Annotated in this window: 54 protein-coding genes, 2 pseudogenes and 1 riboswitch (1 of these 57 running past the window's edge); of the genes and pseudogenes, 36 read left to right on the forward strand and 20 right to left on the reverse strand. The window is 72.8% G+C overall.

Annotated features, from left to right (window positions below):
- Window positions 1-163 precede the first annotated feature (163 nt).
- Window positions 164-553: a luciferase domain-containing protein gene (locus tag ACZ7G3_RS08910; protein WP_426524713.1), complete on the forward strand. Its 390-nt coding sequence runs from the start codon at window positions 164-166 to the stop codon at window positions 551-553.
- Window positions 554-604: 51 nt separating this feature from the next.
- Here the strand turns inward: ACZ7G3_RS08910 and ACZ7G3_RS08915 are convergent, their stop codons facing one another.
- Together ACZ7G3_RS08915 and ACZ7G3_RS08920 are read right to left on the reverse strand one after the other, a co-directional pair.
- A complete protein-coding gene (locus ACZ7G3_RS08915; protein WP_470924320.1) occupies window positions 605-2,197 on the reverse strand; it encodes an MFS transporter in 1,593 nt (530 codons plus the stop codon).
- Window positions 2,198-2,324: 127 nt separating this feature from the next.
- Window positions 2,325-2,801, reverse strand: a complete 477-nt coding sequence (locus ACZ7G3_RS08920; protein ID WP_426598849.1) for a MarR family winged helix-turn-helix transcriptional regulator — start codon at window positions 2,799-2,801, stop codon at window positions 2,325-2,327.
- Window positions 2,802-2,946: 145 nt separating this feature from the next.
- Between ACZ7G3_RS08920 and ACZ7G3_RS08925 the strand changes: the two genes are divergently transcribed.
- Window positions 2,947-3,315, forward strand: a complete 369-nt coding sequence (locus tag ACZ7G3_RS08925) for a DUF779 domain-containing protein (protein WP_470924322.1) — start codon at window positions 2,947-2,949, stop codon at window positions 3,313-3,315.
- A 46-nt stretch (window positions 3,316-3,361) separates the two neighbouring features.
- Here ACZ7G3_RS08925 and ACZ7G3_RS08930 read toward each other — a convergent pair whose 3' ends face one another.
- The 6 genes from ACZ7G3_RS08930 to ACZ7G3_RS08955 form a co-directional block, all read right to left on the reverse strand.
- The gene (locus ACZ7G3_RS08930) at window positions 3,362-3,556 is read right to left on the reverse strand and encodes a hypothetical protein (protein ID WP_279563426.1); all 195 of its coding nucleotides are present in this window, start codon (window positions 3,554-3,556) and stop codon (window positions 3,362-3,364) included.
- A 124-nt stretch (window positions 3,557-3,680) separates the two neighbouring features.
- Window positions 3,681-4,544 (reverse strand): phosphatidylinositol-specific phospholipase C/glycerophosphodiester phosphodiesterase family protein, encoded by an 864-nt coding sequence (locus ACZ7G3_RS08935; protein WP_470924324.1) that lies wholly within the window; start codon window positions 4,542-4,544, stop codon window positions 3,681-3,683.
- A gap of 204 nt (window positions 4,545-4,748) precedes the next feature.
- Window positions 4,749-5,837: an acyl-CoA dehydrogenase family protein gene (locus ACZ7G3_RS08940; RefSeq protein WP_470924326.1), complete on the reverse strand. Its 1,089-nt coding sequence runs from the start codon at window positions 5,835-5,837 to the stop codon at window positions 4,749-4,751.
- Window positions 5,834-7,015, reverse strand: a complete 1,182-nt coding sequence (locus ACZ7G3_RS08945) for an acyl-CoA dehydrogenase family protein (RefSeq protein WP_426598845.1) — start codon at window positions 7,013-7,015, stop codon at window positions 5,834-5,836. Before ACZ7G3_RS08945 ends, ACZ7G3_RS08940 begins: the two co-directional genes overlap by 4 nt.
- Window positions 7,012-7,992, reverse strand: coding sequence for an NADPH:quinone oxidoreductase family protein (locus ACZ7G3_RS08950; RefSeq protein WP_426598844.1), 981 nt, complete (start codon window positions 7,990-7,992; stop codon window positions 7,012-7,014). The genes ACZ7G3_RS08945 and ACZ7G3_RS08950 overlap by 4 nt, the downstream gene beginning before the upstream one ends.
- A 196-nt stretch (window positions 7,993-8,188) precedes the next feature.
- Window positions 8,189-8,764 (reverse strand): helix-turn-helix domain-containing protein, encoded by a 576-nt coding sequence (locus tag ACZ7G3_RS08955; RefSeq protein WP_470924328.1) that lies wholly within the window; start codon window positions 8,762-8,764, stop codon window positions 8,189-8,191.
- 62 nt (window positions 8,765-8,826) lie between these two features.
- Between ACZ7G3_RS08955 and ACZ7G3_RS08960 the strand changes: the two genes are divergently transcribed.
- The 7 genes and pseudogenes from ACZ7G3_RS08960 (at window position 8,827) to ACZ7G3_RS08990 (ending at window position 14,959) form a co-directional block, all read left to right on the forward strand.
- Entirely contained in the window at window positions 8,827-9,807 is a 981-nt protein-coding gene (locus ACZ7G3_RS08960) for an NAD(P)/FAD-dependent oxidoreductase (protein WP_470924330.1), read from the forward strand.
- A 276-nt stretch (window positions 9,808-10,083) separates the two neighbouring features.
- Window positions 10,084-11,622, forward strand: a complete 1,539-nt coding sequence (locus ACZ7G3_RS08965) for an ATP-dependent DNA ligase (RefSeq protein WP_470924332.1) — start codon at window positions 10,084-10,086, stop codon at window positions 11,620-11,622.
- A complete protein-coding gene (locus tag ACZ7G3_RS08970; protein WP_470924333.1) occupies window positions 11,619-12,089 on the forward strand; it encodes an NUDIX hydrolase in 471 nt (156 codons plus the stop codon). The genes ACZ7G3_RS08965 and ACZ7G3_RS08970 overlap by 4 nt, the downstream gene beginning before the upstream one ends.
- A gap of 106 nt (window positions 12,090-12,195) precedes the next feature.
- Window positions 12,196-13,581, forward strand: a complete 1,386-nt coding sequence (locus tag ACZ7G3_RS08975) for an NADP-dependent succinic semialdehyde dehydrogenase (RefSeq protein ID WP_470924334.1) — start codon at window positions 12,196-12,198, stop codon at window positions 13,579-13,581.
- Window positions 13,582-13,606: 25 nt separating this feature from the next.
- Complete coding sequence (locus tag ACZ7G3_RS08980) at window positions 13,607-13,843, forward strand: DUF6213 family protein (protein WP_426524689.1); 237 nt, start codon at window positions 13,607-13,609, stop codon at window positions 13,841-13,843.
- A gap of 335 nt (window positions 13,844-14,178) precedes the next feature.
- Window positions 14,179-14,538, forward strand: a pseudogene (locus ACZ7G3_RS08985) (cytochrome P450); the annotation flags it as partial.
- A 41-nt stretch (window positions 14,539-14,579) separates the two neighbouring features.
- Window positions 14,580-14,959 (forward strand): annotated as a pseudogene (locus ACZ7G3_RS08990) (hypothetical protein).
- Here ACZ7G3_RS08990 and ACZ7G3_RS08995 read toward each other — a convergent pair.
- Window positions 14,881-16,107, reverse strand: coding sequence for an acyl-CoA dehydrogenase family protein (locus ACZ7G3_RS08995; protein WP_470924336.1), 1,227 nt, complete (start codon window positions 16,105-16,107; stop codon window positions 14,881-14,883). The pseudogene ACZ7G3_RS08990 and the gene ACZ7G3_RS08995 overlap by 79 nt on opposite strands.
- A gap of 169 nt (window positions 16,108-16,276) precedes the next feature.
- On the opposite strand from ACZ7G3_RS08995, the gene ACZ7G3_RS09000 reads away from it, so the two are divergent.
- Complete coding sequence (locus ACZ7G3_RS09000) at window positions 16,277-16,924, forward strand: TetR/AcrR family transcriptional regulator (RefSeq protein ID WP_426524683.1); 648 nt, start codon at window positions 16,277-16,279, stop codon at window positions 16,922-16,924.
- A gap of 85 nt (window positions 16,925-17,009) precedes the next feature.
- On the opposite strand, the gene def is transcribed toward ACZ7G3_RS09000, so the two are convergent.
- On the reverse strand, window positions 17,010-17,549 hold the full coding sequence (gene def / locus ACZ7G3_RS09005; protein ID WP_470924338.1) for a peptide deformylase: 540 nt from the start codon (window positions 17,547-17,549) through the stop codon (window positions 17,010-17,012).
- Window positions 17,550-17,718: 169 nt separating this feature from the next.
- Here def and ACZ7G3_RS09010 point away from each other — a divergent pair, with 169 nt between their 5' ends.
- The 6 genes from ACZ7G3_RS09010 to ACZ7G3_RS09035 all read left to right on the forward strand — a co-directional run bounded on the left by ACZ7G3_RS09010 (window position 17,719) and on the right by ACZ7G3_RS09035 (window position 23,923).
- Window positions 17,719-18,957, forward strand: a complete 1,239-nt coding sequence (locus tag ACZ7G3_RS09010) for a DUF1727 domain-containing protein (protein WP_426598835.1) — start codon at window positions 17,719-17,721, stop codon at window positions 18,955-18,957.
- Between the two features lie 23 nt (window positions 18,958-18,980).
- Complete coding sequence (locus ACZ7G3_RS09015) at window positions 18,981-19,709, forward strand: type 1 glutamine amidotransferase (protein ID WP_398134617.1); 729 nt, start codon at window positions 18,981-18,983, stop codon at window positions 19,707-19,709.
- A gap of 222 nt (window positions 19,710-19,931) precedes the next feature.
- Window positions 19,932-20,957 carry a 6-phosphofructokinase gene (locus tag ACZ7G3_RS09020; protein ID WP_426598834.1) on the forward strand — a complete coding sequence of 342 codons (1,026 nt, stop codon included), beginning with the start codon at window positions 19,932-19,934 and terminating at the stop codon, window positions 20,955-20,957.
- Between the two features lie 105 nt (window positions 20,958-21,062).
- A complete protein-coding gene (locus ACZ7G3_RS09025; protein WP_470924340.1) occupies window positions 21,063-22,013 on the forward strand; it encodes a cytochrome c oxidase assembly protein in 951 nt (316 codons plus the stop codon).
- A 112-nt stretch (window positions 22,014-22,125) separates the two neighbouring features.
- Window positions 22,126-23,739, forward strand: coding sequence for a septum formation family protein (locus ACZ7G3_RS09030; RefSeq protein ID WP_470924342.1), 1,614 nt, complete (start codon window positions 22,126-22,128; stop codon window positions 23,737-23,739).
- Window positions 23,740-23,752: 13 nt separating this feature from the next.
- Window positions 23,753-23,923 carry a hypothetical protein gene (locus tag ACZ7G3_RS09035; protein ID WP_426524671.1) on the forward strand — a complete coding sequence of 57 codons (171 nt, stop codon included), beginning with the start codon at window positions 23,753-23,755 and terminating at the stop codon, window positions 23,921-23,923.
- A gap of 27 nt (window positions 23,924-23,950) precedes the next feature.
- On the opposite strand, the gene ACZ7G3_RS09040 is transcribed toward ACZ7G3_RS09035, so the two are convergent.
- From ACZ7G3_RS09040 to ACZ7G3_RS09055, 4 genes are read right to left on the reverse strand one after another with little or no spacing between them, the layout of a single operon-like run.
- Window positions 23,951-25,159, reverse strand: a complete 1,209-nt coding sequence (locus ACZ7G3_RS09040; RefSeq protein WP_426598650.1) for a sensor histidine kinase — start codon at window positions 25,157-25,159, stop codon at window positions 23,951-23,953.
- A gap of 8 nt (window positions 25,160-25,167) precedes the next feature.
- Window positions 25,168-26,928 carry a sodium/solute symporter gene (locus ACZ7G3_RS09045; RefSeq protein WP_470924344.1) on the reverse strand — a complete coding sequence of 587 codons (1,761 nt, stop codon included), beginning with the start codon at window positions 26,926-26,928 and terminating at the stop codon, window positions 25,168-25,170.
- 31 nt (window positions 26,929-26,959) lie between these two features.
- A complete protein-coding gene (locus tag ACZ7G3_RS09050) occupies window positions 26,960-27,319 on the reverse strand; it encodes a hypothetical protein (RefSeq protein ID WP_470924346.1) in 360 nt (119 codons plus the stop codon).
- 2 nt (window positions 27,320-27,321) lie between these two features.
- Complete coding sequence (locus tag ACZ7G3_RS09055; RefSeq protein WP_426524667.1) at window positions 27,322-28,080, reverse strand: LytR/AlgR family response regulator transcription factor; 759 nt, start codon at window positions 28,078-28,080, stop codon at window positions 27,322-27,324.
- Window positions 28,081-28,157: 77 nt separating this feature from the next.
- Here ACZ7G3_RS09055 and ACZ7G3_RS09060 point away from each other — a divergent pair, with 77 nt between their 5' ends.
- From ACZ7G3_RS09060 to rocD, 3 genes are all read left to right on the forward strand, one after another.
- Window positions 28,158-28,685, forward strand: coding sequence for an Lrp/AsnC family transcriptional regulator (locus tag ACZ7G3_RS09060; RefSeq protein ID WP_470924348.1), 528 nt, complete (start codon window positions 28,158-28,160; stop codon window positions 28,683-28,685).
- Window positions 28,686-28,811: 126 nt separating this feature from the next.
- The gene (gene ddaH / locus ACZ7G3_RS09065) at window positions 28,812-29,696 is read left to right on the forward strand and encodes a dimethylargininase (RefSeq protein WP_470924350.1); all 885 of its coding nucleotides are present in this window, start codon (window positions 28,812-28,814) and stop codon (window positions 29,694-29,696) included.
- Complete coding sequence (gene rocD / locus ACZ7G3_RS09070) at window positions 29,693-30,913, forward strand: ornithine--oxo-acid transaminase (protein WP_470924351.1); 1,221 nt, start codon at window positions 29,693-29,695, stop codon at window positions 30,911-30,913. Before ddaH ends, rocD begins: the two co-directional genes overlap by 4 nt.
- 18 nt (window positions 30,914-30,931) lie before the next feature.
- On the opposite strand, the gene ACZ7G3_RS09075 is transcribed toward rocD, so the two are convergent.
- Window positions 30,932-31,387 (reverse strand): RpiB/LacA/LacB family sugar-phosphate isomerase, encoded by a 456-nt coding sequence (locus ACZ7G3_RS09075; RefSeq protein WP_470924352.1) that lies wholly within the window; start codon window positions 31,385-31,387, stop codon window positions 30,932-30,934.
- Window positions 31,388-31,516: 129 nt separating this feature from the next.
- Between ACZ7G3_RS09075 and proP the strand changes: the two genes are divergently transcribed.
- From proP to ACZ7G3_RS09090, 3 genes are all read left to right on the forward strand, one after another.
- Complete coding sequence (gene proP / locus ACZ7G3_RS09080) at window positions 31,517-33,031, forward strand: glycine betaine/L-proline transporter ProP (protein WP_426598473.1); 1,515 nt, start codon at window positions 31,517-31,519, stop codon at window positions 33,029-33,031.
- A gap of 140 nt (window positions 33,032-33,171) precedes the next feature.
- Window positions 33,172-33,894, forward strand: a complete 723-nt coding sequence (locus tag ACZ7G3_RS09085; RefSeq protein WP_470924353.1) for a lysophospholipid acyltransferase family protein — start codon at window positions 33,172-33,174, stop codon at window positions 33,892-33,894.
- 261 nt (window positions 33,895-34,155) lie between these two features.
- Complete coding sequence (locus tag ACZ7G3_RS09090; RefSeq protein ID WP_470924354.1) at window positions 34,156-35,190, forward strand: NAD-dependent epimerase/dehydratase family protein; 1,035 nt, start codon at window positions 34,156-34,158, stop codon at window positions 35,188-35,190.
- A 252-nt stretch (window positions 35,191-35,442) separates the two neighbouring features.
- On the opposite strand, the gene ACZ7G3_RS09095 is transcribed toward ACZ7G3_RS09090, so the two are convergent.
- Window positions 35,443-36,096, reverse strand: a complete 654-nt coding sequence (locus ACZ7G3_RS09095) for a TetR/AcrR family transcriptional regulator (protein WP_470924355.1) — start codon at window positions 36,094-36,096, stop codon at window positions 35,443-35,445.
- A gap of 104 nt (window positions 36,097-36,200) precedes the next feature.
- Here ACZ7G3_RS09095 and ACZ7G3_RS09100 point away from each other — a divergent pair, with 104 nt between their 5' ends.
- On the forward strand, window positions 36,201-37,202 hold the full coding sequence (locus tag ACZ7G3_RS09100) for an ABC transporter permease (protein ID WP_470924356.1): 1,002 nt from the start codon (window positions 36,201-36,203) through the stop codon (window positions 37,200-37,202).
- Window positions 37,203-37,755: 553 nt separating this feature from the next.
- Window positions 37,756-37,898: riboswitch (cyclic di-AMP (ydaO/yuaA leader) on the forward strand.
- Between the two features lie 3 nt (window positions 37,899-37,901).
- Window positions 37,902-38,375 (forward strand): C40 family peptidase, encoded by a 474-nt coding sequence (locus ACZ7G3_RS09105; protein WP_426524647.1) that lies wholly within the window; start codon window positions 37,902-37,904, stop codon window positions 38,373-38,375.
- A 290-nt stretch (window positions 38,376-38,665) separates the two neighbouring features.
- Here ACZ7G3_RS09105 and ACZ7G3_RS09110 read toward each other — a convergent pair whose 3' ends face one another.
- Window positions 38,666-39,157, reverse strand: a complete 492-nt coding sequence (locus tag ACZ7G3_RS09110) for an ATP-binding protein (RefSeq protein ID WP_426598478.1) — start codon at window positions 39,155-39,157, stop codon at window positions 38,666-38,668.
- A 214-nt stretch (window positions 39,158-39,371) separates the two neighbouring features.
- Here ACZ7G3_RS09110 and ACZ7G3_RS09115 point away from each other — a divergent pair, with 214 nt between their 5' ends.
- A complete protein-coding gene (locus tag ACZ7G3_RS09115) occupies window positions 39,372-40,232 on the forward strand; it encodes a helix-turn-helix domain-containing protein (RefSeq protein WP_426598479.1) in 861 nt (286 codons plus the stop codon).
- Window positions 40,233-40,253: 21 nt separating this feature from the next.
- Window positions 40,254-40,484, forward strand: coding sequence for a DUF397 domain-containing protein (locus ACZ7G3_RS09120; protein ID WP_470924547.1), 231 nt, complete (start codon window positions 40,254-40,256; stop codon window positions 40,482-40,484).
- A gap of 43 nt (window positions 40,485-40,527) precedes the next feature.
- Here the strand turns inward: ACZ7G3_RS09120 and ACZ7G3_RS09125 are convergent, their stop codons facing one another.
- The gene (locus tag ACZ7G3_RS09125) at window positions 40,528-41,655 is read right to left on the reverse strand and encodes an 8-amino-7-oxononanoate synthase (protein WP_470924357.1); all 1,128 of its coding nucleotides are present in this window, start codon (window positions 41,653-41,655) and stop codon (window positions 40,528-40,530) included.
- Between the two features lie 150 nt (window positions 41,656-41,805).
- Between ACZ7G3_RS09125 and bioB the strand changes: the two genes are divergently transcribed.
- The 4 genes from bioB (at window position 41,806) to ACZ7G3_RS09145 (ending at window position 46,284) form a co-directional block, all read left to right on the forward strand.
- Window positions 41,806-43,041: a biotin synthase BioB gene (gene bioB / locus ACZ7G3_RS09130; RefSeq protein WP_470924358.1), complete on the forward strand. Its 1,236-nt coding sequence runs from the start codon at window positions 41,806-41,808 to the stop codon at window positions 43,039-43,041.
- A complete protein-coding gene (locus tag ACZ7G3_RS09135) occupies window positions 43,034-44,320 on the forward strand; it encodes an adenosylmethionine--8-amino-7-oxononanoate transaminase (RefSeq protein WP_470924359.1) in 1,287 nt (428 codons plus the stop codon). Before bioB ends, ACZ7G3_RS09135 begins: the two co-directional genes overlap by 8 nt.
- 1 nt (window position 44,321) lies before the next feature.
- Window positions 44,322-45,038 carry a dethiobiotin synthase gene (gene bioD / locus ACZ7G3_RS09140; RefSeq protein ID WP_470924360.1) on the forward strand — a complete coding sequence of 239 codons (717 nt, stop codon included), beginning with the start codon at window positions 44,322-44,324 and terminating at the stop codon, window positions 45,036-45,038.
- Window positions 45,039-45,594: 556 nt separating this feature from the next.
- Window positions 45,595-46,284, forward strand: a complete 690-nt coding sequence (locus tag ACZ7G3_RS09145; protein WP_470924361.1) for a class I SAM-dependent methyltransferase — start codon at window positions 45,595-45,597, stop codon at window positions 46,282-46,284.
- A gap of 30 nt (window positions 46,285-46,314) precedes the next feature.
- On the opposite strand, the gene ACZ7G3_RS09150 is transcribed toward ACZ7G3_RS09145, so the two are convergent.
- Together ACZ7G3_RS09150 and ACZ7G3_RS09155 are read right to left on the reverse strand one after the other, a co-directional pair.
- The gene (locus ACZ7G3_RS09150) at window positions 46,315-46,689 is read right to left on the reverse strand and encodes a fic family toxin-antitoxin system, toxin component (protein ID WP_426598486.1); all 375 of its coding nucleotides are present in this window, start codon (window positions 46,687-46,689) and stop codon (window positions 46,315-46,317) included.
- A gap of 58 nt (window positions 46,690-46,747) precedes the next feature.
- Window positions 46,748-46,975: a toxin-antitoxin system HicB family antitoxin gene (locus tag ACZ7G3_RS09155; RefSeq protein ID WP_426598487.1), complete on the reverse strand. Its 228-nt coding sequence runs from the start codon at window positions 46,973-46,975 to the stop codon at window positions 46,748-46,750.
- A gap of 165 nt (window positions 46,976-47,140) precedes the next feature.
- Between ACZ7G3_RS09155 and ACZ7G3_RS09160 the strand changes: the two genes are divergently transcribed.
- The 6 genes from ACZ7G3_RS09160 to ACZ7G3_RS09185 all read left to right on the forward strand — a co-directional run.
- Window positions 47,141-48,040 (forward strand): ABC transporter ATP-binding protein, encoded by a 900-nt coding sequence (locus tag ACZ7G3_RS09160; protein WP_470924362.1) that lies wholly within the window; start codon window positions 47,141-47,143, stop codon window positions 48,038-48,040.
- A gap of 4 nt (window positions 48,041-48,044) precedes the next feature.
- Window positions 48,045-50,612, forward strand: a complete 2,568-nt coding sequence (locus ACZ7G3_RS09165; protein WP_470924363.1) for an ABC transporter permease — start codon at window positions 48,045-48,047, stop codon at window positions 50,610-50,612.
- A 43-nt stretch (window positions 50,613-50,655) separates the two neighbouring features.
- Window positions 50,656-51,546 (forward strand): LLM class F420-dependent oxidoreductase, encoded by an 891-nt coding sequence (locus tag ACZ7G3_RS09170; protein ID WP_470924364.1) that lies wholly within the window; start codon window positions 50,656-50,658, stop codon window positions 51,544-51,546.
- 225 nt (window positions 51,547-51,771) lie between these two features.
- Window positions 51,772-52,200, forward strand: a complete 429-nt coding sequence (locus ACZ7G3_RS09175; protein ID WP_426598491.1) for a GNAT family N-acetyltransferase — start codon at window positions 51,772-51,774, stop codon at window positions 52,198-52,200.
- 162 nt (window positions 52,201-52,362) lie between these two features.
- The gene (locus ACZ7G3_RS09180; protein WP_426598492.1) at window positions 52,363-53,697 is read left to right on the forward strand and encodes a hemolysin family protein; all 1,335 of its coding nucleotides are present in this window, start codon (window positions 52,363-52,365) and stop codon (window positions 53,695-53,697) included.
- Window positions 53,694-54,554 carry the 5' portion of a hemolysin family protein gene (locus tag ACZ7G3_RS09185; RefSeq protein WP_470924366.1) on the forward strand. 153 nt of this gene lie beyond the right edge of the window, so only the first 861 of its 1,014 coding nucleotides appear in the window; it begins with the start codon at window positions 53,694-53,696; its stop codon lies beyond the right edge, outside the window. Before ACZ7G3_RS09180 ends, ACZ7G3_RS09185 begins: the two co-directional genes overlap by 4 nt.

A 54,554-nucleotide genomic window follows, 5' to 3' on the forward strand; every position in this document is an offset into this window, starting at 1 on the left:
GGAGCATGCCGCCGTGGGAGAGCAGGAAAAGAAGGGGGGAACCCCCCCCCCCACCCGCCCCCCCCCCCCCCCCGGGGGCTCCGGTACGTACTTTGACCTCACGTGCCGGTTACAAATCGCTCAACCTCTGGTTGCGGAGCGGTGATCGGGCGACGATGGGGCCATGACTCTGGCCCAGCGCGCCCTCGAACGGCTGCAAGCCTGGCCCGACCTCACCGCGGGTCCGGCCAGTTGCGGAACCGGATGGGCACTGCGCTCCGTCCGCGACGAGATCGTCCACTTCCACTCGGACCGGGACGTGGACCTCCACCTCACCCACCGGGCCATCCAGCGATTCCAGTACGACCTCGGCGGCTCCAGCGCCATCCGCCTGGTTCCCGGCTCCCGGTGGGTGACCGTGCACCTGGACTGCGACGCCGACGTCGACCTGCTGCTGAGCCTGGTGAGCATCGCGCTGAAGGCCCATCAGACGCGCCCCCCGGCGGATCTGCCCTCGAAGTGCAACTTCCACCGCGTCACGGTGCTCCCCCGCTCCGCGGCCGGGGAGACCTGAGGCACACCGCCGGCGGTGCCCCACGCCGAGGAGGGCACCGCCGGCCCGGTCTCAGTGGTCCGCCGGCTGCTCCGCGCGGCGCCGGATCCCGAGCGCCGCGACCACCGCGCCGAGCACACAGAGCACACCGGTGACGACCACGGCCACGTGGACGCCGTTCATGAACGCCTGCCCGCTGCCCTCCACCACGGCGGCCCGCAGGCCGGCCGGCATGTCGGCGGAGACGGGAGCCACGCCCATCGCCACGGCGTCCTTGGCCTCCTGCAGACCGTGGGCCACGGCCGGGGGCACGCCCGCGCCGGTCAGCTCCCCGGTGAGCGTGGCACCGACCTTGCTGCTGATCAGGGAGACGAGGACGGACGTGCCGAGCGCGCCGCCGATCTGCAGGGTCGTCGCCTGTAGACCGCCGGCCACACCGCCGTCCCGGACGGGGGCGTTGCCCACGATGGCGTCGGAGGAGGCGGCCATCACCATGCCGACGCCGAGGCCGAGCGCGATGAACGGCGGCCACATCGTGGCGTAGGAGGAGTCGGTCTGCCAGGTGAGCATGCCGAAGCAGGAGGCCGCCTGGAGCAGCATGCCCAGCGGCATGGTCAGCCGGGGACCGAAGCGCTGGGTCAGGGCCGCGCCCAGCGGCGAGGCGACCAGCGAGGCGAGGCTGAGCGGAAGCGTCCGCACGCCCGCCTCGACCGGCGTGAAACCACGCACGTTCTGCAGGTAGAGCATGACGAAGAAGATCACGCCGAGCATGACGAAGAAGTTCAGCGCGGTGATGACCGCGCCGATGGTCAGCGCACGGTTGCGGAACAGGCGCATCGGGAGCAGCGGGTGCTCGACACGGGTCTCGTACCAGCCGAACACGAGCAGGAGTACGAGGCCGGCGGCGACGGAGCCGAGGGTGCCCGCGGACGTCCAGCCCCAGGTCTCGCCCTTGACGACGCCGAAGACCACGGCCAGCAGGCCGAGCGCGAGCAGGACGAGGCCGGGGATGTCGAAGCGTTCCCGGCCGGAGGTGTTGCGGCTCTCGGGAAGGACGAGGATGCCGAAGGCGATGGCGATGATGCCGATGGGGGCGTTGATGTAGAAGACGGACTCCCAGTTGACGTTCTCCACGAGGAGACCGCCGACGATGGGTCCGAGGGCCGTCGCGACGGCGGAGACCATGGCCCAGATGCCCACGGCCATGCCGAACTTCTTCGGCGGGAACACGGAGCGGAGCAGTCCGAGGGTGTTGGGCATCAGCAGTCCGCCGAAGACGCCCTGGAGGGCGCGGAAGGCGACCACGCCCTCGATGGACCCGGCCAGGCCGATGGCGACGGAGGCGAGGGTGAAGCCGGCCACGCCCACCAGGTAGTAGGTGCGCCGGCCGAACCGGTCACCGAGCTTGCCGCCCAGGATGAGGGTGGCGGCGAGCGCGAGCAGGTAGGAGTTGGTCACCCACTGCAGCTCGGCGGTCGACGCGTGCAGGTCGCTGCCGATCTCGGGGTTGGCGATGGCGACGACGGAGCCGTCGAGCTGGACCATGAACAGTCCGAACGCGACGGCGAGGAGGGTCAGCCACGGATTGGACCGCAGGCGGCCGGCCGCCGGTGGGGCGGTTTCGGCCGCGGGCGTGGTGGGGTGATCCACGGACGTGGACGGCATGGGTGAGCCTTCTCTTCCAGGTTCAAGGGGTGGTGCGGGGGACGGGGCGGCCCTCGGGCGCACGGTGGGCCGGCCGCGGGCACGACGGTGTGCCCGCGGCCGGCGGGAATGCCTGGGCCCCGCCCGGTCAGCGGGCGGCGGCGGGGTGGAGGTGCCGCGTCAGCGCGTCGAGGGCGTCCAGGGCGGAGCCGAGCGCGCCCTGCTGGCCCTCGGTGAGGGACGTCAGTGCGTCGCGGATGAACGCGGTCTCCAGTTCCCGCACCTCGGACAGCCGCTGACGGGCCGTGGCCGTGAGGTGGAGGTGGGCGACCCGCTTGTCGGCACTGTCCTGCCGACGCTCCAGGTCGCCCTGCTCGGTGAGCTGGGTGACCAGGGCGCTGACGTTGTTCGGCTTCATCAGCAGGGCCTCGGCGGCCTCGCGCACCGTGGTGCCCTCGCGCTGGGCGACGAACCGCAGCAGCGCGATCTGGCTCTCCGGGGGCTTGGGGTGCGGGTACTGGGCGGTGACCTGTCGGTCCAGCGCCCGGTGCAGCGCGGGAAGGCATGCCGCGAGCCCGGAGGCCACACGGTCGATGTCCCGGCGAGGGGTGCTGGAGTCGGTCACCCGGACACGATAGATATGACTGGATAGGTATGTCAAAATAGGTAAAGCCGCACGCGGAACCCACACGCGGAACCACACCCGGCACCACACACGGAACCCGCGGGTGCAACCCTCTCGCAACCTTCGCCGTGCTGGCATGCGGGACATGCACGACACATACGAGGAGACTCCCCGCGTCGAGCTCACCCCCGGGGCCGCCGCACTGCTGCGCCGGCTCCGCGCGGCGCACGGCCCGCTGATGTTCCACCAGTCCGGCGGCTGCTGCGACGGCAGCGCCCCCATGTGCTACCCGGCCGGCGAATTCCGCACCGGTGACGCGGACGTCCTGCTCGCGGAGCTGGTCGTCGAGGGCGTCGGGGAGCCGGTGGCGTTCTGGATGTCGCGCCGCCAGTACGAGGCCTGGAGCCACACCAGACTGATCGTGGACGTCGTCGCGGGCCGGGGCGGCGGCTTCTCGCTGGAGGCACCCGAGGGGGTGCGCTTCCTCATCCGCTCCCGCGTCATCGACGCGTAGCGCCCCCCGAGGGCCGCCGGCCCCCTCCCCCCGTCACGGCCGCCGCCTACGGTCTGAGGCTGCCGACGATGTCCGCCGTCGCGGTCAGGCCGCTGTGGATGGTCGGCGCGATGTTCGTGCCGGCCAGATAGAAGCCGAGCAGCAGGCACACCAACGCGTGCGAGACCTTGAGCCCGCCGTTGCGCAGGAAGATCACCGCCAGGACGGACAGCAACAGCACCACAGAGATGGAAATGGCCATCGTCAACCTCCTCCGCCACGTCCACTTCGCGGCGTTCGGCCGTAAGTGTGGCGTAGCGGAGGGTTCGTCCGGGCGGCTGACCTGTCCTCCGAACGAGTACTGTTCCGTCGGCTCCGTCGGTGTCCTACGCGTCCCGGTGGGCGTCGAGGAACGCCTCCAGGCCGCCGAGGTCGTCGGTGTTGAGGTGGTCGACGCCGGCGGCGAGCAGTTCGGTCCACAGGGCGTCCCTCGCGGGGCCCGCCACGTCGGGCGTGGCCCAGAACCGCACCCGTTGCCCGCGGGAGTGCGCCGCGCCGACGATGTCCCGCAGCTTGCGCCGTTCGGCAGCCGGGAAGGCGCCCACGCCCCGCCAGGTGAAGTTGAGCGTCCAGTTGTCGCTGATCAGCGGGACGAAGGAGGCCGGTGCGGAGCTGCCGAGGTCGGCGAGGCGGCCGTCGTAGAAGGCCCGGCGGATGCGCTGCGCCTCCATGGGCGCGCGGGCCGCCCGGTCACCGGAGATCACCGCGGTGACCGCGCCGGGGAACACCCTGCCGTGGGCGTAGGTGGTGAACAGGTGCTTGTAGCGGCGCAGATGACGGTCGAGTTCGAGGTACGTCGACGATCCCTCGGTCTTGATGTCGATCAGGAGTTGCAGGGCGCGGCGGTCCCGCCGGTAGACCCGGCCGTGGTGGGCGCGGACGCGGGCGGCGAGGGGGTCGAGGTAGAGGGATTCCAGGGTGCGGGACGGGTCGAGGTCCTCGGGGTCGTGGGCGACGAGGAGCTGGTCGCCCACCAGGTAGATGTCGGCCTCGACGCTGCCGAAGCGGTGGTCGAGGGCGTCGAGGAGGGGGCGGGGGTGCTCGTAGTCGTTGTGGGCGTGGGCGCGCCACAGCGGGCGCGGGCCGTGCCTGCCTTCGCTCGCCAGCGCGGTGCCGGCGGGCAGGGCGACCGCGCCCGCGAGGGCGGCGCCGAGAGTGGTGAGGGCTCTGCGTCGGGTGGTGAGGGCCATGCTCTGCCTCCCTGGAGGTGCCGTACGGGACGCCTGTGAGTATGGGGTCCCGATGTCGTCAGGGGGCAGGGCCGTGCGGGGAGTTGGCCGGACCGCCGCCGGTCGTTCATGTCGTCCGGCGGCGGACGCGGAAGATGCCCGCCCCTGGTGGGACGGGCATCACCCGGAATGGGACGGCATCACCTGGAAAGGGACGGACGGGCGTCAGGGTGCTCGCAGGTCGATCAGTTCGGCCAGCGCTTCCCGGTGGGTGCCCGCCGCGCCGTAGGCGATCGAGTCGGCCTTGGCCCGCTTCAGGTACAGGTGGACCGGGTGTTCCCACGTCATGCCGATGCCGCCGTGCAGTTGCAGCGCCTCCTCGGCGGCGTGGACGGCGACCCGGCCCGCGTACGCCTGCGCCACGGCGACGGCCACGTCGGTGTCCGCGCCGGTCGCCAGCGCGTCGGCCGCGTTGCGGGCGGCGGCGCGCAGGCCGGCGACCTCCAGCCACAGCCCGGCGAGCCGGTGTTTGAGCGCCTGGAACCCGCCGACCTGGCGGTTGAACTGCTTGCGTTCCTTGAGGTAGCGGACCGTCTCGGTCAGCAGCCAGTCGGCCAGGCCCAGTTGCTCGGAGGCGAGCAGCCCGGCTCCGGCCCGCAGGGCGCGCCGTACGACGGGTCCGGCGTCGCCGAGCCGGTGTCCGGACACGCCGTCGAGGGCCACGCGGGCCACGGGCCGGGTCAGGTCCAGGGACACCTGTGGGGTGACGGTCACGTCGGCGGCGCGGACCGCGTACAGCCCCCCGTCGTCCGCGGGCACCAGCAGCACGTCGGCGACGGCCGCGTCGGCGATGCCGGCCAACCCTCCGCGCAGCCGGCCCTCTTCGAGCCGTACGTGCGGGACGGCACCGCCCGGTGCGACGTGCAGGCCGACGGCGAGTACGGCGGTGGTCGTCGCGGACGCCACTTCGGTGAGCAGGTCCTCGGCTCCGCAGGCCAGGAGCGCCTCGGTGGCGACGACGGCACTCGTCAGGTACGGCACCGGTGCGACGGCGCGCCCGAGCTCCTCCAGTACGACGGCGGCTTCCCGGTGGGTGGCGCCCTGACCGCCCAGTTCCTCGGGGATCAGCAGGCCCGCGAGGCCCATCGAGTCGGAGAGCGTCTTCCACAGCGACACGTCGTGCGGGGCGGCCGACTCGGTGCGGGCGATGACGTCCGCCGGGTCGCAGTGGTCGGTGAGCAGGTCCCGGACGGCGGCGCGCAGCGCCTCTTCCTCCTCCGAGTAGAGCAGACCGGGTTCCGACTGTGCGCTCATCGGGCGAGGTCCTTCCATGCGACGTCCTTGTCGGTGCGCGGCTCGGCGGGCAGGCCCAGGACGCGCTCGGCGACGATGTTCAGCAGGACCTCGCTGGTCCCGCCCTCGATGCTGTTGCCCTTGGAGCGCAGGTAGCGGTACCCGGCGTCACGGCCGGTGAAGTCCACGTGCTCGGGGCGGCGCATGGTCCAGTCGTCGTAGAGCAGGCCCTCCTCGCCGAGGAGTTCGACCTCCAGGCCGCTGATCTCCTGGTTGAGGCGGGCGAAGTTCAGCTTCATGCCGGCGCCCTCGGGGCCCGGCTGGCCGGCCACCAGTTGCTGGCGCAGGCGTACGCCGGTGAGGCGGGCGACCTCGGCCTCGACCCACAGGCCGAGCAGCCGCTGGTGCAGGTCGTGGGTGCGCAGTTCGGGGCGTTCCCGCCAGGTCGCGGCGATCTTGCCGATCATGCCGCCCTCGCGGGGGATCGGGGTGCCGCCGATGGCGACGCGTTCGTTGTTCAGCGTGGTCTGCGCGACGCGCCAGCCGTCGCCGGTCTCGCCGAGGCGGCGGGAGTCGGGGATGCGGACGTCGGTGAGGAACACCTCGTTGAACTCGGCCTCGCCGGTGACCTGGCGCAGCGGCCGGACCTCGACACCGGGGTCGGTCATGTCGCACACGAAGTAGGTGATGCCCCGGTGCTTGGGCACGTCCGGGTCGGTGCGGGCGATGAGGATGGCCCAGCGGGCGAGGTGCGCGCTGGACGTCCACACCTTCTGCCCGTTGACGACCCAGTCCTCGCCCTCCCGGACCGCCCGCGTACCGAGGGCGGCCAGGTCGGAGCCGGCGCCCGGTTCGCTGAACAGCTGGCACCAGACCTCCTCGCCGGTCCACAAGGGGCGCAGGAGGCTCTGCTTCTGCTCCTCGGTGCCGTACTGGAGGATGGTCGGGGCGGCCATGCCGAGGCCGATGCCGATGCGCCGGGGGTCGTTGTCGGGGGCGCCCGCGGCCGCCAGTTCGGCGTCCACGACGGCCTGGAGGGAGCGCGGGGCGGCGAGTCCGCCGAGGCCCTCGGGGTAGTGCACCCAGGCCAGTCCGGCGTCGAAGCGGGCCCGGAGGAAGTCCAGGCGTTCGGTGGCGGCCGGTGGATGCGCGGCCAGCAGTTCCTTGGTACGGCGGCGCAGTTCCGCTGCGTCGGTCATGCGGCGGCTCCCTTCTCCAGCTTCTCCGGTACGACGGCCACCCGGCCGGTCGTCCTGCCGTCGGCGACGCGCTGCACGGCGTCGGCGGCCCCGTCGAGCGGCACCCGCTCGCTCACCAGCGGCTTGATCGCGCCCCGTGCGGCCAGCTCGGTGAGCTGTTCGTGGCAGTGCTGGACCAGCTTGGGATTCCTGGTGTTGTACAGGCCCCAGTGCAGGCCGAGGATCGCGTAGTTCTTGATCAGGGCGTGGTTCAGCGCGGGGCTGGGGATCGTGCCGCTCGCGAAGCCGAGGACGACGATCCGGCCCTCGAAGGCGACGGTCTTGGCGGACTGGGCGTAGGCCTGACCGCCGACCGGGTCGTAGATCACGTCGGCGCCCCGGCCGCCGGTGGCGTCCTTCACGGCGGCGACGACGTCCTCGCCGTGCCGGTCGACGACCACGTCGCAGCCCAGCTCGCGGGCGACGGCCGCCTTCCCGGGTCCGCCGACGACACCGATGACGGTGGCGCCGGCGGCCTTGCCGAGCTGCACGGCCGCGCTGCCGACTCCTCCTGCGGCGGCGTGGACGAGCAGCGTCTCGCCGGCCTCCAGCCGGGCCCGGCGGTGCAGGCCGAACCACCCCGTCTGGTAGCCGATGTGCAAGGCGGCGGCCTCGGCGTCGTCCAGGGCGTCCGGCGCGGGCAGCAGGGCGCGGGCGTCCGCGACGGCGTACTGGGCGAAGCCGCCGTGCGGCAGTGCGGGGGTGGCGATGACGCGACGCCCGTCCTCGGTCTCACCGCAGATCTCCACGCCCGGTGTGAACGGCAGCGGTGGCCTGACCTGGTACTGGCCCCGGCACAGCAGTGCGTCCGGGAAGTTGATGCTCGCCGCGCGGACCCTCAGCAGCACCTGACCGTCGCCGGGCGTCGGCGGCGCCACGTCCACGAGGCGCATCACCTCGCCCGGCTCGCCGTTCTCGTGCACCTGCCATGCCTGCATGCGGGGCCTCCACCGACTGCGTCGTCCGACCGGGTCTCCCGCATACTAAGCGGTCGCTTGCCGATCAGGGAACAGGTCGCGGTCGGCAACAGGCGGCGGGTGGCAACAGGTTTCGGGTGGCAACAGGTCCCGGGGTCAACAGGTCGCGGGGTCAACAAGTCGCGGGCGGTCGTCGAGTCACGACCGGGGCGTTCCGTCACGACTGTCCGGCGGGCCGCGCCCGTACGTGCATCCGCTCCCCCTGCGGGCCGAACAGGCTGAGGAACTCGACCGGCCCCTCACCCGTCGACCCGAACCAGTGCGGCACCCGGGTGTCGAACTCGGCCGCCTCCCCCGCCGACAGCACCACGTCGTGGTCACCGAGCACCAGCCGCAGCCGGCCGGAGAGGACGTACAGCCACTCGTACCCCTCGTGGGTCCGCGGATCCGGCTCGTCCTTGCCCTGGGGCACCAGCACCTTGAAGGCCTGGAGCCCGCCCGGCTGGCGGGTGAGGGGCCAGTGGGTGCGGCCGTGGCGCACGATGGGCTTGGCTCGCACCCGGGGGTCGCCGACCGGCGGGGCGCCGACCAGTTCGTCCAGCGGCACCTGGTGGGCCTGGGCGATCGGGAGCAGCAGTTCGAGGCTCGGTCTGCGCAGGCCCGACTCCAGCCGCGACAGGGTGCTCACCGAGATGCCGGTCGTCTCGGAGAGCGCCGCCAGGGTCACCTCCCGCTCCTTGCGCAGCTGGCGGAGCCTCGGTCCGACACCGGCGAGAACGTCGTCTGCAGTCATGCCCTTATTGCAGAACCGGCAAATGCATTTGTCAATCCCGTACCGCTCGGGCGACCTTCTACGTGGAGGTGGTCACCGTGACCCAGAACAAGGACCTGACCCAGAACAAGGACCTGACCGAGAACTACGACGTGGTAGTCGTCGGCGGCGGTGCGGCCGGACTCTCCGCCGCGCTCGTCCTGGGCCGCTCGCGGCTGCGCACGCTGGTCGTCGACGCCGGTGAGCCGCGCAACGCGCCCTCGGACCACATGCAGGGCTACCTGACCCGGGACGGCATGCCGCCCGCGGAGTTCCTGGCGCTCGGCCGGGAAGAGGTCGCGCGGTACGGCGTGGAACTCGTCCGCGACCGGGCGGTGGACGTGGCCCGGGGCGAGGACATCGCCGTGGAGCTGGCAGGCGGGCGCACCGTGCACGCTCGTCGGCTGATCGTCACCACCGGCCTCAAGGACGAGCTGCCGGCGGTGCCCGGCGTCGCGGAGCGGTTCGGCCGGGACGTGCTGCACTGCCCGTTCTGCCACGGCTGGGAAGTACGCGACGAGCGCTTCGGTGTTCTCGCCGCCGGCCCGCTCAGCGTGCACCAGGCGCTGATGGTGTCCGGCTGGTCCGACGACGTGACCCTCTTCCTGCACACGGTCGCCGAGGAGGAGCTGTCCGACGAGGACCTGCGACGGCTCGCCGCGGCCGGGGTCAAGGTGGTGCCCGGCGAGGTCGCCGGCCTGCGGGTCGAGGACGACCGGCTCACCGGGGTCCGGCTCGCGGACGGCACGGAGCACGACCGCTCGGTGGTGTTCGTCGCCCCCAAGGCCGTGCCGCAGACCGGCCTGATGGAGCGGCTCGGCGCCGAACTGCAGGAGACCCCGTTCGGCGCCTACCCCGTGGTGGACCCGACGGGCCGGACCACCGCGCCCGGCGTGTGGACCGCCGGCAACGCGATGGGATTCGCCGAGCAGGTCGTCCACGCGGCGAGCGGCGGCTACCGCGCGGCGTCGGCGATCGTCGGCGACCTGATCATGTCGGACCTGGACGCGGCCATCGCGGGCTAGGCAGCGCGGGCGGACCGCGCCGCGGGGACACTGTGGTGCCGGATCGGCGCGCGGCGCTGGACGGGTACGCTCCCACGCCCGTGCGGCAGGGCAGTACGCGCCCGGCACGCGACCCCGCGCTTTCGGCGGGACGTGACCGCCCGGCACGCAGCCCCGCCCTTTCGGCAGGGTGCGTAACCGCCCGGCACCGCGCAGCCACCGCACCGTCCGCCGCGAGGACCGGCGAGGCGTGCCGCCCGCGGGTGTGGTCCGGCCTCTCCGGTGCACTCTGACTGCATGCTGCTCGCCCGGTTGGTCCAGGTGTCCCGGGAGGTCGCCGCCACGTCGGCGCGGTCCCGGAAGACCGCCCTGCTCGCGGAGCTGTTCCGGGAGGCGGAGGCGGCGGACGTGCCGGTCGTCATCCCGTATCTGGCGGGCCGGCTCCCCCAGGGGCGGATCGGCGTCGGCTGGAAGGTGCTGAGCCGCCCGGTGGCGCCGGCCGCCATGCCGAGTCTGACCGTGCGCGAGGTGGACGCCCGGCTCTCGCGGCTCGGCGCGGTGTCCGGCGCCGGTTCGCAGGCCGAGCGGACGCGGCTGGTCGGCGAGCTGATGGGCGCGGCCACCGAGGACGAGCAGCGCTTCCTGGTCGGGCTGCTCACCGGTGAGGTCCGGCAGGGCGCCCTCGACGCGGCCGCCGTGGAGGGCCTGGCCGCGGCGACCGGCGCGCCCCCGGCCGACGTACGGCGGGCGGTGATGCTCGCGGGCTCGCTGCGGACGGTGGCGGAGGCCCTGCTGGCCGACGGGCCCGGCGCCCTGGAGCGGTTCCGGCTCACCGTCGGCCGCCCCGTCCTGCCGATGCTGGCGCACAGCGCCTCCTCGGTCGCCGAGGCGGTCGGCAAGCTGGGCGCCTCGGCCGTCGAGGAGAAACTGGACGGCATCCGCGTCCAGGTGCACCGGGACGGCGACACCGTACGGCTGTACACCCGCACCCTGGACGACATCACCGACCGGCTCCCCGAGGTCACCGCGGCGGCACTCGAACTGCCCGGCGAGCGGTTCATCCTGGACGGCGAGGTGATTTCGTTCGACGCGAACGGACGCCCCCGCTCCTTCCAGGAGACCGCCGGGCGGGTCGGCTCCCGCACGGACGTGGCCACGGCCGCGCGGGCGGTGCCCGTCTCCGTCGTGTTCTTCGACGCGCTGTCCGTCGACGGCCACGACCTGCTCGACCTGCCGCTGACCGGGCGGCACGCGGAGCTGGCCCGGCTGGTCCCCGAACCGGCGCGGGTGCGGCGCACCCTGGTGCGCGGGCCCGAGGAGGCGCGGGCCGCCGAGGAGTTCCTCGCCGAGACGCTGAGGCGCGGACACGAGGGCGTCGTGGTCAAGGGACTCGACGCCGCCTACAGCGCGGGCCGGCGCGGCGCGTCCTGGCTGAAGGTCAAGCCCGTCCACACCCTCGACCTGGTCGTCCTGGCCGCCGAGTGGGGCCACGGCCGCCGCACCGGCAAGCTCTCCAACCTCCACCTGGGCGCCCGCGCCCCCGACGGCTCCTTCGTCATGCTCGGCAAGACGTTCAAGGGCATGACCGACGCGCTGCTGGCCTGGCAGACCGAGCGCCTGGGGCAGCTGGCCGTCGAGGAACACGACTGGGGAGTGACCGTACGCCCCGAGCTCGTCGTCGAGATCGCCTACGACGGCCTCCAGCGGTCCACCCGCTACCCGGCCGGCGTCACCCTCCGCTTCGCCCGCGTGGTCCGCTACCGCGAGGACAAACGCCCCGAGGAGGCGGACACGGTGGACGCCCTGCTCGCCGCGCACCCCGAGGCGGCCCCGTGAGGCGCAGCGCCGGCCTGCTGCTGTACCGGCGCGACCGGCGCGACCCCGGCCACGGCCTCCAGGTTCTCCTCGGCCACATGGGCGGTCCCTTCTACGCCCGTCGGGACGCCGGGGCGTGGACCGTCCCGAAGGGCGAGTACGACCCCGCCGAACCGGCCTGGGAGGCGGCCCGGCGCGAGTTCGAGGAGGAACTGGGGCTGCCGCCGCCCGAGGGCGAGGCCGTACCGCTCGGGGAGGTACGGCAGGCGGGCGGCAAGGTCGTCACGGTGTGGGCCGTCGAGGCCGGCCTCGATCCGGCGGCGGTCGTCCCCGGCACGTTCCGCATGGAGTGGCCGCCGAGGTCGGGCCGGTTCGAGGAGTTCCCCGAGCTGGACCGGGTGGCGTGGTTCCCGGTGGACCGGGCGCGCGAGGTGATCGTGAAGGCGCAGGCCGCGTTTCTCGACCGGCTGGCTGAGCACTCGCACTGACGAGAAGCGACCAGTGGCGGGCGTACTGCACGGGACCCGTCCGCGTTGCGGCGACCCGCGCCGCGCGCCAAGGTCGAAGCACGAGTCCGCACCAGGGAGGTCGGCCATGCCCATCGCGACGGTGAACCCGGCGAACGGCGAGACGCTCAGGACGTACGAGGCCATGGGCGAGGAGGAGATCGAGCGCCGGCTCCAGCTCGCGGAGGCCACTTTCCGCACGTACCGGACGACGCCGTTCGACGAGCGCGCCCGGCTCATGCGCCGGGCCGCCGACCTCCTGGAGGCGGACCAGGACGAGATCGGCAAGGTCATCACCACGGAGATGGGCAAGCCGGTCAAGCAGGCCCGCGCGGAGGCCGCCAAGTGCGCCAAGGCGATGCGCTGGTACGCCGACCACGCGGCGGAGCTGCTCGCCGACGAGGAGCCCGCCGAGTCGGACGTGAAGGACTCCGGAGCCTCCCGGGCCCTGGTCCGCTACCGGCCGCTCGGTCCGGTGCTCGCGGTGATGCCGTGGAACTTCCCGCTCTGGCAGGTCATCCGGTTCGCCGCCCCCGCTCTGATGGCGGGCAACGTCGGGCTGCTCAAGCACGCCTCGAACGTGCCGCAGACCGCCCTCTACCTGGAGGACCTCTTCCACCGGGCGGGCTTCCCCGAGGGCTGCTTCCAGACCCTGCTGATCGGGTCGGCGGCCGTGGACGACATCCTGCGCGACGAGCGCGTGCGGGCCGCCACCCTCACCGGCAGCGAGCCCGCCGGCCGCGCGGTCGCCTCCACCGCCGGAGAGATGATCAAGAAGACGGTGCTGGAGCTGGGCGGCAGCGACCCGTTCGTCGTGATGCCGTCCGCCGACGTGGACCGCGCCGCCCAGGTGGCGGTGAACGCGCGCACACAGAACGCCGGGCAGTCCTGCATCGCCGCCAAACGGTTCATCGTGCACACCGACGTGTACGACGCCTTCGCCGAACGCTTCACCGAGGGCATGAAGGCGCTGACGGTCGGCGACCCGATGGACGAGGGAACCGAGGTCGGCCCGCTCTCCAGCGAGCAGGGCGTGAACGACCTCGTCGAACTGGTCGACGACGCGGTACGCGGCGGCGCGAGCGTGCTGTGCGGAGGCGAACGCCCGGGCGGGCCCGGCTGGTACTACCCGCCGACCGTGCTGGCCGGCGTCACCCGCGGGATGCGCATCCACCGCGAGGAGGCCTTCGGCCCGGTCGCCACGCTGTACCGCGCGGCCGACCTGGACGAGGCGGTCCTGATCGCCAACGACACCGACTTCGGGCTCAGTTCCAACGTCTGGACGCGCGACGACGCCGACGTGGACCGCTTCGTACGGGACCTGGAGGCCGGCGGCGTGTACGTCAACGGGATGACGGCGTCCCATCCGGCGTTCCCGTTCGGCGGGGTCAAGCGGTCGGGCTACGGGCGTGAGCTGTCCGGGCACGGAATCCGGGAGTTCTGCAACATCACCACCGTATGGCACGGAGCGTGAGCCTTACGCGACTACGATCCCCTTTGTGAACCGCGAAGTGACCCTGCCTCTGATCGTCGACGACCGCGGCACCCTTCAGGTCGCCGCGTCCGACGTGAGCAAGCTGCTGCGCACGGTGGGCGGGCGCTGGCTGCGGCTGGTGGAGGCCGGCGAGGTGACTCTGGACGAGGACACGGTCGCCGCCCTCACCATCGAGCTCGCCAAACTCGCCGACCGGATCGACGTGGCCTGCATCGCCCACAGCAGCGGCCAGTCCTCCTGACGCCGTTCGTGCCCGCCGCCCGCACCGGCCGGTCCCCGGGACGGAGTATCCCGGCGGGAGATCGCCGCCCCCGTGAGTGATCGTGGATGGACACCCCCGAAAAGGAGCACCGCTTTCCGGCCGGGGCGAGAGCGTTCCACGAGGCGGAAGCAGGCACGGTTCATGGCGACTTCGCGCAGCCCCTCCGTGTCCGTTCCGGAGCACGTGACCGCGACGGAGGAGACGCTGGAGCCGGCGCGCGAGCGCCACGCCGGCCATCCTCAACTGCCGCTGCTCCTCCGGGTGATGGAGAACACCGGCGCGTTCGACAGCACCACGCGGCAGGGCCCCGTCGCCCAGCGATCCGTCCTTGGGCCATCGACGAACTACTGCGCTGGATTCCCCATCGCAACGCGGTCGGGCTGTCCCGGATCGCGCTGGAGGACGTGGACGTCAGGGGCGTACGCATCCGGGCGGGCGACGCGGTCCACGTGTCGTACCTGGCCGCGAACCGCGACCCGGAGGTCTTCTCCGACCCGGACACGATCGACTTCGCCCGCAGCCCCAACCCGCACGTGTCCTTCGGCTTCGGCCCGCACTACTGCCCCGGCGGCACGCTCGCCCGGCTGGAGTCCGAACTGCTCGTCGGCACGGTTCTGGACCGGGTACCCGGCCTGAAGCCCGCGGTGCCGCCCGAGGACGTGCCCTTCAGGTAGGGGGCGCTGATCCGCGGGCCCGAGGCCCTGCCGGTGACCTGGTGAGCGGTGTGCCGGCGGTGTCGGATGGGCTGCTGGTGCCGCCGGGGCAGGGCAGGGTGGTGCGGGCGCCCGCCCAGCACGTGACCTTCAAGGTGACCGGTTCGCACTCGCGCACGGCCTCCGCCTACCCGGCGGGCGAGCCGGCCAGGATGTCCTTCCAAGCGAGCCCACCCCCGGACCACGAGCGCTACTTCGAGGAACCGCTGGAGATCCTGGGCGACGGGGGCCGCCGGACCACGAGGCCGTCGAGGCGTTGCGGGCCACGTACGACATCGGGCAACCGACGCCGTTGAGGCACGGTCAGCGGATGGGCATGCCCGCCAGCGTCCGCGCGATCACCAGCCGCTGGATCTCACTCGTGCCCTCGAAGATCGTGTAGATCGCGGAGTCGCGGTGCATCCGCTCCACCGGGTACTCCCGGGTGTAGCCGTTGCCGCCCAGGATCTGGACCGCCTGGGCGGTCACCTTCTTCGCCGTCTCACTCGCGAACAGCTTGGACATCGACCCCTCGGCCGCCGTGAACGGCTTGCCGTTGACCGCCATCCACGAGGCCCGCCACACCAGCAGCCGCGCCGCGTCGATGGAGGTGCGCATGTCGGCGAGCTGGAAGGCGACGCCCTGGTTGTCGATGATCGGGCGGCCGAACTGCTCGCGGGTCCGCGCGTACTCGAGGGCGACCTCATAGGCGGCCCGGGCGGTGCCGACCGCCATGGCGCCGACCGCCGGCCGTGAGGCCTCGAAGGTGGCCATCGCCGCGTTCTTCACCCGCTCGCCCCCCTTCTTGGCCTTCTCCCGGGCGCGGGCCAGGCGGGCGTCGAGCTTCTCCTTGCCGCCGAGCAGGCAGGAGCCGGGGACACGCACGCTGTCGAGGATCACCTCGGCGGTGTGCGAGGCGCGGATGCCGTGCTTCTTGAACTTCTGGCCCTGGGACAGCCCCGGCGTGTCCGGCGGGACGATGAAGGAGGCGTGGCCCTTGGAGCCCAGTTCCGCGTCGACGACCGCGACGACGACGTGGACGCCCGCGATGCCGCCGTTGGTCGCCCAGGTCTTGGTGCCGTTGAGCACCCACTCGTCCTTGGCCTCGTCGTACACGGCACGCGTGCGCATGGAGGCCACGTCGGAGCCGGCGTCGGGCTCGGAGGAGCAGAACGCCGCGACCTTGACGTCGCCGGCGTCGCCGTACATCTGGGGGATCCAGGTGCCGATCTGCTCGTCGGTGCCGTTGGCGAGGACACCGACGGCGGCCAGACCGGTGCCGACGATGGACAGGGCGATACCGGCGTCACCCCAGAACAGCTCCTCCATCGCCATGGGGATGCCGAGGCCGGTGGGGTCGAAGTACTGCTGGGCGTAGAAGTCGAGGGAGTAGATGCCGACCTTGGCGGCCTCCTGGATGACCGGCCAGGGAGTTTCCTCACGCTCGTCCCATTCGGCGGCGGCGGGACGGATGATGTCGGCGGCGAAGCCGTGCAGCCAGTCCCGGACCTCCTTCTGTTCGTCGTTGAGCTCCATGGTGAACTCGGCCATGTCCCCTCCAGTGACGCACATACATGTTACTTGCGGTAACGCGAGTCTTTTACCGGTGGGTAGGAAAAGTCAACTCCCCAGGCCCCGCCGCCCTCCCGTTCGATGCGCGGTGCCCGCCGGGTGTTAGTTTGCGCAGGCGTCACCGAAACAGCACGGGTGGGGAGAGCACATGGACACCACGCAGCGGACCGATCAACAGCAGTCCGCCGACCGCCGCCGGCGCGAGCTGCTGGAGGCTGCCGACCGGGTGGTGCTGCGCGACGGCCCACAGGCCTCGATGAACGCCATCGCCGCCGAGGCCGGCATCACCAAGCCGATCCTCTACCGCCACTTCGGCGACAAGAGCGGACTCTACGCCGCCCTGGCGAAGCGGCACACGGACGCTCTCCTCTCCTCGCTGCGGGCCGCCCTGGACGCTCCGGCGGAACGGCGGGAACGGGTCGAGGCCACCTTGGACACCTACCTGGCGGCCATCGAGGCACGCCCGCAGGTGTACCGCTTCCTGATGCATCCGGCGGAGGGCAGCACCCCACAGGGCGACCAGGGCTTCGACGTCGGCAAGCACTCGGCACCCCTGCTGCGCCGCATGGGCGAGGAGCTGGCCCAGGTCATCGAGGAGCGCCTCGACGTCGGACCGGGCACCCAGCAGCTGGCCCGGGTCTGGGGGCACGGCATCGTCGGCATGATGCACGCCGCCGGGGACTGGTGGCTGGGCGAACGCCCGTGCCCCCGGGCGGAGTTGGTGCGTACCCTCGCCGACCTCCTGTGGGGCCGCCTCGCCGCGGCCGGCGACAAGGCGGGCGGCCCGGGCTTCTGACGGCCCCGGGCCGCCTCCGTGGACCGGACGTGCCCGTGCGGCGCGGCCACCCGCCGGTGCGGCCCCGTAACCCCGGCCGACGCCCTCAGCGGCGCCAGGAAGCCCTCGCCACCTGTCGCATCAGCTTCCGGTGACGCCGGCCGGCCAGACGGTCGGCGTACACCCGGCCCTCCAGGTGGTCGCACTCGTGCTGGAGGCACCGGGCGAAGAATCCGGACCCGTGCACGGTGACCGGCTCCCCGGTCACCGTGAAGCCCGACACGACCGCGTGGTCGTGACGCTCGGTTCCGGCCTCCAGGCCCGGCAGCGACAGACAGCCCTCCGGCCCGCGCACCACCACCCCGTCGGTCTCGACGAGCCGCGGGTTCACCACGTGGCCGAGGTGACGTTGGTCCTCGTCGTCCGGGCAGTCGTAGACGAAGACGCGCACCGGCTCACCGATCTGGTTCGCGGCCAGACCCACGCCGTGCGCGGCGTACATGGTCGCGAACAAGTCCTCCACGAGGGCCGCGAGTTCCGGACCGAAGTCCGTCACCTCCTCGCAGGGTGCGTGCAGGACGGGGTCGCCGAGGAGACTGAGGGGCCGGACGCGCCCGCGGGCGCCCGGGATGGAACCTTGTCGCATGGCGGCAAGAGTAGGGTCCCTGTGTCCCCCGGCGGCTCGCGCCCACCGCCGGAACGCCATGACCGGTGCCGCGATTCGGGAGTGCGAACGGATCTCGATAGGCTGAGGTCCACACCACGTGGCCGTCAGGCTTCAGGCGCGGCGCGTACGCAAGGAGGATCGAGAACTGATGGCAGGCAACTCGGACCCGCTCACGCCCCGGGCCAAGATCGCCGTGACCGCGGGCAAGGCGGTCGCGGCGGCATCTCGTGCCGCGGGGCGCGGCAGCGGTTCGGTGATCGGCGGCAAGGTCGCGCTGAGACTCGATCCCGACCTCCTCGCCCGGCTCGCCCAGCACCTGGACGTGACCCTCGTCTCGGCGACCAACGGCAAGACCACCACCACCCGGCTCATCGCGGAGGCCCTCAAGGCCGCCGGGCCGGTCGTGTCCAACGCGCTCGGCGCCAACATGCCGGCCGGCATCACCTCGGCGCTCGCCGGCGGCTCGGAGGCCCGGTTCGGCGTCATCGAGGTCGACGAGAAGTACCTCGCCGGCGTCGCCCGGGACACCGACCCGAAGTGCATCGCCCTGCTCAACCTCTCCCGCGACCAGCTGGACCGCGCCGCCGAGACCCGGATGCTCGCCGAGAACTGGCGCGAGGGTCTGGCCGGTTCCAAGGCCGTGATCGTCGCCAACGCCGACGACCCGCTGGTGGTGTGGGCCGCGTCCTCCTCCCCCAACGTGATCTGGGTCGCCGCCGGGCAGATGTGGAAGGACGACGCATGGTCCTGCCCGTCCTGCGGCGGCGTGATGCAGCGTCCGGGCGACGACTGGTTCTGCGGCGAGTGCGGCTTCCGCCGGCCCACGCCGAGCTGGGCGCTCTCCGGCGACCACGTCCTCGACCCGCACGGCTCCGCCTGGCCGATCCACCTCCAGCTGCCGGGCCGCGCGAACAAGGCCAACGCCGCCTCGTCGGCCGCCGTCGCCGCCGTGTTCGGGGTGCCGCCGCAGGTCGCCCTGGAGCGTATGTACCAGGTGCAGGCGGTCGCCGGACGCTACGACGTCGTGCAGTTCCAGGGCCGTGACCTGCGTCTGCTGCTCGCCAAGAACCCGGCGGGCTGGCTGGAGACCTTCTCCCTGATCGACCCGCCGCCGACCCCGGTGATCCTCGCGGTGAACGCGCGCGGCGCCGACGGCACCGACACCTCCTGGCTGTGGGACGTGGACTACACCAGGCTGACCGGCCATCCGATCTGCCTGGTCGGTGACCGGAAGCTGGACCTCGCGGTGCGCCTGGAGGTCGCGAACCAGCAGTTCCAGGTCTGCGAGGACATCGACCAGGCGGTGCAGCTGTGCCCGCCGGGACGCATCGAGGTCATCGCGAACTACACCGCCTTCCAGGACCTGCGCCGCCGCGTCGGCAACTGACCGCGAGACTTCAGGGGACTTTCGTGAGCGACAACCAACTGCGGATCGTCTGGATCTACCCGGACCTGCTCAGCACGTACGGCGACCAGGGCAACGCCCTCGTCGTGGAACGCCGGGCCCGCCAGCGCGGCCTCGACGTCGCCCGGCTCGACGTGCGCAGCGACCAGCCGATCCCGACCTCCGGCGACATCTACCTGATCGGCGGCGGCGAGGACCGTCCGCAGCGGCTCGCGGCCGAGCGGCTGCGCCGGGACGGCGGCCTGTACCGGGCGGTGGAGAACGGCGCGATCGTCTTCTCCGTCTGCGCCGGCTACCAGATCCTGGGCCAGGAGTTCATCAACGACCTGGGGCAGCGCGAGCCGGGCCTCGGCCTGCTCGACGTGGTCTCGACGCGCGGCGAGGGCGCCCGGTGCGTCGGCGACGTCCTCGGCGACATCGACCCGCGTCTGGGCCTGCCTCCGCTGACCGGCTTCGAGAACCACCAGGGCGTCACCCACATCGGCCCCGGCGCCCGCCCCTTCGCCCAGGTCCGCTTCGGCAACGGCAACGGCACGGGCGACGGCACGGAGGGCGCGTACAACGACACCGTCTTCGGCACGTACATGCACGGCCCGGTGCTGGCGCGCAACCCGCTGATCGCGGACCTGCTGCTGAAGCTGGCGCTCGACGTGAACGCGCTGCCGCCGACCGACGACCGCTGGTACGAGGCGCTCCGCAACGAGCGCATCGCCGCCGCGCAGCAGCCTGCGTAGACCCGGCTGCCCCGCAGCGGCCCGCACCCGCAGGCGGCGGCGCGGCAGCCTGCCCGGTGTCCACGGAAGGGCCCGTCTGATGACTCATCCGCACAGGTGAGCGGGCACGTCCAGTAGGCGGACGCGCGGTTCGGTCCCGCCCCCCGATGCCGCTAGGGTGGCGGGAATCGAGCCGGACAGCGCGGTCCGGCCCCCGTGCCACTTGAGAAGGTATTCCGGGCTATGCGCATTGGTGTCCTCACGTCCGGCGGTGACTGCCCCGGCCTGAACGCCGTCATACGGTCCGTCGTGCACCGCGCCGTCGTCGACCACGGCGACGAGGTCATCGGCTTCCGGGACGGCTGGAAGGGCCTCCTGGAGTGCGACTACCTCAAGCTCGACCTCGACGCGGTCGGTGGCATCCTGGCCCGCGGCGGCACCATCCTCGGCTCCTCCCGGGTCCGTCCCGAGCACCTGCGGGACGGGGTGGAGCGCGCCCGGGGCCACGTCGAGGAACTCGCCCTGGACGCGATCATCCCGATCGGCGGTGAGGGCACGCTGAAGGCGGCACGGCTCCTCTCCGACAACGGCCTGCCGATCGTGGGCGTGCCGAAGACCATCGACAACGACATCGCCGTCACGGACGTCACGTTCGGTTTCGACACGGCCGTCACCGTCGCCACCGAGGCCCTGGACCGGCTGAAGACCACCGCCGAGTCCCACCAGCGGGTGCTGATCGTGGAGGTCATGGGCCGTCACACCGGCTGGATCGCGCTGCACTCGGGCATGGCGGCCGGCGCCCACGCCGTCGTCGTCCCGGAGCGGCCCTTCGACATCGACGAGCTGACCGCCAAGGTCGGCGAGCGTTTCTCGGCGGGCAAGCGGTTCGCGATCGTGGTGGCCGCGGAGGGCGCCAAGCCGAAGCCCGGCACCATGGACTTCGACGAGGGCGGCAAGGACGTCTACGGCCACGAGCGCTTCGCCGGTATCGCCCGTCAGCTCTCCATCGAGCTGGAGGAGCGCCTCGGCAAGGAGGCCCGGCCGGTGATACTCGGGCACGTCCAGCGCGGCGGCACGCCGACCGCGTACGACCGGGTGCTGGCGACGCGGTTCGGCTGGCACGCGGTGGAGGCCGTGCACCGCGGGGAGTTCGGGATGATGACGGCCCTGCGCGGAACCGACATCGCCATGGTGTCGCTGGCCGAGGCCGTGAAGACGCTGAAAACGGTGCCGGTGGAGCGCTACGACGAGGCGGAGTGCGTTCTCTGAGGCGTACCCGACGACAAACCGCCCCCGGTCGCAGCCGCGACCGGGGGCGGTTCTACTCTGGTGCGGACAGACAGCGCTCAACCCCCACGAAACAGGAGCCGGCGGATGGATCACAGCGGGCACGGCATGACGATGGATCTGCCGCCGTTCACGCTGGGGCGAGGTCTCGCCTGGTCGGCGGACCCCTTCTTCCTGATCGCCTGCCTCCTGGGACTGGCGCTCTACGGCTGGGGCGTACTCCGTCTGGTGCGGCGCGGCGACAAGTGGCCGGTGGGCCGGACCGTGTCCTTCGTCGTCGGTGTGCTGAGCGTGGCGCTGATGATGTGCACCAAGCTGAACGACTACGGCATGGTCATGTTCAGCGTCCACATGGTGCAGCACATGATGATCAGCATGGTGTCGCCGATCCTGCTGCTGCTCGGCGCCCCGATCACCCTCGCCCTGCGCGCGCTGCCTCCGGCGGGGCGAGGCCGCAAGGGCGCCCGTGAACTGCTGTTGATGCTGCTGCACAGCCGCTACATGCGGATCATCACGCACCCCGCGTTCACGATTCCGCTGTTCATCGCGAGCCTGTACGGGCTGTACTTCACCCCCCTCTTCGACTTCCTCATGGGCTCCCAGGTCGGGCACATCGCGATGATGGTGCACTTCCTCGCCGTCGGTCTGGTGTTCTTCTGGCCGATCATGGGCGTGGACCCGGGCCCCCACCGGCCGGGCTACCTGATGCGGATACTGGAGCTGTTCGCGGGCATGCCGTTCCACGCGTTCTTCGGCATCGCACTGATGATGGCCTCCTCGCCCATGGTCGAGACGTTCCAGAACCCGCCCGCGTCGCTCGGCATCGACGCGCTCTCCGACCAGAACGCGGCCGGCGGCATCGCCTGGGCCTTCAGCGAGGTCCCGTCCGTACTGGTGCTGCTCGCGCTGCTGTTCCAGTGGTACGCCTCCGAGAAGCGACAGGCCCGACGCAGCGACCGCGCCGCCGATCGCGACGGCGACAAGGAACTTGCGGCATACAACGCCTATCTGGCCTCACTGAACACACGCGGCGGCTGAACGGCGGCTCCGTTCAGTAGCATGTGGCGCGTCGGGGGAACCGCCCGGGGGGAGCGGTATGGCACGTCACACGTTCTCAGAATCAGAAGGGCCGGGGTCACAGCGGCCGGAAGTGGGCCGGGTCGTCGCCGGCCGCTATCTGCTGCTGCGCCCGCTCGGCGACGGCGGGCGGGACCGGGTATGGCTCGCCCACGACCAGCTGCTGAGCCGCGAGGTCGCGCTGGAGGCCGCCCGCACCGGTACCCGGAACCTGCCGCGGCCGCCCGGCCATCCGCACGTCGTGACCGTTCACGAGGTGGTGGAGCACGAGGGCGTGCCGTGGATCGTCATGGAGTACGTGGCGGGCGCCGTCGACCTGAGGGAGCTGGTGGCCCGGCGCGGCCCGCTGGCCCCGGCCGACTGTGCCCGGATCGGACTCGCGGTGCTCACCGTGCTCGGTGCGCCGGACGCCGGGCGCGACCGGAACGGGCCGCACCGGGAGGTGGAGCCGGCCGACATCCTGCTGGCTCCGGACCGCGCTGGCGCGCCGTACGGCAGGATCCTGCTCCTGGACCCCGTCGTCGCCCGGCGCGGCGACGGGGACGGTCTGCTCGCACTGGGCCGCACGCTCCACTACGCCGTCGAGGGGCACGAGCCCTCCGAGCGGGAGGTACCCGGCCCGCCCGTACGCGCCGGTGCGCTCGGGCCGCTGCTGGAGCGGCTCCTCGCCGGGGACCGGGCGCGTCGCGTCACGGTGGCCGAGGCGGAGGCGGAACTGGCGTGGATCGTCACGCCGCAGACCGAGACGGACGCCCGGCCGCGGACCGACCCGGGTTCGCAGCCGCCCTGGTCCGCGGCGCACCCGGCCGTGACCGGCCCCGCCGCCTTGGCCGACCGGCACCCCACCGCCGCCCCCGGCGGGCACCGGCGTCGGCGCCCGCGGGCGCTGCGTGCCGCCCTGTCCGGCGGGCTCGGTCTGGTCCTCGCCCTGGGCGGCGTCTGGTACGCCCTGGCCGACCGGGCGGCCGACGGGACCGGAGCTCCGTACGGCCACGCCGTGGGGCTGGCGGCGCCGCTGCGGGACGGGGACTGCGTGCGCGCCCGCTGGCCGGGCGGCGACCGGTTCACGGGGACGCCGCGCCTCACCGTGGACCCGGCCTGCCGCGGCGGGGCGCCCGACGGCCAGGTGATGGCCTTCGTGCCCGCCGCCTCCGCCGAGGAGGCCCGCGAGCTGGGGCCGGCCCGGTGCGAGGAGCGGACGCGGGAGCTCCGGGCCCGGCTGGCCGACGTGCGCAGTGTGGCGGTCGTGCCGGCCGACGGCGGTTTCGAGACCGCCCTCAGGCGCACGGCGTGCCTGGTGCTGGGCGCGCACGGGCCGGTGTACGGGCCGCTCGGCCGGCACCGTGAGCCCGGTTCGGTGTTCGCGGACACGGCGACGATGCAGCGCCGGGACTGCCTGGACGTGCGCTCGGCGCGGGAGGTCCGGCTGGTGTCCTGCGCGGGCCGGTACGACGCACAGGTGCTCGGTTTCACCCGGCTGGCCGCCGGTGTGACGCTCGCCGAGGCGCCCGCGGCGGCGGACACGGCGTGTGCGCGTCAGGTGCCGCCGCGCGACTACGGATTCGACCCCTCCCTGTACGAGGCCGGCTCCCGGACGGCCGCCGGCGCGTGGAAATCCGGCTCACATCTCGTCGTCTGCACCGTACGGAGGCAGAACGGGGGCACCATGGAGGGGAACGGACCATGAGGAGGGTGTTGCGATGCCCGGTTCCACGGACAGTTCGACGAAGACGATGGGGGCGCTCACCATCGGGGGCCTGGTCGCGGTGACGGCCTACACGGTGGCGCTCGGGAGCAACGGCTGGCTGTGGTTCGGCTGGGTCGTGCTGGGGCTGATCACGCTGGGGCTGGTCGCCACGCACAGCACCTGAGCCCCGCGCCGGGGCGGCCACCGGGTTTCACTCGCGGCCGAGCCGGCCCGCCGAGTGCACTCCCGGCTGGTACTTCGGCAGCCGGACGGTGATCTTCATGCCCGCGCCGACGGCCGTCTCGATGACGAGGCCGTGGTCGTCCCCGTAGACCTGGCGGAGGCGGTCGTCGACGTTGGACAGCCCGATGCCGCCCGACGGGCTGACCTCGCGTGCCAGGATGCGGCGCAGCAGGCCGGGGTCCATGCCGGCGCCGTCGTCCTCGATGACCACCAGGGCCTCGGCACCCGCGTCCTGCGCGGTGATCTGGATGCGACACCGGTCCGCCTTGCCCTCCAGGCCGTGCTTGACGGCGTTCTCGACCAGCGGCTGGAGGCAGAGGAAGGGCAGGGCGACCGGCAGCACCTCGGGGGCGACCTGGAGGGTGACGGCGAGGCGGTCGCCGAAGCGGGCCCGCACCAGCGCCAGGTAGTGGTCGATGGCGTGCAGCTCGTCGGCGAGGGTGGTGAAGTCGCCGTGCCGGCGGAACGAGTAGCGGGTGAAGTCGGCGAACTCCAGGAGCAGCTCGCGGGCGCGCTCGGGGTCGGTGCGCACGAAGGACGCGATCACCGCCAGCGAGTTGAAGATGAAGTGCGGGGAGATCTGGGCGCGCAGGGCCTTGATCTCGGCCTCGATGAGCCGGGTGCGGGACTGGTCGAGGTCGGCCAGCTCCAGCTGGACGGAGACCCAGCGGGCGACCTCGCCGGCGGCCCGGACCAGGACGGCGGACTCGCGGGGCGCGCAGGCGACGAGGGCGCCGTGCACCCGGTCGTCGACGGTGAGCGGGGCGACGACCGCCCAGCGCACCGCGCAGTCGGGGGTGTCGCAGCTGAGCGGGAAGGCCTCGCCGCGGCCCGTCTCCAGCGGTCCCGCGAGACGCTCCATGATCTCGGTGCGGTGGTGGGCGCCCACGCCGTCCCAGACCAGGACCTCCTTCAGGTCGGTCAGGCACAGCGCGTCCGTGCCCAGCAGCGAGCGCAGCTTGCGGGCCGACTTGCCCGCGGTCTCCTCGGTCAGTCCCGCCCGCAGCGGGGGCGTGGCCAGGGAGGCGGTGTGCAGGGTCTGGAAGGTGGCGTGCTCGACCGGGGTGCCCAGACCGCCGAGGTTGTTCTGCGGGCGGGCCGTCCGCCGCCCCAGCCAGAAGCCCGCGGCCAGCAGCGGGAGCACGGCGACGACCAGGCCCGCCAGGAAACCGCTCACGGAGCCGCTCACGGGGTCACCTCCTTGTGCGGTTCGTCCGAGCGCCGTTCGTCCGAGCGCCGTTCGTCCGTGCGCAGCTCTTCCGGCAGGTGGAAGCGGGCCAGGATCGCCGCCGTCCCGGCCGGTACGCGGCCCGGTGTGGCCAGGGAGACCAGCACCATGGTGAGGAAGGCCAGCGGCACCGACCAGAGCGCCGGCCAGGCCAGCAGCGCGTGCAGCGCACCGCCGCCGCCCGGGAAGCCGGCCATGGTCGCGGCGACGGCGAGCAGGGCGGAGCCGCCGCCCACCAGCATCCCGGCCGCCGCGCCGGGCGGGGTCAGCCGCCGCCACCAGATGCCGAGGACGAGCAGGGGGCAGAAGGAGGAGGCGGACACGGCGAAGGCCAGACCGACGGCGTCGGCGACCGGCAGCCCGCCGACCAGCGCGCTCGCCGCCAGCGGCACGGCCATGGCGAGGAGGGTGCCGAGCCGGAAGTGCGGCACGCCGCGGGACGGCAGCACGTCCTGGGTGAGAACGCCCGCGACGGCCATGGTCAGCCCCGACGCGGTGGACAGGAACGCGGCGAAGGCACCGCCCGCGACCAGTGCCCCGAGCAGGTCGCCGCCCACTCCCCCGATCACCCGGTCGGGCAGCAGCAGGACGGCGGCGTCCGCGTCGCCGGTGAGGGTCAGCTCGGGGGCGTACATGCGGCCGAGGGCGCCGTAGACGGGCGGCAGCAGGTAGAAGGCGCCGATGAGACCGAGGACGGCGACGGTGGTGCGGCGGGCGGCGACGCCGTGCGGGCTGGTGTAGAAGCGGACCACGACGTGCGGCAGGCCCATGGTGCCCAGGAAGGTGGCGAGGATCAGGCCGTACGTGGCGTACAGCGGGCGTTCGGTGCGGCTCTCGGCGCGGGAGGGCGACAGGGCGTCGTCGGCGCCGCGTCCGGCGGCCGGGACGGGGGTGTCCTCGGCGAAGGTGAGGCGGGTGCCGGCCTCGATGCGGTGGGTGCCGGTGGACAGGCCGAGGCGGGTGTCTTCGTGGGCGCGGCCGTCCACGGTGCCGTCGACGGTGACCGTCAGGGGGCGGTCGAGCTTGAGGGTGAGGCTGTCGTCGACCCGGACGGAGCGCTGCTCGCGGAAGGTGGCCGGCTCCTCGAAGGGGCGGCCGGGGGCGCCGTCGCCCTGCCAGGCCAGCACCAGGAAGAGGGCGGGGACGAGCAGCGCGGTGAGTTTCAGCCAGTACTGGAAGGCCTGGACGAAGGTGATGCTGCGCATGCCGCCGGCGGCGACGATGGCGGTGACGACGACGGCGACGATCACTCCGCCGAGCCAGTCGGGCGCCCCGCCCAGCACGGCCAGGGTCAGTCCGGCGCCCTGGAGCTGGGGCAGCAGGTACAGCCAGCCGACGCCGACGACGAAGGCCCCCGCGAGCCGCCGCACGGCCTGGGAGGCGAGCCGGGCCTCGGCGAAGTCGGGCAGCGTGTACGCGCCGGAGCGCCGCAGCGGGGCGGCGACGAAGAGGAGCAGGACCAGGTAGCCGGCGGTGTAGCCGACCGGGTACCAGAGCATGTCCGGGCCCTGGACGAGGACCAGGCCGGCGATGCCGAGGAAGGACGCGGCGGAGAGGTACTCGCCGCTGATGGCGGCGGCGTTGAGGCGGGGCCCGACGGTGCGGGAGGCGACGTAGAAGTCGGAGGTGGTGCGGGAGATGCGCAGGCCGAACGCGCCGACGAGGACGGTGGCCACGACGACCAGGGCGACGGCGGGTATGGCGTAGCTGGAGTTCATCGTGCCTCGTCACACAGGGTCGTCCGCAAGGTCACCGGTCCTCGACGAGGCGCACGAAGTCGCGTTCGTTGCGCTCGGCGCGACGCACGTACCAGCGGGCGAGGAGGACGAACGGGGCGTACAGGCCGAAGCCGAGGAGGGTCCATTCCAGGTGGTGGGCGTCGGGCATCGCCGCGAACAGCAGCGGCAGCGGTCCGACGAGGAGCCCGAGGACCGCGAACGCGGCGAGGCCGGCGCGCAGCTGGCTGCGCATGAGGGAGCGGACGTAGGTGTGCCCGAGGGTGGTCTGCTCGTCGATCTCGGTGCGCGGGCGGTAGTAGCCGGAGGCCCGTCGGGTGCGCCTGGGCGGGCCGGTGACGGTGACGCGGCGTTCGGTGGGGTCCTGGGGCATGGTCACGGCCTCCGCATGAGCAGGTCCCGCAGTTCGCGGGCGTGGCGCCGGCTGACCTGGAGCTCCTCGGTACCGACCAGGACGCTGACGGTGCCGGTGTCCAGGCGGAGCTCGCCGATGTGGCGCAGGGCGACGAGGTGGCGGCGGTGGATGCGGACGAAGCCGCGGGCGCGCCAGCGCTCCTCCAGGGTGGACAGGGGGATGCGGACGAGGTGGCTGCCCTTGTCGGTGTGCAGGCGGGCGTAGTCGCCCTGGGCCTCGACGTGGGTGATGTCGTCGACGGGAACGAAGCGGGTGACGCCGCCGAGTTCCACGGCGATGTGGTCGGGGTCGGGTTCGTGCACGGGCACGCGCGGGGCGGGGGCCGCGGTGCCCCGCCGCTCGACGGCGCGGCGGACCGCCTCGGCGAGCCGCTCCCGGCGGACGGGTTTGAGGACGTAGTCGACGGCCTTGAGGTCGAAGGCCTGCACCGCGAAGTCCTCGTGCGCGGTGACGAAGACGACCAGCGGCGGCCGGGCGAACCCGCTCAGCAGCCGGGCGAGGTCGAGTCCGTCCAGGCCGGGCATCTGGATGTCGAGGAAGACGACGTCGATGGCGTCCGGCCCGTCGGGGCCCGACTCCAGGGCGCGGTTGATACGGCGCAGCGCCTCGGTCGCGCCCTCCGCCCCCTCCGCCGTCCCGATGCGGGGATCGGCGTTCAGCAGGTACACGAGTTCCTCGAGCGTGGGGCGTTCGTCGTCGACAGCAAGGGCGCGCAGCATGAAGGTGGAGTGTAGGAGCAATCCGTACGCCTGCACACGCCCCCGAGGTGGACGTATCCGCTGGATACAGTGCCCTCATGAGCAGCAGGCCCACACCGTTCGACGAACTGGACCGGAAGATCGTCACCGCCCTGATGGCGAACGCCAGGACGTCCTTCGCCGAGATCGGCGCGGAGGTCGGGCTGTCCTCGACGGCGGTCAAGCGCCGGGTGGACCGGCTGCGCGAGACCGGCGTGATCACCGGGTTCACGGCGACGGTGCGGCCCTCCGCGCTGGGCTGGCGCACCGAGGCGTACGTGGAGGTCTACTGCGAGGGAGCGGCGCCGCCCAGACGGCTGGCGGAGGTCGCGCGGGGCTATCCGGAGATCACGGCGGCGATGACGGTGACCGGTGGCGCGGACGCGCTGCTGCACGTGCGGGCACGGGACGTGGAGCACTTCGAGGAGGTGCTGGAACGGATCCGCGCCGAGCCCTTCATCCGCAAGACGATCAGCGTGATGGTGCTGTCCCATCTGATCGCGGACAGTCCGGAGGCGGGCGCGAGCCACCCGGCGCCCGACGGCTCGCCCCGGGGAGCGACCGGAGACGCAGCAGACGTGCGCTGACCTGGCGCAGGACGCAGCGTTCCTGCGCCAACACGCAGCCATTGTCGCTTGTCGTCCGTCTCCTCCCCTTCCTACCGTGGTGTCATCACCCAGTCACACCCCGTCAGGAAGCGGAGGAACCCCTCTGTGCCCGAATCCCGTGTGCCGCGCCGGCGGCGCTTCCTGGTCTGCGAACCCAGACACTTCGCCGTGCAGTACGCGATCAACCCGTGGATGAGCACCGGCCGGCCCGTCGATGTCCTCCGCGCCCTGGACCAGTGGCAGGCGCTGGTCGACGCCTACCGGGCCCACGGCCACACCGTCGACACCGTCGGGCCGGTCCCGGGCCTGCCCGACATGGTCTTCGCGGCGAACTGCGCGGTCGTCGTCGAGGGCCGCGTCCTCGGCTCCCGCTTCCACGCACCCGAGCGACGTCCCGAGTCCGTGCCCTACGAGGCGTGGTTCAAGACGGAGGGCTTCGAGGTCCACCACCCCGAGGCGGTCTGCGAGGGCGAGGGCGACCTGGTCCCGGCCGGCCGCTGGATCCTGGCCGGCACGGGATTCCGTACCTCCCGCGAGGCGCACCGCGAGGCGCAGGAGTTCTTCGGCGTGCCGGTGATCTCGCTGACGCTCGTGGACCCGTACTTCTACCATCTGGACACGGCGCTGTTCGTGCTCGACGACGGGACCGGCGGAACCGGCGGAACCGGCGGAACCGGCGGAACCGGCGGAACCGGCGGAACCGGCGGGAACATCGCCTACTACCCCGGGGCCTTCTCGCCCGGCAGCCGCGAAGTGCTCGAACGGCTCTACCCGGACGCGGTGATCGCCACCCGCGAGGACGCCATGGCGTTCGGGCTGAACTCCGTCTCCGACGGACGGCACGTGTTCCTCTCGCCCGGGGCCAGGGGACTCGCCGGTCAGCTCGCCGGCCTCGGTTACGTCCCCGTCCCCGTCGACCTGTCCGAGTTCCACAAGGCCGGTGGCGGCATCAAGTGCTGCACCCAGGAGATCCGGGAGATCCGCTCATGACCGCACCCGCCCGCACCCGAGGGTCCGAGGAGCTCATCCGCGCGGAGGAGCCCGTCCTCGCGCACAACTACCACCCGCTGCCCGTCGTCGTGGCCCGCGCCGAGGGCGCCTGGGTCGAGGACGTGGAGGGCCGCCGCTACCTGGACATGCTGGCCGGGTACTCGGCGCTCAACTTCGGCCACCGCCACCCGGCGCTGACCGAGGCCGCCCACCGCCAGCTGGACCGGCTCACGCTCACCTCCCGCGCCTTCCACAACGACCGGCTCGCGGACTTCGCCGAGCGGCTGGCCGCGCTGACCGGCACGGACATGGTGCTGCCGATGAACACCGGCGCCGAGGCGGTGGAGAGCGGCGTCAAGGTGGCCCGCAAGTGGGCCTACGAGGTGAAGGGCGTCCCGGCCGACCGGGCGACGATCGTGGTCGCGGCGGACAACTTCCACGGCCGTACGACGACGATCGTGAGCTTCTCCACGGACGAGACGGCCCGCTCGGGCTTCGGTCCCTTCACCCCCGGCTTCCGGGTCGTCCCCTACAACGACCTGGCGGCCATGGAGGCGGCGGTCGACGAGACGACGGCGGCCGTGCTGATCGAGCCGATCCAGGGCGAGGCGGGGGTCAACATCCCGGACGACGGCTATCTGGCGGGCGTACGGGAGCTGACCCGCCGGGCCGGGTGCCTGTTCATCGCGGACGAGATCCAGTCGGGTCTCGGGCGCACGGGGCGCACCCTGGCCGTCGAGCACGAGTCGGTCGTGCCGGACGTGGTGCTGCTCGGCAAGGCGCTGGGCGGCGGCATCGTCCCGGTCTCGGCGGTGGTCGGCAGCCGGGAGGTGCTCGGTGTGCTGCGCCCCGGCGAGCACGGTTCGACGTTCGGCGGCAATCCGCTGGCGGCGGCGGTCGGCACGGCGGTGGTGGAGCTGCTGGAGACGGGCGACTTCCAGCGCCGGGCGGCCGAGCTGGGCGTGGTGCTGCGCGAGGGCCTGACCGCCCTGGTCGGCAGGGGTGTCGTCGGTTTCCGTGCGCGCGGGCTGTGGGCGGGCGTCGACGTCGACCCGGCGCTCGGCACCGGCCGCGAGGTCAGCGAACGCCTGATGCGCGAGGGCGTCCTCGTCAAGGACACGCACGGCTCGACGATCCGCCTGGCGCCGCCGCTGACCGTCACCGGGGAGGAGCTGGAAGGGGCGCTCGGGACGCTGGAGAAGGTCCTGACGTCCTGACCTCGGCTCGAGGTGCTGTCACGGAGCGGCTCGGCCCCGGTCGAGCCGCTCCACGTGCGCCATGTTGTCCCGGTCCTCGGCGTCCGCGCCGGGCCCGCCCGCGAACCAGGCGTCGAGGATCTCCCGCAGCAGCGGCGCCGAGGTCAGCCGCAGGCCGAGTGCGAGCACGTTGGCGTCGTTCCAGCGGCGGGCCCCGTCCGCCGTGTACGCGTCGGTGCACAGGGCCGCCCGCACGCCCGGCACCTTGTTCGCGGCGATCGACGCTCCCGTACCGGTCCAGCAGCAGACCACCGCCTGGTCGGCCGTGCCGTCGGCGACCTCGCGCGCCGCGCGCTCCGAGCACACCGCCCACCGCGGGTCCGCCCCGGGGCGCAGCGCGCCGTGCGTCACCACCTCGTGGCCACGCCCGCGCAGCTCCTCGACGAGGAGGCGGGCCACGGGTTCGTCCATGTCGGAGGAGACGGAGATCCGCATGGGGGAAGGGTACTCACCTCATCGGCTCAACCGCATGACCGAAGTCACGACCATACCCACGATGATCGGGGGAACGGTACGACCTGGAAACCGTACGACCGAGCAGCGCTCCGCCAGGGGCGTCTGCGCGTGGAAAGGGAGGCCGCCACGTCCCCCACCGAGAACGGCCAGGAATCCGACACCGCCGCGGTCCGCCGCCACCCGGCCCTCTTCCGGGCCGTCAGACGCCGGCAGAACCCGCGGCTCCGCCGGTCGGACATCACTGTCACGGACGAGGCCGCGGTCAAGCGGGCCGTGAAGGCGGCCTCTCTCGGCAATGCCATGGAGTGGTTCGACTTCGGCATCTACGCCTATCTGGCGGGCACCATCGGCCGCGTGTTCTTCCCGTCCGGGAGCGACACCGTGCAACTGCTGTCCTCGTTCGCCACGTTCGCCGTGGCGTTCCTGGTGCGCCCGCTCGGCGGCATGGTCTTCGGCCCGATGGGTGACAAGGTCGGCCGCAAGAAGGTGCTGGCGCTGACGATGATCCTCATGGCGATCGGCACCGCCGCCATCGGGCTCATCCCCAGCTACGCTTCCATCGGCTTCTGGGCCCCCGTCCTGCTGATCGTGTTCCGCCTGCTCCAGGGCTTCTCGACCGGCGGCGAGTACGGCGGTGCCTCCACGTTCATCGCCGAGTACGCGCCCGACAAGCGGCGCGGTTTCTTCGGCAGCTTCCTGGAGCTGGGAACGCTGGCCGGGTACACCGGCGCCGCGAGTCTGGTCACCGCGCTCACGGCCTGGCTCGGCAGCGACACCATGGACGCCTGGGGCTGGCGCATCCCCTTCCTGATCGCGGCGCCGCTCGGCATCGTCGGTATCTATCTGCGGCTGAAGCTGGACGACACGCCCGCGTTCCTGAAACTGGAGGACGCCAACGTCCACATCGCGGAGGCGGCGACCGCGGTGGAGACCACCGCCCGGGGCGACCTCGCCAAGATCTTCCGTACGCACTGGCGCTCGCTGGTGCTGTGCATCGCGCTCGTCGGCGCGTACAACATCACCGACTACATGCTGCTCTCGTACATGCCGACGTACCTGTCGGACGAGATGCACTACAGCGAGAGCCACGGTCTGATGATCCTGGTGGCCACCATGGTGGTGCTGATGCTGATCATCAACCAGGTCGGCCGCCTGTCCGACCGCTTCGGCCGCAAGCCCCTGCTCATGACCGGCATGGTCAGCTTCTTCGTGCTGTCCGCCCCGGCCTTCGTGCTGGTGCAGGAGGGCAGCCTGCTCGCCGTCTCGGCCGGCATGCTGATGCTCGGTCTCTCCCTGGTCTGTCTGCTCGGCACGATGTCGGCGGCGCTCCCGGCGATGTTCCCGACCAACGTCCGGTACGGGTCCCTGTCGGTCGGCTACAACCTGTCGGCGTCCCTGTTCGGCGGTACCACGCCGCTGGTCATCACCGCCCTGATCAGCGTGACCGGCTCCGACATGATGCCGGCCTACTACGCGATGGCCGCGGCGCTGATCGGTGTCGTGGCGGTGGCCTGTATGAAGGAGACGGCCCAGCAGCCCCTCGAGGGCTCCCCGCCCTCGGTGCAGACCGACGAGGAGGCGGCGGAGATGGTGGAGGCGCAGGCCCCGACGCCGAGGTTCTGAGCGGCGGCACGGCCGGCGGGCCGGGTACGTCCGGTTCCGGGCGGGCCCGTCCCGCACCTACACTGGCACCCCGGCGGACGCCGGTTGACCAGTGAGAACAACGGCGAACGAGCCGTCCCGCCGGGGTGAGGAGCGACGCCGTGTTCTACTACGTCCTCAAGTACGTACTGCTGGGCCCGCTGTTGCGCGTCCTCTTCCGCCCCCGGATCGAGGGGCTGGACCATGTACCGGCGTCGGGGGCGGCCATCGTCGCGGGCAACCACCTCTCGTTCGCGGACCACTTCCTGATGCCCGCGGTGCTCAGGCGCCGCATCACCTTCCTCGCCAAGGCCGAGTACTTCACCGGCCCCGGCCTCAAGGGCCGGCTGACCGCGTTCTTCTTCCGCAGCGCCGGGCAGATCCCCGTCGACCGCTCGGGCAAGGAGGCGGGGCAGGCCGCGATCCGCGAGGGGCTCGGCGTCCTGGGCAAGGACGAGCTGCTCGGCATCTACCCGGAGGGGACGCGCTCGCACGACGGCCGGCTGTACAAGGGCAAGGTCGGCGTCGCGGTGATGGCGCTCAGGGCCGGGGTGCCGGTCGTGCCCTGCGCGATGATCGGCACCTTCGAGGCGCAGCCGCCGGGGCGGAAGATCCCGAAGCTGCACCCCGTGGTGATCCGCTTCGGCGAGCCCCTGGACTTCTCCCGCTACGCCGGCCTGGAGAGGGAGAAGGCCGTGCTCCGCGCCGTCACCGACGAGATCATGTACGCCGTCCTGACCCTGTCCGGACAGGAGTACGTCGACCGGTACGCGGCCGAGGTGAAGGCCGAGGAGGCCGCGAAGGCGGCGAAGCGGCCGAGGTTCCCCCGGCTGCCGCCCCGCTAGGAACCCGTTGCCCGCCGTCCGGCGGCGGTCGTGCACCGTCGCCCCCGGTTGAAACCGTCGTCCGCCGTCGGCAGCACGTCGTCTGCCATCGGCAGCGCGTGGCCGCCGTCGGCAGCACGTCGTCCACCGTCGGCAGCACGTCGTCCACCGTCGGCAGCACGTGGCCGCCGTCGGCAGCACGTCGTCCACCGTCGGCAGCACGTCGTCTGCCGTCGGCAGAACAACGTGGCCGGGCGGCCGGCCCGCCCCTACGGTCGCCTCATGACACGTGCTGTGGTGGTCGGAGCGTCGGGGCAGATCGGACGAGTGGCCGTGGGGGCACTGGCCCGGGACGGCTGGGAGGTGACGGCCGTCTCGCGCGGCGGCGAGCGGGACGGGGACTGGCCCGGGGACGTGCGGGTGGTCCGGGCCGACCGGGAGGACGACGCCGCCCTGTCGGCGGCGGTCGGTGACGGCTGTGACGTCCTGGTGGACATGGTGGCCTTTGGAGTCGGGCACGCGCGGCAACTGGTCTCGCTCGCCGGGCGGGTCGGCTCGGCCGTGGTGATCTCCAGTGTGTCGGTCTACGAGGACGACAAGGGCCGCAACTTCGACACCCAGGCCGAACCCGGCGGCTTCCCCGAGTACCCGGTGCCGCTCACCGAGGAGCAGCGCACCGTCCGGCCGGGCGACACCTCGTACCCCACCCGCAAGGTGGCGCTGGAGCGGGAGCTCCTCGCGGCCGGCGACCGGTTGCCCGTCACTCTGCTGCGCGCGGGCGCGGTCCACGGGCCGTACTGCAGGACGCCGCGCGAGCTGTACTTCGTCAAGCGCAACCTCGACGGCAGGCGCCGGCGCGTCCTCGCCTACGGCGGTGCGAGCCGCTTCCACCCGGCGAGCGTGCACACCATCGCGGAGCTGGTCCGGCTGGCCGCCCCGCGGCCGGGTACGCGCGTCCTGAACGCCGTCGACCCGGATGCGCCGACGGTGGCGGAGATCGCGGCGGCGATCGACTCGGTGATGGGCGTAGAGACGGAGGACGTACTGGTGGACGGGCCGCCGCCCGCGGACGGTGTGGGAGACACGCCGTGGTCCGTTCCCTCGCCGGTCGTGTGCGACATGTCCGCGGCCGAGCGGGAGTTGGGCTACCGGCCGGTGGTCCGGTACGCCGAGACCCTGCCGGACACGGTCGCCTTCATCGAGGAGCGGCTGGCCGGACGGGACTGGCGGGAGGCGTACCCGAAGATGTTCCGGGCGTACGGCGACCTCTTCGACTACGCGGCGGAGGACGCCTGGCCGGCGGCGCGGCAGGGCTGAGCAGGGCAGGGCAGGGCAGGGCAGGGCAGGGCACGATACAGGGGCGGCCGGGGTGGGCCGCCCCTCCTCGTGCCCGCTGTCGTCACGGCGCTTCCTCGCCGGTCCGACGAGTGGAGGAACGCGTTCGGCCGACGGCTCCTCAGCCCCGCGAGGCCGATGCCTCGTCCAGCAGCCTCCGCAGCCGCGACGCGTCGCGCGCCACGGCCGTCACCGGCGCGGCGGGCCCGGCGAGCGGCGTCACGGCCGGTCACGTCAGCCGGATTCGTCCGACTGATCACCGGGGCCGTCGGTGACCTGACGCATGCTCAGCAGTCCCCGCACGCCCGCCTGGAGAGCCTCCGGCGAGAAGCTGCCGAACAGCGCGTACTGGGCCCCGAAGCCCTGCACCGTGGCCATCAGTGTCCGGGCCACGGCGTCCGGGTCGACGTCGTCGCGCATCATGCCGGTTTCCTGGTAGCGGATCACGACCTTCGCCCAGGCGGCCGTCGCCTTGGCGAACCCCTCACCCAGGAGGGCGGACAGCGCGTCGTTGCGCAGCGTCTCGGACCAGGCCTGGATCATCAGCCGCGGGAACAGCCACTCGCCGCTGTCCGTCACCGCCGGCCGCTCCCGCGCCATGTGCGCCAGGGTGCGGGCGATGAGTTCGTCGGGCATGGGCGGCGGGCTCTCCTGCGCGGCACGTTCGTACACGTCGCGGATGGCGTCCAGCACCTCGGTGACGATGGCCTCGATCAGCTCCTCCTTGCCGCTGAAGTAGCGGTAGACGGCCCCCGCGGAGAGGTCGACCTCTTTCAGCACGTCCTGCATCGACGTGGCGTGGAAGCCGTTGCGGGCGAAGCACAGCGCGGCGCCGTCGAGGATCTGCCGGCGGCGGGCGTCGAGGTGTTCCTGGGATACGCGGGCCATGACGCCAATCTAAAACGAACATTCCTTCTTGACAAGGCGCCCGAGACCGCCGCACCGTGGAGGCGGGACTAAAACGAACGATCCTTCTTTCAGAGGAGTCACCCATGTCCGGCCCCTCCGCTCCTCACGGCCGCCGTGTGGCCGCCGTCGTCGTCCTGCTTCCCGTACTGGCGGCACTGGCACTGTGCGCCTTCGCCTGGCCGGCCGCCCGTACGTCCGCCCGCGATCTGCCGCTCGGCGTGGCGGGACCGCCCGCCGCGATCACGCAGGTGGAGCAGCGGCTCACCCAGCGCGAGGACGCCTTCGAGATCCACCGCTACGCCGACGGGGCCGCGGCCCGCGACGCCGTCGAGGACCGGACCGTGTACGGCGCGGTGGTCGCCGGCGACCGGGGCACGAAGCTGCTCACGGCGTCCGCGGCGAGCCCCTCCGTGGCCCAGCTGCTGCAGCAGGCGGTGACCGGGCAGGCCTCCGCCACGGGGACGCCGGTCCAGGTGGTCGATGTGGTGCCCGCCCCCGAGGCGGATCCGCGCGGCGCGGCCCTGGGCGCGAGCGTGCTGCCGCTCGCACTGGCCGGGATCGCGACCGGCGCCGTGGTGACCCTGCTGGGGTTGCGCGGCGTGCGAGCGGCCGTCGCGGTGACCGGCGCCGCCGCGTCGACAGGCGCGGTCGCGGCGGTGGTCGCGCACAGCTGGCTCGGGGTGGTCACCGGTGACTGGTGGGCCGTGGCCGGCGTGTTCGGGCTGTCGGCCCTGGCCGCGGGCGCGGGCGTCGCCGGGCTCGGGGCGCTGCTCGGGCGCGCGGGTGTCGGGCTGGGCGCGGCCGTGATCATGCTGCTGGGCAACCCCTTCTCCGGCGCGTCCTCGGCGCCGGAGATGCTGCCCCGGCCGGCCGGCGCGATCGGCCAGTGGCTGCCGCCGGGCGCGGGCGGCTCGCTCCTGCGCTCGGTGTCCTTCTTCGAGGGCGCCGCGGCCACCGGCCCCGCGCTCACGCTCACGTGGTGGTCCCTGCTGGGCCTGGGCGCGGTCCTGCTCGGCGGCGCACTGCGACAGCGCGCACCCGGCGCCTCACCGGCGCCCGACCGGGCCCCGGCCCCGGCCGCCTGATCCCCGGCCGTGCACGACCGGGCCGCGGACCCCGCCACGGTACGGGGCCCCGGCCCGGCCGCCGTGCGCACCGGTGCGTCAGGGCCGGAGTGCACGCCGGCACCCTGGCCCGGGCGCCGCGCGTGCGGGACGGTGAACGGCGGGCGGCGCGCGTCAGCCTTCCGCCGTGTTCCGGCAGTTGACGCGCCGGCGGCCGAAACGGACCAAACGGCGTACCCCCTTTCGGCGTAGGAACACCCTCGATTTCCGACCGGCCGAAGTTGCGCGACCGCTGCTGCTCACGCGGCGGAACGAGCCGCTCCGCCGCTGGTCCCGGGCTCGTCACCACCCCCGGCGGTGACTCGAACGCGGAGGTGTCCACCCGAACGGGCGAGTGGCGTGTAACAACACAAAGGGCACGTTCCGTTGGGATTCTCCCACTGGGCGAGACAAGATCCGTGACTGACGACAAGCCCTCGCCGCAGCGGCGGGGCGGTCCGGGCGGACGCCGAGTCCTGCCGCCGCCCGGACGACCGGTCGACAGGAGTGGATCGGCAGGAGTGGAGGACCCGAGCACGACGGGTCGCCGGAACGGTCGTCTCCGAGAGAGAAACCGGGCCGAGCAGCCCTTGGGGTGAAGCCGCACTCGTGCGGCCGGGCAACTTCGCCAGCCCGAATCCGACAGGTCATCCTTCACAGGCGGCTGACGAAGGGTTGCGCATGTCTGCGCTCAATCGTGTCCCGTCGCTGATGGCCCGTGCCGGTACGGCCTCGGCCCTCACCCTCGCCGCGATCGGCGGATCCGTCGTGGTCCCCGGTGCCGCCTCCGAGGCGGCCGCGGCGACCTATGCGGCGAAGGCCCTCAAGATCGCGGCCTCCAAGAAGGGTTCACCGTACAAGTGGGGCGCCGTCGGACCACGCAGGTTCGACTGCTCCGGGCTGACCCTGTATTCGTTCAAGAAGGCCGGTAAGAAGCTGCCGCGCACCGCGGCTCAGCAGTACAACAAGACCCGTCATATTTCCGCCAAGAACCGCAAGGTCGGCGACCTCGTCTTCTTCCACTCGGGCAGCAGCGTCTACCACGTCGGCATCTACGCCGGGAAGGGCAGGATCTGGCACGCCCCGAAGACCGGGGACGTGGTCCGTCTGCAGAAGATCTGGACCGGCAGCGTCTGGTACGGCCGGGTCAATTGACGTCCGATCCTCGCCCGGAAGGGCGGGGTCTCCTGGCACGGCCCGCCCACGGCCTCGGCGGGTCCCCGCTTCGACGCGCTGTGCCGGTACCCGTACCGGCCCTGCCCCCACCCGACGCGCCGAGGCCGCCGGTCCGGCGGCCCTGGCGACGTCGGCCGCCCCGTCGATGTGCCGGTCGGGGACGGCCCCGCGCCCCGCACGCCCCGCGCTCCCACACGCGCACGTGCGGCGGTTCGGTACTGCCCTCGACGCTCACACGGAACAGACTCGCGGCGAGTGCCGCCGGCGCCTCACCGTTCGGGCTCCTGCCGTCCCGCGACCCGCCCCACGGCCGTGGCCGGCTCGGGCGGCACCGGACTGCTCGGCGGCGTCCAGGGCAGTTCGATGAAGACGGTCTTGCCGCCCTCGCGCGTGCGCCGCACCCTCAGCTTGCCGCCGCACTCCGCCGTCAGCCAGCGGATGATCACCATGCCGCGGCCGTTGTCCTGCTGGACGGCGGCGGGCAGACGCTTGGGAAACCCCGGATGGCTGTCGGTGACGCCGATGCGCAGTCGCTCGTCGCGGTCGAGCACGAGGTCCACCGTGAAGGTGGGTGACTGTCCGAGCGTGTGCTGGACCGCGTTGGTGGTCAGCTCGGAGACGATGAGCCGGACGGTTTCGGACACCTCGGTGTCCGCCGGCAGGCCCCACTCCACCAGCGTGCCGACCACATAGGTACGCGCGGCGGCCACCGAGGCGGGATCGCTCGGCAGAGTGACGGATGCTTCCAGATGGTCTGCCATGGCGACGTCGTCCCTTTCCCACGGGACCGCAGCCGGACACGGAGCGGATGGTTCGAGTACGGTCCCGGACTGGTGCTTTGCCGTCAGACTGCCACCACCAGGCCCGGTAAGGGCGGCGATCCACCAAGATCTGCATATATCTGTCGCTCGATGCGGTGAACTCTGCGACGGCAGAGCGTATTTGGGCGGCTCATAAGGAGTAGAGGAGTGGCCCATGCAGCACGGCCCCGTGGTGCGCCGCCGGAAGCTGGGCGCGGAACTGCGCGCCCAGCGCACGTCGGCGGGTATCACCAGCGGCGAGGCGGCCCGGCTGGTGGGCTGGCACCAGTCGAAGGTCAGCCGGATCGAGACCGGGACGAGCGGGGCGAAACCGGCCGACGTGCGGTTACTGCTGGACGCCTACGGCGTGGACGACGAGCAGCTGCGGGAGCTGCTGGTGATGCTGGCGGGCTCCGACGACGCGGGCGGCCGGAACCACTGGTGGCACGCCTACCGAGGGGTGCTGCCGCCGACCTACCGTGACTTCATCAGCCTGGAGTCCCAGGCGAGCGCGATGCGCACACTGGAGACCACCGTGGTCCCCGGTCTGCTGCAGACGCCGGAGTACGCCCGCGCGGTGACGCGTGCCGCGGTGGACGGGCTCCCGGAGGAGCGGCTGGACACCCTGGTGGAGGTGCGACTGGCCCGGCAGGACGTCCTGCGGGCGCAGCCGCCACTGGAGCTGAGCGCGGTCCTGGACGAGTCGGTGCTGCGCCGGGAGGTGGGCGGGCCCGGAGTGATGTCCCGTCAGCTGGCGCGGCTGGTCGATGCCGCGCGCCTTCCCCATGTCCGGCTCCAGGTCCTGCCCTTCGCCGCCGGGGCGCACATCGGTGTCACCGGGCCTTTCGTAATCTTCTCCTTTTCGAGCACTTCTGATCTGGACGTGGTTGTTCTCGACCACTTGACGAGTAGCCTGCACCTCGAACGGAAAGAAGACCTAGAGGCCTACACCGAGGCCTTCAACACCCTTCTGATCCATGCCCTTTCGCCCGAGGACTCGTTGGACTTCATCGCCGCGACAGCGGCAGGCGCGTAAGGAGGCACCATGACAGACTCCGTGTCCGAACTCCCCCGGAACATCCCGTCCAGTACCGATCTGCCCGGCATGCGGTGGCTGCGCAGCAGCTACAGCACCGGGGCGAACAACTGCGTCGAAACGGCACGGCCGTCGTCCGGCCCCTGGGCCGGACTGCTCGCCGTGCGCGACTCCAAGGACCCGGCCGGGCCCGCGCTGCTCTTCTCCCCCGGGAGCTGGGCGTCGTTCACGGCCGGGATCCACCGCCGCTGACTCCGGCCGGGCATCGGACGACGCACGGCCGTGTCACGCCGACTCATGGCCGCGTCTCGCCGATCACCCGCACAGCGCGTTCGATCTGTTCCCCGGAGAGGTCCGCACGAGCGGTCAGCCTGAGCCGTGAGATGCCGTCGGGCACGGAAGGAGGGCGGAAGCAGCCCACGGACAGGCCGGCCGTACGACACTCGGCCGCCCACCGTACGGCCCCCTCCGGGGAGGGGGCGCGCACCGAGACGACCGCGGCGTCGGGGCGTACCGCAGACAGCCCCAGGGCCGTCAGACGGGCGTGCAGTCCGGCCGCCACCGCGCGTGCCCGCGCCGCCCGTTCGGGCTCGCGGCGCAGCAGGGTGAGCGCCGCCAGCGCCGCGCCCGCCGCCGCGGGTGCGAGGCCGGTGTCGAAGATGAACGTCCGGGCCGCGTTGACCAGGTGCTCGATCACCCGGGCGGGACCGAGCACGGCCCCGCCCTGGCTGCCGAGCGACTTGGACAGTGTCACCGTCACGACGACGTCGTCGGCGCCCGCGAGTCCCGCCGCGTGCGGGGCGCCCCGGCCGCCCTCGCCGAGGACGCCGAGGCCGTGGGCGTCGTCGACGACCAGCCCGGCGCCGTGCTCACGGCACGCCCCGGCGAGCGCGGCGAGCGGCGCGGCGTCGCCGTCGACGGAGAAGACCGTGTCGGAGACGGCGACGGAGGGGCCGCCGTGCGCCGCCAGCGCCTTGCGTACGGCGTCCGGGTCGGCGTGCGCCACCACCTGGGTCGTGCCGCGGGCCAGCCGGCAGCCGTCGATGAGCGAGGCGTGGTTGCCCGCGTCGGAGACGACGAGGGAGCCGTGCGGCGCCAGCGCGGTGACCGCGGCGAGGTTGGCCGCGTAGCCGGAGGAGAAGACGAGCGCGGCCTCGAAACCGCAGAAGGCGGCCAGTTCGCGTTCGAGTTCGGCGTGCAGTTCGGTGGTGCCGGTCACCAGCCGGGACCCGGTCGAGCCGGCCCCCCACGTCCGCGCGGCCCGCGCCGCGCCCTCGGTGACCTCCGGGTGCCGGGCCAGTCCGAGGTAGTCGTTGCTCGCCAGGTCCAGCAGCGGCGAGCCGGACGGACGGGGGCGCAGAATCCGTACGAGTCCGGCCCGGCGGCGCGCCTCGGCCTGCTCGTCGATCCAGCCGAACGCCATGGGTCGGTCCTCCGGTGTTTTGTAGGCAGTGGACAGACATTAGCGGTACGGCCGCCCCCGCGAGGTGTGGCGATACCCACACGGCGATCTGTCACTGTTGTGCGAAGTCTCCTTGGCCCCGGGTGGCCCCTTAGGACAGGATCGGCTCTCATGGACCTGCTGAACACGCTGGTGGACAAGGGGTTTCGGCGCGTGTCGCCGACCCGCGAGGAGGCGCTCGCCGTCCTCGCCACTTCCGACGACGACCTGCTCGATGTGGTGGCCGCGGCCGGCAAGGTGCGCCGTCACTGGTTCGGCCGACGGGTGAAACTCAACTATCTCGTCAACCTGAAGTCGGGCCTGTGTCCCGAGGACTGCTCCTACTGCTCGCAGCGGCTCGGCTCCAAGGCCGAGATCCTCAAGTACACCTGGCTGAAGCCCGACCAGGCCTCGCAGGCCGCCGCCGCGGGGGTGGCCGGGGGCGCCAAGCGGGTGTGCCTGGTGGCCAGCGGACGCGGTCCGACCGACCGGGACGTGGACCGGGTCTCGGACACCATCAAGGCCATCAAGGAGCAGAACGAGGCGGTCGAGGTGTGCGCCTGCCTGGGCCTGCTCTCCGACGGCCAGGCGGAACGGCTGCGCGAGGCGGGCGCCGACGCCTACAACCACAACCTCAACACGTCCGAGGCGACGTACGGGGACATCACGACCACGCACACGTACGCCGACCGGGTGGACACGGTGCGCAAGGCGCACGCGGCCGGGCTGTCCGCCTGCTCGGGACTGATCGCGGGCATGGGCGAGAGCGACGAGGACCTGGTCGACGTGGTCTTCTCGCTGCGCGAGCTGGACCCCGACTCGGTGCCGGTGAACTTCCTGATCCCGATGGAGGGCACGCCGCTGGCCACGGAGTGGCACCTCACCCCGCAGCGCTGCCTGCGCATCCTGGCGATGACGCGGTTCGTCTGCCCGGACGCCGAGGTGCGCATCGCGGGCGGGCGCGAGGTCCACCTGCGCACGATGCAGCCGCTCGCGCTGCACCTGGCGAACTCCATCTTCCTCGGCGACTACCTCACCAGCGAGGGCCAGGCCGGCCACGCGGATCTGGAGATGATCGCGGACGCCGGTTTCGAGGTGGAGGGCGTCGGCCGGGAGACCCTGCCGGAGCACCGGGCGGCGGGCCGGGGCGGCTGCGGGTCGCACGAGGGTGGCGGGGCCTGCGGTTCCGCCCCGGCGGAGGAAGGCTGTGGCTCCGCCCCGGCGGAGGGAGGCTGTGGCTCCGCCCCGGCCGCGGGAGGCCGCGGATCCGCCGCGACCGCCGAACCGGTGGTGGCCGGCGAAGCCCGTACGGACCTGGTCGCCGTACGCCGCCGTGGTGCCGGAACGGACCTCGCGCCCAATGCCTGAGCCCGCGCTGACCGTGGACGAGTTGCTGGCGCTCGACCGGCGGCACGTCTGGCATCCGTACGGCCCCATGCCCGGCCGGCAGGACCCGCTCGTCGTGGAGTCGGCGAGCGGGGTGCGGCTGCGGCCGGCCGACGGCTCCGCCGAGCTCGTCGACGGGATGTCCTCCTGGTGGTCGGCGATCCACGGCTACAACCACCCGGTGCTGAACGAGGCCGCGCGCGACCAGCTGGACCGGATGAGCCACGTGATGTTCGGCGGTCTCACCCACGAGCCCGCCGTACGACTGGCGAAGCTCCTTGTCGACATGTCACCCGATGGCCTGGAGCACGTCTTCCTCGCCGACTCCGGGTCGGTGTCGGTCGAGGTCGCGGTCAAGATGTGCCTGCAGTACTGGCGGTCGCTGGGCCGCCCGGCCAAGCGGCGTCTGCTGACCTGGCGCGGCGGCTACCACGGCGACACGTGGCAGCCCATGTCGGTGTGCGACCCCGAGGGCGGGATGCACGAGCTGTGGACGGGCCTCCTGCCGCGCCAGGTCTTCGCGGACGCGCCGCCGGCGGAGTACGAGGAGTCGTACGCCGATCACCTGCGCGCCCTGATCGAACGGCACGCCGACGAACTGGCCGCGGTGGTCGTCGAGCCGGTGGTGCAGGGCGCCGGGGGGATGCGGTTCCACTCCCCCGCGTATCTGCGGGTGCTGCGCCAGGCGTGCGACGCGCACGGCGTGCTGCTGGTGTTCGACGAGATCGCGACCGGGTTCGGGCGTACGGGCGCGTTGTTCGCGGCGGAGCACGCGGCGGTGACGCCGGACGTGATGTGCGTGGGCAAGGCGCTGACCGGCGGCTATCTGACCATGGCGGCCACACTGTGCACGTCGGAGGTGGCCGACGGCATCGCGCGGGGCGAGGTGCCGGTGCTGGCCCACGGGCCGACGTTCATGGGCAATCCACTGGCGGCTGCCGTGGCGTGCGCGTCGATCGGGCTGCTGCTCGGCCAGGACTGGCTCGCGGAGGTCAAACGGATCGAGGCGGGCCTGCGGGAGGGCCTCGCGCCCGCCGCCGGAACGCCGGGCGTGCGGGACGTACGGGTACTCGGCGCGATCGGCGTGGTGCAGCTCGACCACGCCGTCGACATGCGGGCGGCGACGGCGGCGGCCGTGCGCGAGGGCGTGTGGCTGCGGCCGTTCCGCGACCTGGTCTACACCATGCCGCCGTACGTCACGGACGACGCGGACGTGGCACGGATCGCCCGCGCGGTGTGCGCGGCGGCAGGGGAGGGATGACATGCCGGTACTGGTGATCACGGGCACCGGCACGGAGGTCGGCAAGACCGTCGTGACCGCCGCCGTCGCCGCGACCGCGCTGGCGGGCGGCCGGTCGGTGGCCGTGCTGAAGGCCGCGCAGACGGGCGTACGGCCGGACGAGTCCGGGGACGCCCAGGAGGTGGCGCGCCTCGCGGGTCCCGTGACGGCGGCCGAAGTCGCCCGCTACCCGGAGCCGTTGGCGCCGGGGACGGCCGCGCGGCGGGCCGGGCGGGCTCCGGTGCGCCCCGAGGAGGTGGCGGAGGCCGCGGGCAAGCTGGCCACCGAGCACGACCTCGTGCTGGTCGAGGGCGCGGGCGGGCTCCTCGTACGCTTCGACGCGGCCGGCGGGACGCTGGCGGACGTCGCCGGACTGCTGGGAGCGCCGGTGCTGCTGGTGGCGTCGGCCGGGCTGGGCACGCTGAACACGACGGAGCTGACGGCACGTGAACTGCTCTCGCGCGGGCTGGAGCTGACGGGTGTGGTGATCGGCAGCTGGCCGGGGTCCCCGGACCTCGCGTCGCGCTGCAACCTCGCGGATCTGCCGGAGGTGGCCGGAGCCCCCCTGCTCGGCGCCGTGCCCGCCGGAGCGGGCTCCCTGCCGCCGGCCGCCTTCCGGTCGGCGGCCCCGCACTGGCTGGCGCCCTGTCTGCGGGGCTCGTGGGACGCGGACGCGTTCCGGCGACGGGAGGGTCCCTGACCGGTGGCGGGTCAGTACCGCGGGAGGTCAGTACCGCGGACACCGGTCAACGCCTGGGCGACACAGCCCCTGGCCGGCGCGGACCGCGGACACCGGTCAACGCCTGGGCGACACAGCCCCTGGCCGGCGCGGACCGCGGCACCCGGACCACGGACACGCTCCGAGCGGCCCCAGACCCACTCCGACCGGCAGGGCGCGCGCCCGTACGTCGGCCACCACCCGAGCACCCCGGGCGGCGGCCGCCCTCACCGGTGGCCTCCCCGGCCGGCGAGCCGGGTGGAGCGCGTCCGGGACCGGACACGCTCCGCGCCCGGGAGGCGTCCTGACCGGCGGTACGGCTCGAGGCCGGCCGCCGGTCCGCACCGTGGGGTCAGGGGTCCGTGCCGTCCCGGCCGGCATCCCCGGCCGACCGCCCGGACCGTGCGGGACGCCGGCGCGGGGCACGGCCCGGTCTCTGGGCGGTCCGGCATCGGCGAAGGAGCCGCCCGCACGGTGGGTGCACGGCGCTTGTACGGGGGACAATCGTGGTAAGGCACCACCTCGTGAGGGAGGTCCCATGGCGCTGCGATCCACCCGTGCCCGCGGGGTGCCGCGGGACGCCGTGCACCATCCGCTGTTCGCCCGCTGCTACGCCCGGGTCAGTGTGCGGGCCGAAAACCGGATGGGCATGGGGCCGGTGCGCGAGCGGCTGCTTGCCGGGCTGTCCGGACGGGTCATCGAGATCGGCGCGGGCAACGGCCTGAACTTCGCCCACTACCCGGGCACCGTCTCGGAGATCGTCGCCATCGAACCGGAGCGCACGCTGCGGCGGTTGGCCGTCGAGGCGGCGCTGCGCGCCCAGGTGCCGGTCGACGTCGCGCCGGGCGCGGCGGAGGCGCTGCCGGTCAAGAGCGAGGCCTTCGACGCGGCTGTGGTCTCGCTGGTGCTGTGCAGCGTCCGCGATGTGCCGCGGGCGCTCGGGGAGCTGAGGCGGGTGCTGCGGCCCGGCGGCGAGGTGCGGTTCTTCGAGCACGGCCGGGGCGGCGGCCGGGTGATGACCTTCACCCAGCGCGCGCTGGACCGGACGCTGTGGCCCGCGCTGTCCGGCGGCTGCCACGTGTCCCGCGAGCCGGTGGCCGCGCTGCGGGAGGCCGGGTTCGCGCTGGGCCCCTACCGGCGGATGATGATGCCGGAGAACGGGCCGCCGCTGCCGAGTTCTTACTGCGTGCTCGGCACGGCGTGGCGGCCGGCCGAAGCCGAGGCGTAGTCGCAGTCGCAGTCGCAGTCACAGTCACAGTCACACGCTCCACCGGCGCAGCTCGTCCGCGATGTCGTCGACCGATGCCTCACCGCTCTTGACCAGCAGAGCGAGATCCCGCACCTGCTCGGGAGTGGTGGCGACCTTGACCCCGCCGGCGACCAGGTAGGCGTAGGCGACCGCGGAGGCGAACAGGGCGTTGGAGCGTTCCAGAGCGGGGACGTGGATCAGCAGTTGGAGCAGCGCTGCGGCGCGGGCGTGCGGTCCCTCGTAGACAGGCGTGTCGAATATTTCGGCCCGGTGGCGGGCGACGGCCGCCACGAGCGCTCCCCAGTCGGTGACCTGGGGATCTCCCGGGGTGCGCTGTTCGGCGAGCATGAGCAGCCAGGCGAGATCGATGGTGAGGTCGTTCATCCGAGTTCGTGTGGTCCGGATCGTTGGCCGGGATCGTTGGCCGGGATCGTCCGACGGCTCAGCGGCGTCCGTCGCCGACCTCCTCGGCGAACACCTTCTCGTACTGCCGCATGAAGTCGGCCGCGGCCTCCACGAAGGTGCGGCCGGCCTCGCCGGTGTCCTGCCGGACCAGCTCCTCGATGTAGCGGTTGACGCTCATTCCCCGGGCCAGGGCCCGTTCGCGGGCCGCCCGGGCGGTTCCCTCGTCCACCCGCACGTTCAACTGGGCCTTCTGGGGCTTCGCCATACCTCGAAGCTAGCGCCGGAACGCTAGCGGCGGCAAGGTCCGCCTCCCGCGGAAACCCCGCGGAAACCCCGCGAAATAACGGCGAACCGGTACCACAGGAGGATTCCGGGTGTGGTACGGGTCACACTACTCTGGCGGCCCGCGGAGAGCACCGAGGAGGCCGTCTTGTCCACACCCGCTGCGAAGCACGCCCCCGGTCGGGCGTCGGCCGACGACATCGCCGCCCGGGCGCGCGGCCTGACCAAGGCGTACGGCTCGGGCGAGACCACGGTGCTCGCCCTGGACTCGGTGGACGTGGACATCGCGCGCGGCCGTTTCACCGCGGTCATGGGCCCGTCCGGCTCCGGGAAGTCCACGCTGATGCACTGCCTGGCGGGCCTCGACACCGTCTCGGCCGGCCAGGTGTGGCTCGGCGACACCGAGATCACGGGACTCAGGGATCGGGAGCTGACGCGGCTGCGCCGGGACCGGGTCGGATTCATGTTCCAGTCCTTCAACCTCATTCCGACGCTGAACGCGTTGGAGAACATCACGCTGCCCCAGAACATCGCGGGCCGGAGCCCCGACCCGGAGTGGCTCGACCAGGTCATCGACACCCTGGGCCTGCGGGACCGGCTGAGGCACCGGCCGGCCCAGCTCTCCGGGGGCCAGCAGCAGCGGGTGGCCTGTGCGCGGGCGCTGGTCTCCCGGCCCGAATTGATCTTCGCGGACGAGCCGACCGGCAACCTCGACTCGCGGGCCGGTCTGGAGGTGCTCGGCATCCTGCGGGAGGCCGTGGACGAGCTGGGTCAGACCGTCGTCATGGTCACCCACGACCCGGGCGCCGCCGCCCGCTCCGACCTGGTGCTCTTCCTCGGGGACGGACGGATCGTGGACGAGATGGAGAGGCCGACGTCGGAGGCGGTGCTGGAGCGCATGCGCATGTTCACCGGCGCGGGCTTGCCGGGTGCCCCGGGCTCCCCCTCCGGGGCGGGCTCCCCCTCCGGGGCGCGGTCATCGTCCGGGGCGGGGTCACCCTCCGCGCCCGGCTCACCCTCCACGCCCGGCTCACCCGACAAGGACTGACGCCGTGCTGAAGGCGACGCTCAGGAGCTTCCTCGCGCACAAGGGACGGCTGGTGCTCTCGGCGCTGGCGGTCATGCTGTCCGTGGCGTTCGTCGCGGGCAGTCTGGTCTTCTCCGACACCCTCACCCGTACCTTCGACCGGTTGTTCGCCTCCACCGCCGCCGATGTCACCGTCCGCCCGCGGGAGGGGCTCGACGAGTCGGTGCCCTCCGGCAGGACGGCAACCGTGCCGGCCGCGCTCGCCGACCGGCTGGCCGAGGTCGACGGGGTCGCCGCCGCGCGCGTGGACGCGGAGGTCGAGAACATCACCGTCGTCGGCGACGGGAACGAGTCGGTGAGCCCGACCACCGGCGCCCCCACGATCGGCACCAACTGGAACCCGACCGACCGCAGCCCCGTGGAACTCACCTCGGGTCACGCCCCGCGCGGCCCGGAGCAGGCGCTGCTCGACTCGGAGACCGCCGACCGCGCGGACGTACGTATCGGCGACACCCTCACCGTGATCGCCCCGCCGGGCTCGTTCGACGTCGAGATCGTCGGCATCGCCACGTTCACCACGACCAACCCCGGCGCGGCGCTGCTCTTCCTGGACACACCGACGGCGCAGGCGAAACTGCTGGGCGACCCCCGCGCCGCCACCGGCATCTCCGTCGAGGCGGCGGCCGGGACCAGCGACGACCTGCTCAAGCGGCGCGTCGCCGACGCCCTGGGCGCGGACAGCTACCAGTACCGCACGGCCGCCGAGCAGGCCCAGTCGGACGTCGAGCAACTGGGCGGATTCCTCGACGTCATCAAGTACGTCATGCTCGGCTTCGCCGGGATCGCCGTCCTGGTCGGCGTGTTCCTGATCGTCAACACCTTCTCGATGCTGATCGCGCAACGCACCCGCGAGCTGGGTCTGCTGCGCGCGCTCGGCGCGGACCGGCGTCAGGTGCGACGCTCGGTACTCACCGAGGCGGTGCTGCTCGGCGTGGTCGCCTCGACGCTGGGCCTGGCCGCGGGCATCGGGCTGGCCGCGGGACTGATCGGGCTGATGAACGCGATCGGCATGAACATCGACTCGGGCGAGATGGTCCTCGGCTGGGCGACGCCCGTCGCGGCGTACGTCGTCGGCGTCGGGGTGACGTTCCTCGCCGCCGGTCTCCCGGCACGCCGTGCGGCGGCCGTCTCCCCGATGGCGGCCCTCGCGGACGCGGAGATCGCCGGGGTGGGCCGGCCGCTGCGGACCCGGGCCGTGGCCGGCGCCGTGGCCGGAGTCCTGGGTGTGGCCGCGCTCGTGGGGTGCGCGGTGGCGACCAGGACCTCGTCGGCGGCGTCGCTGCTGGTGCTCGGCGTCGTCCTGACCCTCCTCGCGACCGTCATCGCCGGTCCGCTGCTCGTCCGCCCGGTGATCCGGGCACTCGGCGCGGTTTTTCCGGTGGTGTTCGGTGCCGTCGGCCGGATGAGCCGGCGCAACGCCCTGCGCAACCCCCGCCGCACCGGCGCCACGGCCTCCGCGCTCATGGTGGGCATCGCACTGGTCGGTGGGATGTCGGTGGCCAGCGCCTCGATGACCGAATCCTTCGACCGGCAGATCGACAAGGTGATGGGCGCCGACTTCGTCGTGCAGAACGGCGGTTTCATGCCGTTCCCGCGGGAGGTCGGTGAGCGGGTGCGCCAGACCGAGGGCGCCGGGCTCGTCGTACGGTCCCGGTTCGTGCCGGTCGCCGTGCGGCTGCCGGACGGCGACCGGGTGGAGGCGACCGCCACGGGCTACGACCCGCGCCTCGACGACGTCGCCAACATCCCGTACGCGCGCGGGGACACGAAGGCGGCGCTCGCGCCAGGTCACCTGGCGATGGACGCGGACTTCGCCCGGGAGCACGGCGTACGCGCCGGCAGCACGGTCCCCGTCGAGTTCCCGGGCGGGCGCACCGCCGACCTGACGGTGGGCGCGCTCACCGACCAGGAATCCGCCGAGGGGTTCGGGATGGAGGGCGGGCTGTTCTTCGGCCTGGAGACGCTGGAGCGGTACGCGCCCGGTGGCCAGGACTCGTCGCTGTACGTGAATGCCGCGCCGGGGACGAGCGCCGACGCACTGCGCGCGCACCTGGAACGGACGCTCGACCCGTACCCGCAGGTGCAGGTGCGCGACCTGGCCGACTACAAGGAGCTGGTGCACGACCAGATCGCGGTCCTGCTCTACCTCGTGTACGCGCTGCTCGGCCTGGCGATCGTCATCGCGGTGCTCGGCGTGGTCAACACCCTCGCGCTGTCGGTGGTGGAGCGCACCCGTGAGATCGGACTCCTGCGGGCCATCGGGCTCGCCCGGCGTCAGTTGCGCCGGATGATCCGGCTGGAGTCGGTGGTGATCGCGGTGTTCGGCGCGGTGCTCGGGCTGGCCCTGGGGCTGGTGTGGGGTGTGTGCGTGCAGCAGGTGCTGGCGCTGGAGGGGCTGACGGCGTTCGCGATCCCGTGGGGCACGGTCGTCGCGGTGGTGGTGGGTTCGGCGGTGGTGGGCGTGGTGGCTGCGCTGCTGCCCGCGTGGCGGGCCTCGCGCATGAATGTGCTGGCGGCCATAGCGCACGAGTGATTGACTCCGGTGGCCCGAAGTACCCCGCCGTGGAGGAGGTTTCATGTCGCGTCCGTTCCGCTTCGGCGTCAATCTGATGGCGCCCGCACCTGCCGACGAGTGGAGCGCGAAGTGCCGGCGGGCCGAGGAGCTGGGGTACGACGTGATCCTGGTCCCGGACCATCTCGGCATGCCGGCGCCGTTCCCGGCGCTGGTCGCGGCGGCCCGGGCCACGGGGCGGCCTCGGCTCGGCACGTTCGTGCTCAACGCGGGGTTCTGGAATCCCGCTCTGCTGGCCCGGGAGGTGGCGACCACGGACGCCCTGACGGGCGGGCGCCTGGAACTCGGGCTCGGCACCGGCTACGTACGGGCGGAGCATGACGCGGCGGGGCTGCCGTTCGGCTCGCCCGGCGAGCGGGTGGACCATCTGCGGCGCACCGTCGAGGAGCTGGAGCGACTGCTCGGCGACGAGGAGTACCGGCCGCGGCCGGTGCAGCGGCCCGGGGTGCCGCTGCTGATCGGCGCCAACGGCGACCGGATGCTGGAGCTGACCGCGCGGCACGCCGCCATCGCCGCGTTCACCGGCGGACGTACCGTGCGGGGCAGTTCGACGGGGCAGCTCGCCCCGGTCACGGCCGAGGAACTCGACGAGCGCGTGGCCCGGTACCGGGAGCTGGCGGCGGGCCGCGAGGAACCGGCTGAGCTGAACCTGCTCATCCAGATGGTCGTCGTGACCGAGGACCGCGAGGCCGCCGTCCGGCCCCTCCTGGAGCACGTGCCGCACCTGACCGCCGATCAGGTGCTGGAGTTGCCCATCTTCCTGGCCGGAACCCTGGAACAGATCACCGCGCAGGTACGGGCGCAGCGCGAACGGTACGGATTCACCTACCTGACGGTGCTGGAGCCGTACATGGAGGTTTTCGCTCCGGTGATGCGGGCGTTGCGCGGCGTCTGACGACCGGTACGCGCGCCCCGGGCGCCTGCGGGGCGGTCCGGCGGGTACGGCCGTCCGCCCGCCTGGCCGGCCCGGCGTGCGCGGCCGTCCGGCGGGTGGAGCCGCCCAGCGCGCACGGCGGTCCGGGGTGTGTGGCCGTTCGGCGTGCGCGGCCGTCCGGCGTACCGGGCGGTCCGCATGCCGGAATGTCTCGTGGCGGTCCGGCGGGCGTGATGGGATCGCCGCATGACCGAACTGCGTATACGGGCCGCCGGGCGGCCCGGGGATCTGGACGCCGTGCTCGCCTTCTGGAAGGTGGCCGCGGAGGGGACGAGCATCAGCGACGACCGGGAGGGGGTGGAGCGGCTGGTGTCCCGCGACCCCGACGCGCTGATCCTGGCCGAACGCGGCGGCGACCTGGTGGGCACGGTGATCGCGGGCTTCGACGGCTGGCGGTGCCATCTGTACCGGTTGGCGGTGCACCCGGACCACCGGCGCCAGGGCATCGGCTCGACCCTGCTCACGGCCGCGGAGGAGCGGTTCGTCCGGCTCGGCGGGCGCCGCGGGGACGCGATGGTGCTGCGGCGCAACGAACGGGCCCAGCATGCCTGGCGGGCGGCCGGGTACGCGCCCGAGGAGCAGTGGCGACGCTGGGTGAAGCCCCTCCCCGACTGAAAGGCTGTGACCACCGGCGCATGAGCGAGTCCAGTCCCCATCGGCGATTCTCCCGGCGCCTGCCGCGGCGCGTCTCCCGGCACGTCGCCCGGCGCGTCCCCTCGGCGCACGACATCGCGCGAACCTCCGTGTCCTGGCCGATCATGGACCCGAGGTGACCCGATGACCGAAGTGCTCCTGCTGCTGGTGGCGATCCTGCTCGCGCTCGCGTGCGGCGCCTTCGTCGCGGCCGAGTTCTCGCTGACCACCGTCGAGCGCGGTGAGCTGGAACGGGCGGCGGCGCGGGGCGAGCGGGGTGCGGCGAGCGCCCTGAAGGCCGTACGGAACCTGACCTTCCAGCTGTCCGGGGCGCAGCTCGGCATCACGGTCACCAATCTGGTCGTCGGCATGCTCGCCGAGCCGTCGGTCGCGGCGCTGATCGCGGGCCCGCTGGAGAGCGCCGGGATCTCGCGCTCTGCCTCCTCCTCGCTGGCGCTGGTGCTGGGCACGGCGCTGTCGACGGTCTTCCTGATGATCGTCGGCGAGCTGGTGCCGAAGAACTGGGCGATCTCCTCGCCGCTGGCCGTGGCCAGACGGGTGGGCGGTCCGCAGCGCTGGTTCAGCGCGGCCTTCCGTCCCTTCATCACCCATCTGAACAACACGGCCAACCGCATCGTGCGCCGCTTCGGTGTGGAGCCCGCCGAGGAACTCGCGTCCGCGCGCGGGCCGCAGGAGCTGGCGGCGCTCGCCCGGCACTCGGCCAAGGAGGGCGCGCTGGAGGCCGACACCGCCGAGCTGTTCGTGCGGACCCTGAACCTCGCCGACCTGACGGCGCAGAACGTGATGACCCCGCGCGTGCAGGTCGTCGCCCTCGACGCCCGGGCGACGTGCGAGGACGTGGCGAACGCGACGCGGGCGACCGGGCTGTCCCGGTTCCCCGTCTACCGGGACACCCTCGACGCCGTGGTCGGAACGGCGCACGTCAAGGACGTCCTCGCGGTGCCGGCCGAACGGCGGGGCCGGATCGCGGTCGCCGAGCTGATGCGCGAGCCGCTGCTCGTCCCGGAGTCACTGACCGTCGACCGGCTCCTGGACCGGCTCTCCGGGCGACGCACGATGGCCGTCGTGATCGACGAGTACGGCGGGACGGCCGGTGTGGCCACGCTGGAGGACATCGTCGAGGAGGTCGTCGGCGAGGTGCGGGACGAGCACGACCCGCACGAGACGCCCGAGCTGGATCCGGCCGGCACCGACGAACAGGGGCGCGCGCTGTACCGGGCCGACGGCGCGGCCCGCGTGGACCGGCTGACGCGCCTGGGACTCAAGGTGCCCGAGGGGCCGTACGAGACGGTCGCCGGGCTGGTCGCGGCCGGGCTGGGGCACATCCCCGCCGTCGGCGACACCCTGGAGGTCGCCGGCTGGCGGCTGGACGTCGTGGACGCCACGGGTCGCAGGGCGGCCCGGGTGCTGCTGCACGCTCCGCTCGACGACGCGAACGAAGAGGAGCCCGGCCGGTGACCGCCGTGCAGCTGCTGATCGGTCTGGCGACGCTCGTCGTCAACGCGTTCTTCGTGGGCGCCGAGTTCGCGCTGATCTCCGTGCGCCGCAGCCAGGTGGAGTCGTACGCCGAGGAGGGCGACCGGCGCGCGAAGAGCGTGCTGTGGGGTCTGGAACACGTGTCGGCGCTGATGGCGGCGGCGCAGCTGGGCATCACGCTGTGCACACTGGTCCTCGGCGTGGTCGCGGAGCCGGCGATCGCACACCTGCTGGAGCCGGTGTTCCACGCGGTGGGCGTGCCGTCCGGCGCGGGGCACGCGATGTCCTTCGTGATCGCCCTGGCGCTGGCGACGTATCTGCACATGCTGCTCGGCGAGATGGTGCCGAAGAACATCGCGCTGGCCGAGCCGGTGCGCAGTGCGCTGGTGCTCGGGCCGCCGCTGGTGGCGCTGTCCCGGGCGCTGCGCCCGGTGATCTTCACGATCAACGCCTTCGCGAACGCGGTACTCAAACTGCTCAGGGTCGAGACGAAGGACGAGGTCTCCGCGACCTTCACGGATGCGGAGCTGGCCGAGATCGTGAAGGACGCCAGTGATGCCGGGCTCATCGACGACCGGGCGCAGGAGCGCCTGCACGACGCCCTGGAGCTGGGCCGGCGGCCGGTGCGGGACGTGGTACTGCCACTGGAACGCGTCGTCCACGCGCGCGTGGGCATCACTCCGGAGCAGTTGGAGCGGCTGTCGGCGGAGTCCGGGTTCTCCCGTTTCCCGGTGGTGGACGACGGGCGACGGATCGTCGGCTACCTGCATGTGAAGGACGCCCTGGACGCCTCACCGCGGGACCTGCCCTTCCGGCTGCGGGACATGCGGCCCATCGCC

This window comes from Streptomyces sp. NPDC037271 (assembly GCF_055603605.1).

What these genes read in the sequence shown, in the direction of transcription:
- ACZ7G3_RS08910 (WP_426524713.1), top strand. Translation starts at nt 164, where the DNA reads ATGACTCTGGCCCAGCGCGCCCTCGAACGGCTGCAAGCCTGGCCCGAC.
- ACZ7G3_RS08915 (WP_470924320.1), bottom strand. Translation starts at nt 2,197, where the DNA reads ATGCCGTCCACGTCCGTGGATCACCCCACCACGCCCGCGGCCGAAACC.
- ACZ7G3_RS08925 (WP_470924322.1), top strand. Translation starts at nt 2,947, where the DNA reads ATGCACGACACATACGAGGAGACTCCCCGCGTCGAGCTCACCCCCGGG.
- ACZ7G3_RS08930 (WP_279563426.1), bottom strand. Translation starts at nt 3,556, where the DNA reads ATGGCCATTTCCATCTCTGTGGTGCTGTTGCTGTCCGTCCTGGCGGTG.
- ACZ7G3_RS08935 (WP_470924324.1), bottom strand. Translation starts at nt 4,544, where the DNA reads ATGGCCCTCACCACCCGACGCAGAGCCCTCACCACTCTCGGCGCCGCC.
- ACZ7G3_RS08940 (WP_470924326.1), bottom strand. Translation starts at nt 5,837, where the DNA reads ATGAGCGCACAGTCGGAACCCGGTCTGCTCTACTCGGAGGAGGAAGAG.
- ACZ7G3_RS08945 (WP_426598845.1), bottom strand. Translation starts at nt 7,015, where the DNA reads ATGACCGACGCAGCGGAACTGCGCCGCCGTACCAAGGAACTGCTGGCC.
- ACZ7G3_RS08950 (WP_426598844.1), bottom strand. Translation starts at nt 7,992, where the DNA reads ATGCAGGCATGGCAGGTGCACGAGAACGGCGAGCCGGGCGAGGTGATG.
- ACZ7G3_RS08955 (WP_470924328.1), bottom strand. Translation starts at nt 8,764, where the DNA reads ATGACTGCAGACGACGTTCTCGCCGGTGTCGGACCGAGGCTCCGCCAG.
- ACZ7G3_RS08965 (WP_470924332.1), top strand. Translation starts at nt 10,084, where the DNA reads ATGCTGCTCGCCCGGTTGGTCCAGGTGTCCCGGGAGGTCGCCGCCACG.
- ACZ7G3_RS08975 (WP_470924334.1), top strand. Translation starts at nt 12,196, where the DNA reads ATGCCCATCGCGACGGTGAACCCGGCGAACGGCGAGACGCTCAGGACG.
- ACZ7G3_RS08995 (WP_470924336.1), bottom strand. Translation starts at nt 16,107, where the DNA reads ATGGCCGAGTTCACCATGGAGCTCAACGACGAACAGAAGGAGGTCCGG.
- ACZ7G3_RS09000 (WP_426524683.1), top strand. Translation starts at nt 16,277, where the DNA reads ATGGACACCACGCAGCGGACCGATCAACAGCAGTCCGCCGACCGCCGC.
- def (WP_470924338.1), bottom strand. Translation starts at nt 17,549, where the DNA reads ATGCGACAAGGTTCCATCCCGGGCGCCCGCGGGCGCGTCCGGCCCCTC.
- ACZ7G3_RS09010 (WP_426598835.1), top strand. Translation starts at nt 17,719, where the DNA reads ATGGCAGGCAACTCGGACCCGCTCACGCCCCGGGCCAAGATCGCCGTG.
- ACZ7G3_RS09020 (WP_426598834.1), top strand. Translation starts at nt 19,932, where the DNA reads ATGCGCATTGGTGTCCTCACGTCCGGCGGTGACTGCCCCGGCCTGAAC.
- ACZ7G3_RS09025 (WP_470924340.1), top strand. Translation starts at nt 21,063, where the DNA reads ATGGATCACAGCGGGCACGGCATGACGATGGATCTGCCGCCGTTCACG.
- ACZ7G3_RS09035 (WP_426524671.1), top strand. Translation starts at nt 23,753, where the DNA reads ATGCCCGGTTCCACGGACAGTTCGACGAAGACGATGGGGGCGCTCACC.
- ACZ7G3_RS09045 (WP_470924344.1), bottom strand. Translation starts at nt 26,928, where the DNA reads ATGAACTCCAGCTACGCCATACCCGCCGTCGCCCTGGTCGTCGTGGCC.
- ACZ7G3_RS09050 (WP_470924346.1), bottom strand. Translation starts at nt 27,319, where the DNA reads ATGCCCCAGGACCCCACCGAACGCCGCGTCACCGTCACCGGCCCGCCC.
- ACZ7G3_RS09055 (WP_426524667.1), bottom strand. Translation starts at nt 28,080, where the DNA reads ATGCTGCGCGCCCTTGCTGTCGACGACGAACGCCCCACGCTCGAGGAA.
- ACZ7G3_RS09060 (WP_470924348.1), top strand. Translation starts at nt 28,158, where the DNA reads ATGAGCAGCAGGCCCACACCGTTCGACGAACTGGACCGGAAGATCGTC.
- rocD (WP_470924351.1), top strand. Translation starts at nt 29,693, where the DNA reads ATGACCGCACCCGCCCGCACCCGAGGGTCCGAGGAGCTCATCCGCGCG.
- ACZ7G3_RS09075 (WP_470924352.1), bottom strand. Translation starts at nt 31,387, where the DNA reads ATGCGGATCTCCGTCTCCTCCGACATGGACGAACCCGTGGCCCGCCTC.
- ACZ7G3_RS09090 (WP_470924354.1), top strand. Translation starts at nt 34,156, where the DNA reads ATGACACGTGCTGTGGTGGTCGGAGCGTCGGGGCAGATCGGACGAGTG.
- ACZ7G3_RS09095 (WP_470924355.1), bottom strand. Translation starts at nt 36,096, where the DNA reads ATGGCCCGCGTATCCCAGGAACACCTCGACGCCCGCCGCCGGCAGATC.
- ACZ7G3_RS09100 (WP_470924356.1), top strand. Translation starts at nt 36,201, where the DNA reads ATGTCCGGCCCCTCCGCTCCTCACGGCCGCCGTGTGGCCGCCGTCGTC.
- ACZ7G3_RS09105 (WP_426524647.1), top strand. Translation starts at nt 37,902, where the DNA reads ATGTCTGCGCTCAATCGTGTCCCGTCGCTGATGGCCCGTGCCGGTACG.
- ACZ7G3_RS09110 (WP_426598478.1), bottom strand. Translation starts at nt 39,157, where the DNA reads ATGGCAGACCATCTGGAAGCATCCGTCACTCTGCCGAGCGATCCCGCC.
- ACZ7G3_RS09115 (WP_426598479.1), top strand. Translation starts at nt 39,372, where the DNA reads ATGCAGCACGGCCCCGTGGTGCGCCGCCGGAAGCTGGGCGCGGAACTG.
- ACZ7G3_RS09125 (WP_470924357.1), bottom strand. Translation starts at nt 41,655, where the DNA reads ATGGCGTTCGGCTGGATCGACGAGCAGGCCGAGGCGCGCCGCCGGGCC.
- bioB (WP_470924358.1), top strand. Translation starts at nt 41,806, where the DNA reads ATGGACCTGCTGAACACGCTGGTGGACAAGGGGTTTCGGCGCGTGTCG.
- ACZ7G3_RS09135 (WP_470924359.1), top strand. Translation starts at nt 43,034, where the DNA reads ATGCCTGAGCCCGCGCTGACCGTGGACGAGTTGCTGGCGCTCGACCGG.
- bioD (WP_470924360.1), top strand. Translation starts at nt 44,322, where the DNA reads ATGCCGGTACTGGTGATCACGGGCACCGGCACGGAGGTCGGCAAGACC.
- ACZ7G3_RS09145 (WP_470924361.1), top strand. Translation starts at nt 45,595, where the DNA reads ATGGCGCTGCGATCCACCCGTGCCCGCGGGGTGCCGCGGGACGCCGTG.
- ACZ7G3_RS09150 (WP_426598486.1), bottom strand. Translation starts at nt 46,689, where the DNA reads ATGAACGACCTCACCATCGATCTCGCCTGGCTGCTCATGCTCGCCGAA.
- ACZ7G3_RS09155 (WP_426598487.1), bottom strand. Translation starts at nt 46,975, where the DNA reads ATGGCGAAGCCCCAGAAGGCCCAGTTGAACGTGCGGGTGGACGAGGGA.
- ACZ7G3_RS09170 (WP_470924364.1), top strand. Translation starts at nt 50,656, where the DNA reads ATGTCGCGTCCGTTCCGCTTCGGCGTCAATCTGATGGCGCCCGCACCT.
- ACZ7G3_RS09175 (WP_426598491.1), top strand. Translation starts at nt 51,772, where the DNA reads ATGACCGAACTGCGTATACGGGCCGCCGGGCGGCCCGGGGATCTGGAC.
- ACZ7G3_RS09180 (WP_426598492.1), top strand. Translation starts at nt 52,363, where the DNA reads ATGACCGAAGTGCTCCTGCTGCTGGTGGCGATCCTGCTCGCGCTCGCG.